This window comes from Neisseria sp. HMSC064D07, from assembly GCF_001837185.1.
In the GTDB taxonomy this organism is placed as follows: Bacteria; Pseudomonadota; Gammaproteobacteria; order Burkholderiales; family Neisseriaceae; genus Neisseria; species Neisseria flavescens_C.
The window spans coordinates 54,444-109,799 of the sequence record NZ_KV831653.1; the positions used below are offsets into that span (position 1 = coordinate 54,444).

A 55,356-nucleotide genomic window follows, 5' to 3' on the forward strand; every position below is an offset into this window, starting at 1 on the left:
CAACCGTCACTTTCCAAAAAATGCTGCCCGGCATCGGCGGTTGGATTGTTACCATCGGCCTGATTTTCTTTGCCTATTCAACTATTCTCGGCTGGTGTTATTACGGCGAGAAATGCGCGGTTTACGTCTTCGGCGAACGCTTTGCCGGACTATACCGCGTGGGCTACGTTTCTTCAGTCATGCTGGGAACTGTGTTGAGCCTTGATTTGGTGTGGCTGGCTTCGGACACATTCAACGGCTTGATGGCATTGCCTAACCTGATTGCGCTTTTGTTGATGGCGAAAGTCATCGTCAATGAAACGCGTGACTTCAAACAAAAAATCAAAAACGGCGAATTGCCGCATTAATGTCCAAGGCCGTCTGAACCTGAACATTCAGACGGCCCGATGGATATTAAGTTTGTTTTGAAAAAAGTCAGAGGAGGAGAAAAATGAAAGTGCTTGTTTTAGGTGCTGGTGTTGCCGGCGTATCTTCCGCGTGGTATCTGGCAGAGGCAGGGCATGAAGTAACGGTCATCGACCGCGCCGAGGGCGTGGCGATGGAAACCAGTTTTGCCAATGCAGGCCAGCTTTCTTACGGCTATACCACGCCTTGGGCTGCACCCGGTATCCCGACCAAAGCACTGAAATGGCTGTTTAAAAGCCATCCGCCTTTGCTGTTTCGCCCTGACGGCAGCCTGTATCAAATTGAATGGCTGTGGCAGATGCTGCAAAACTGCACGGCAGCGCGCTATCAAATCAACAAAGAGCGCATGGTCAGGATTTCCGAATACAGCCGTGAAATGTTCCGCCGTTTTGAAGCGCAAACCGGCATGAATTTTGAAGGGCACAAAAAAGGGACGTTGCAGATTTTCCGCCAAGCCAAAGAAGTCGAAGCGGCAGAACAAGACATTGCCGTTTTGGAACGCTACGGCGTGCCGTACCGCCGTCTGAAACCCGAAGAATGTGCAGAGTTTGAGCCTGCGCTGGCACGCGTTACCGCCAAAATTGCCGGCGGCCTGCACCTGCCTGCAGACGCGACCGGCGACTGCCATCTCTTCACTGAAAACCTATACAAATTGTGTCTGAAGAAGGGCGTACAGTTCCACTTCAACCAAACCATCCGCCGCATCGAACACAACGGACAGCGCATCAGCGCAGTCGAAACCGAAAAAGAACGGTTTGAAGCAGATGCCTTCGTCTGCGCGCTCGGCTGCTTCAGCAGAACGGTTTTGGCGCAGTTGGATCTCAATCTGCCGATTTATCCCGTCAAAGGCTATTCCTTGACCCTGCCGGTCACAAACTCAGACGGCGCACCGGTTTCCACCGTTTTAGATGAAAGCTACAAAGTCGCCATCACGCGCTTTGACAACAGAATCCGCGTCGGCGGCATGGCGGAATTGTCGGGCTACGAAATCAAACTGCCCGAAAAACGCCGCGAAACCTTGGCTTTGGTCGTCAACGATTTGTTCCCAGAAGGCGGCGATTTGAACCAAGCATTGTTCTGGAGCGGTCTCAGACCGATGACGCCCGACAGCACGCCGTTAATCGGGCGTACCCGCTTTGAAAACTTATTCCTAAATACCGGCCACGGTACTTTGGGCTGGACCATGTCGCTGGGTTCGGCAAAATTAACTGCCGATATCGTGAGCGGCAAAGACACCGAAATCCGAAGCGACGATTTGAGCCTGTCGCGCTATCAGGCTTAAGCTGGAAAGCGATAAGGTTTAGCGACATTTCAAATTTAAAGGCCGTCTGAAAACCATTTTTCAGACGGCCTTTTGTTTCAAAATCCGTGTATCCAATCAATAAAATAAATAATAACTATTATCATACGCATTAAAAAGTGTTAGTCTGAACCTGTCCCAGCTTTTAGCGCAGGTTTTCTCATGCCCGATTTTTCGATGTCCAATTTGGCCGTTGCCTTTTCCATCACGTTGGCTGCCGGTTTGTTTACCGTATTAGGCAGCGGTTTGGTGATGTTTTCCAAAACGCCTAATCCGCGCGTGTTGTCGTTTGGTTTGGCATTTGCCGGCGGTGCGATGGTGTATGTTTCCCTGACGGAAATTTTCAGTAAATCCAGTGAGGCGTTCGCTGAAATTTATGATAAAGACCACGCGTTTGCGGCGGCGACCATGGCATTTTTGGCCGGGATGGGCGGCATCGCGCTGATCGACCGCCTGGTGCCGAACCCGCATGAAACCTTAGATGCGCAAGACCCGTCTTTTCAAGAAAGCAAACGCCGCCATATTGCGCGAGTCGGCATGATGGCGGCGTTTGCGATTACGGCGCACAATTTCCCCGAAGGCTTGGCGACGTTTTTTGCCACCTTGGAAAATCCGGCGGTCGGGATGCCTTTGGCCTTGGCGATTGCCATCCATAATATTCCGGAGGGTATTTCAATCGCCGCGCCGGTTTATTTTGCCACCCGAAGCCGTAAGAAAACGGTATGGGCGTGTCTGCTATCCGGCTTGGCCGAGCCTTTGGGGGCGGCTTTGGGCTATTTGGTTTTGCAGCCGTTTTTATCGCCTGCCGTGTTCGGTTGGGTGTTCGGCGTGATAGCTGGTGTGATGGTGTTTTTGGCGTTAGACGAGCTGCTGCCGGCCGCCAAACGCTATTCAGACGGCCATGAAACCGTTTACGGCCTGACAACGGGCATGGCGGTGATTGCCGTCAGCCTGGTATTGTTCCATTTTTAAAACCCGTATGCCAAAGGCCGTCTGAAATGATTCAGACGGCCTTTTTGCGTTATAATCCGCACATCAAAAATAACCTTAATTTCACAAAGTTCCATCATGTTAGACAAATACAATCCAGCCGAAATCGAATCCAAACATTATCAAAACTGGGAAAAGCAGGGCTATTTCCAACCTGATATGGATTTGACGAAACCGTCTTTCTCCATCCAACTGCCGCCGCCCAACGTAACCGGTACGCTGCACATGGGCCATGCCTTCAACCAAACCATCATGGACGGCCTGACCCGCTACTACCGCATGAAAGGCTGCAACACCGCCTGGATTCCGGGCACCGACCACGCGGGCATTGCCACGCAAATCGTGGTCGAGCGTCAACTTGCCGCGCAAAACGTGTCCCGTCATGACTTGGGCCGCGAGAAATTCTTGGAAAAAGTGTGGGAATGGAAAGAAGTTTCCGGCGGTACGATTACCCAACAAATGCGCCGCGTGGGCTGCTCTGCCGACTGGACGCGTGAGTATTTCACGATGGACGACGTGCGCGCCGAAACCGTAACCGAAGTGTTTGTGCGTCTGTATGAACAAGGCTTGATTTACCGCGGCAAACGCTTGGTGAACTGGGATCCGGTTTTGGGTACGGCAGTATCTGATTTGGAAGTGGAAAGCGTGGAAGAACAAGGCTCTATGTGGCACATCCGCTATCCGCTGGCGGACAATCCTGCCGAAGCAGTTATCGTGGCGACCACCCGTCCCGAAACGTTGCTGGGCGACGTGGCCGTTGCCGTCAATCCTGAAGACGAACGTTATACCCATTTGATCGGCAAAGAATTAATCCTGCCGCTGACCGGCCGTACCATTCCCGTGATTGCCGACGAATACGTTGAAAAAGACTTCGGTACCGGTTGCGTGAAAATTACGCCTGCGCACGACTTCAACGACTACGAAGTCGGCAAACGCCACGACACGCGCCTGATTAATGTGTTCGACTTGGAAGCCAAAGTGCTGGCAAACGCTGAAGTGTTCAACTTCAAAGGCGAAGCGCAACCAGGCTTTGCCCTGCCTGAAAAATATGCGAGCTTGGACCGCTTTGCCGCGCGCAAACAAATGGTTGTCGATTTGCAGGAACAAGGCTTCTTGGTCGAAATTAAACCGCACACGCTGATGACACCGAAAGGCGACCGCACAGGTTCCGTGATTGAGCCGATGCTGACCAGCCAATGGTTTGTCGCCATGTCCGCCACGCCAAACGGCGGCGAGCCTGACAGCGAATTCAAAGGATTGAGCCTCGCCGACAAAGCCAAAAAAGCCGTCGACAGCGGCGCGGTGCGCTTTATCCCTGAAAACTGGGTCAACACCTACAACCAATGGATGAACAACATCCAAGACTGGTGTATCTCACGCCAACTGTGGTGGGGTCATCAAATCCCTGCATGGTACGACAACGAAGGCAATGTTTACGTTGCCCGCAATCAGGCGGAAGCCGAAAAACAAGCCGGCAAAACCGGTTTGACCCGCGAAGAAGACGTATTGGACACATGGTTCTCCTCCGCGCTCGTGCCGTTCTCCACGCTCGGCTGGCCGTCTGAAACCGACGAACTCAAAGCCTTCCTGCCGTCCAACGTCTTGGTCACCGGCTACGAAATCATCTTCTTCTGGGTGGCGCGCATGATTATGATGACCACCCACTTTACCGGCAAAGTACCGTTTAAAGACGTGTACATCCACGGCATCGTGCGCGACCACGAAGGTAAAAAAATGTCCAAATCCGAAGGCAACGTCATCGATCCTGTGGATTTGATCGACGGCATCGACTTGGAAAAACTGCTGGTGAAACGTACCACCGGCCTGCGCAAACCCGAAACCGCGCCGAAAGTGGAAGAAGCCACGAAAAAACTCTTCCCTGAAGGCATCCCCAGCATGGGCGCGGACGCGTTGCGCTTCACCATGGCGAGCTACGCCAGCCTCGGACGCAGCGTCAATTTCGACTTCAAACGCGCCGAAGGCTACCGCAATTTCTGCAATAAATTGTGGAACGCCACCAATTTCGTGTTGATGAACACCGAAGACAAAGACTGCGGTCAAGACGAAATGCAGCCGTTGGCGTTTACCTTCGCCGACCAATGGATTATCGGCAAACTGCAACAAGCCGAAGCCGCCGTTGCCGAAGCCTTTGAAACCTACCGCTTCGACCTTGCCGCGCAAACGCTGTACGAATTTGTGTGGAACGAATATTGCGACTGGTACATCGAGCTGGCAAAAGTACAAATCCAAACCGGCTGCCCGACAACCCAGCGCACCACACGCCGCACCCTCGTGCGCGTACTCGAAACCATCCTGCGCCTGCTGCATCCAATCATGCCTTTTATTACCGAAGAGCTGTGGCAGGTTGTTGCGCCTCTGGCGAATGCCAAAACCGCCGACAGCATCATGTTGGCCGCCTATCCGCAAGCCGATAAAGAACAAATCGTTCAGACGGCCTTCGACAAAATGGCCGCATTGAAAGACTTGGTGGAAGAAGTGCGCAAACTGCGCGGCGAAATGGGTATCGCGCCAAACGTCAAAGCACCGCTCTTCGTCGAAGGCAGCGCAGAACTCGAAGGCCTGCTCAAATACCTGCCGTCACTGACCCGACTGACCGAAGCCAAGCTGGTGGACAGCCTGCCCGAAGCAGAAGACGCACCTGTCGCCGTCTGCAACGGCGCGCGCCTGATGTTGAAAGTCGAAATCGACAAAGCCGCCGAAACCGCCCGTTTGAGCAAAGAAGCCGAGAAGCTGCAAAAAGCCTTGGACAAACTCAATGCCAAACTCTCCAAACCCGGCTACACCGAAAAAGCCCCGGCGCATTTGGTGGAAAAAGACAAAGCCGATTTGGCGGAATTGGAAGACAAAATGGCGAAAGTTCAAAATCAGTTGGCGAAGTTGAAAGACTGATTTTGATTGAATAGACAAGACCGTCTGAAGAATGTTTTTTCAGACGGCCTTTTTCTTTTTCTCAATCCATCAAATTCAATCAAACCAAACGATCTGACTTTCATCCACGCTGATGCGGATTTCCTGTCCGGTTTGCGGTTTGTCCGTATCGTGGTCGGCGTGGGGATACCAAATCAAATCGCCGTATTGCGGATGGGCGAGGGTGAGGCGTGTACCTTCGGCGAGGGGGACGGCTTCGCTGATGCGGACGGCTGTGCCGTTCGGGTCGAATCGGATGGCGTGTTGGGGAATGTAACGTGTGTCGCCGGTGTTGGCTAAACCGAGCAATAGGGCGGCTTGGGCGTTGACGGGGCGGCGGATAAGGGTTTCCGGCGTGCTGTGTTGGAGGATGCGGCCTTCGTGCATGATGGCGATGGTGTCGGCCATGGTGCAGGCTTCCTCGGCGGAGTGGGTCACGAGGATGGCGGGGATGTTTTGACTGCGGATGCGTTCGGCGGTCAGGGTGCGCAGGTGGTGGCGCAGGTGGGTGTCGAGGCTTGAGAAGGCTTCGTCCAAGAGCAACAGCGACGGGCGCGTGATGAGGGCGCGCGCGAGGGCGAGGCGTTGTTGCTCGCCGCCGGAGAGGCTTTCGGGTTTGCGTTGCGCTTCGTGTTCCAAACCGATGTCGCGCAAGGCCTGCATGGATTGTTCTTCGATTTCGGCTTTGGGCAGGCGGCGCATTTTGAGGCCGAAGCCGACGTTGTCGAGGGCGGTTAAATGCGGCAAAAGGGCGTAGTCTTGAAACATCAGCGAGATATTGCGCTTTTCAGACGGCATGTCGGTGATGTTGTCGCCGTTGAGCCAGACTTCGCCGCTGTCGGGACGCACCAGACCGACGATGGTTTTGAGCAGGGTGGATTTGCCGCAGCCGGAGCGGCCGAGTACGGCGAGGATTTCTCCTGCTTCGATGTTTAGGTTGATGTCTTGGGCAACGGTTTTGCTGCCGAAGCGTTTGTTGATGTTTTTGAGTTGCAACATGGTTTCAGACGGCCTTTAAAAATGGGGTCGGCAACGGATGCTGTCGAGCCATGCGGACAGCGGATGTTTGGGGTCGATCAGGCCGTATCGACGGCAGGCTTCGATCGTGACCAGCTGGGCATCGTGCATCATGTGTCCGCACAACATGGCATCGAGCAGGGTGGGGATGTCCATCAGTTCAAAACCGGCAACTTCGCCGTCTTGGTTGGCGGGACGGAAGCCTTCGGGCAGGATGATGTCGAAGATATACAGGATTTCGTTGTGGACACCGCGGTTAACGGGGCGCAAACTATATATTTGGGCAGTCGGTCGGATATGGGGGGTTAACGAAGCGGGAATGCCTGCTTCTTCTTCGCCCTCGCGACAGACGGCTTCAGACGGCCTCTCGCCGCTGCTGATACCGCCTCCGGTCAGATTGTCGAGTTTGTTCGGATCAACGGCTTTGTGCGGACTGCGGCAGCCTATCCAAAAGCGCAGACTGTTTTCTGTTTCGACCAATCCGTTTAAGTGAACTGCCTGACTCATCAGGCCGAACGGACGGAAGGCGGCGCGTTCGAGTGCGCATAAAGGCTTGCCCGACTGGTCGCAGATGTCGAACTTTTCATCGCGCCAACCTTTGAGCCAACCGCAATCGCGCCACTGTTGCGCCAGCGTTTGCAAACTGTCGCCCATTTCTGCCCAGCTGTCGGTTTCCAAATTCAGGCCGTCTGAAAGGGTCGACTGCCTGCCTGTCCAATCTTGCCCGAGGCGTTCGCGCCATAACGGGTTCAGACGGCCTAAAGGCAGGCCGTTGAGATACAGAATGCACCAATCGTCGGATGCGCCATAGCTTGTTTGCGCCCAATCCCACAATGCGTCGTGGACATCGGACGCGAATACCTGTTCAAAACGGAAAGACTGAGACATGGCGCATCCTCCAAAAGAACTAAAGATACGTCGATTTTAGCCGTTTACGGCGAATTTGCAAAACAACCGCACTACCCGAAAACCGCTATAATAGAGTAAACCATCCGAAACGAGCACATCATGAGCGAATTGAGCGAAATCCTCGCCTATAACCAACATTTCGTCGAAACGGGCGAATACGAAAAATACTTTACCAACAAATACCCCGGCCGCGAGCTGGCCATCCTTTCCTGCATGGACGCACGCATTATCGAATTGCTGCCCAATGCCTTGGGCTTGAAAAACGGCGATGCCAAGCTCATCAAAAACGCCGGCGCGCTGGTGACCCACCCTTGGGGTTCGGTGATGCGCAGTTTGTTGGTGGCCGTATTTGAACTCAAAGTCAAAGAAATCATGGTCATTGCCCACCACGACTGCGGTATGCGCGGACTACACGCCGAAGAGTTCCTCCAACGCGTACACGACAGCAATATCCCCGACGATCGCATCGAAACCCTGCGCAATGCCGGTATCGATTTGGACGGCTGGCTGACCGGTTTTGACAACGTCGAAGACAGTGTACGCCATACCGTCGAGCTGATTCGCAAACATCCGCTGATGCCCGACAACATCGCCATCCACGGCCTGGTTATCCACCCGACCACAGGCAAGCTCAACCTGATTGTTGACGGCAGCCTGCCTGCTTCAGACGGCCAAAACATCTAACGCAGACACCACCACGAAATGAAAAACATCGGATTATTCGGCGGCACGTTTGACCCCATCCACAACGGCCACCTCCACATCGCCCGCGCCTTCGCCGACGAAATCGGTTTGGACCTTGTCGTCTTCCTGCCAGCAGGCGACCCGTACCACAAAGACAGCACGCGCACGCCGGCACAAGAGCGCCTCAATATGGTCGAACTCGCCATCGCCGACGAGCTGAAATTCGCCGCCAGCGATTGCGACATCGTCCGCGACGGCGCGACTTATACGTTTGACACCGTCCAAATCTTCCGCCAGCAGTTTCCCGGCGCGCAATTGTGGTGGCTGATGGGCAGCGACAGCCTGATGCAGCTGCACACATGGAAAAAATGGCAAACCCTCGTGCGCCAGACCCATATCGCCATCGCCATGCGCCAAGGCGACAACCTCAACAAAACCCCGCGCGAATTGCACGCATGGCTCGGCGAAGCCCTGCAAAACGGCAGCGTCCGCATCCTCAACGCGCCGCTGCACAACACCAGCTCCACCCAAATCCGTGCCGATCTCGCCAAAACGCACTATTCAGACGGTCTGCCGCAACCGGTCGCCCAATACATCCGCCAACACAAACTCTATGAAAAATAGCGTTTATTCAGGCAGATAAGCTATAATGCCGTCTGAAAACATTTCAACTAGGAAAATAATGAACGAACAAGAATTGCAAGACCTGCAAAAAATGGTCGAAGTGGCCGTAAACGCCCTTGAAGATATTAAAGCCAAAGACATCTCTGTTTTGGAAACCCAAGACAAAACCTCCCTGTTCGCCCGCATGATTATCGCCAGCGGCGACAGCACACGCCAAGTCAAAGCACTGGCAAACAACGTTGCCGTCGATTTGAAAGAAGCCGGTTTCGAAATCCTCAGTACCGAAGGCGACAGCGGCGAATGGACGCTTGTCGACGCAGGCGACCTCGTTGTCCACGTCATGCTCCCTGCCGTGCGCGACTTCTACGACATCGACACCTTGTGGGGTGGAGAAAAACCGAGTTTCCACGCCGGTATGCAAAAACCTTGGCACGCCGTCGACTAAAACGGTTTATCCATACAAAGGCCGTCTGAAACTTGAAAGCAAGCAAGTTTCAGACGGCCTTTTGCTATAATTCCATTCTTTTCACATTATTCAAATTATTGCACCATCATGCCGCAACCCGATTTCGCCCAAACCCTCTCCAAAGACCGCCATTTTCTGCGATCTGCCTTTAAAAACCCCAATAAATACGGCGGCTTGGACAAGGTTGAGGAAAAATACAAAAAATCGCACGACCTCTATCTGCAACGCCTGTCCAAACTGCCCAAGCCCGAATTCGACAATACGCTGCCCGTTCACGAAAAACTCGACGAAATCAAAAAAGCCATTGCCGAGAATCAGGTAACGATTATTTGCGGCGAAACCGGCTCGGGCAAAACCACGCAGTTGCCCAAGATTTGTTTGGAACTCGGGCGCGGGGCAGCAGGTTTGATCGGGCATACCCAGCCGCGCCGTTTGGCCGCGCGTTCCGTGGCAGAGCGGATTGCCGAAGAGCTGAAATCCGAAATCGGCAGCGCGGTCGGCTATAAAGTACGCTTTACCGACCACACCTCGCGCGACGCCTGCGTCAAGCTGATGACCGACGGCATTCTGTTGGCAGAAACCCAGGCCGACCGTTATCTCGCCGCCTACGACACGATTATCATCGACGAAGCGCACGAACGCAGCCTGAACATCGACTTCCTCTTGGGCTATTTGAAACAGCTGCTGCCGCGCCGCCCCGATTTAAAAGTCATCATTACCTCGGCAACGATAGACGCAGAACGCTTCTCCCAACACTTCAACGGCGCGCCCGTTTTAGAAGTGAGCGGGCGCACCTATCCCGTCGAAATCCTCTACCGACCGCTGACCAGCAAAGACGAAGACGACGCAGAAGTCGAGCTGACCGACGCAATTGTCGATGCAGCCAACGAATTGGCGCGATATGGCGAAGGCGATATTTTGGTGTTCCTGCCGGGTGAACGCGAAATCCGCGAAGCCGCCGAAGCCCTGCGCAAATCCACACTGCGCCGCAACGACGAAATCCTGCCCCTGTTCGCACGCCTGTCTCACGCCGAACAGCACAAAATCTTCCACCCTTCAGGCGCAAAACGCCGCATCGTGCTGGCGACCAACGTCGCCGAAACCTCGCTCACCGTGCCGGGCATCAAATACGTCATCGACACCGGCCTCGCGCGCGTCAAACGCTATTTCGCACGGGCGAAAGTGGAGCAGCTTCATGTCGAAAAAATCTCCCAAGCCGCCGCCCGCCAACGCTCCGGCCGCTGCGGCCGCGTCTCCGCAGGCGTATGTATCCGACTGTTTTCAGAAGAAGATTTCAACAGCCGCCCCAAATTTACCGACCCAGAAATCGTCCGCAGCAACCTCGCCGCCGTCATCCTGCGCATGGCATCGCTGAACTTGGGCGATGTGGCGGCATTTCCATTTTTAGAAATGCCCGATTCGCGGTATATCAATGACGGTTTTCAGGTGTTGCTGGAGTTGGGGGCGGTGGAGGTCGTCTGAAAAACGTAGGTCGGGCATAAATGCCCGACGAAGATGGATGAGCTATAAAAAATATTGGACATAAATGTCCGACCTATCTGTTAGAAAATTAACAAAAATATATGGAGTATAAACATGAGTGATTATGATTTTTTATGGGAAATGCGAGACCGTGGTTATAGTAATGAAGAAATTATGGAAGCCGCAGTTTGTGGATATGCACCTTACGAGGCTGTTTATTTAGATGATGATAGAAATACCCAAATTATTGATAATTTATTTGATGATATTAAAGATTGGGATACGGATGTTCAAGTCAGTTATGAAACAATTGAAGACGAAGAAACTGCTTATTTTAAAGAGCAAATATTTAATAGTTTAATTGAAAATGCAAAAGAATATTATTCACTTACAGGAAGATATTTACAAATTTGGGGAGAACTAGGTGAACTTTATGCTGAATTAGAATACGGATTAAAAAGGCATAAGGACGTTAACCACGAAGGTTCTGATGGTTTCATTAATGGAAAACTGGTTGAAGTGAAAACCATATCTCCTTTAAAACAACATAACCAAGTAGTCGTGAAGAAAAAAGGAAGTTTTGAACAACTATTAATTGTGCGAATCAGTAAAAATTTTGAATTTAAAGCCAAATTAATTTCAAGAGATAAACTGAATGGAACGACTGGAAAATTCTTAAAAGGAAAAATTATAGTGGATTAAAATAAAAATGAGACAAGGCGGCAACGCCCGCCGTGTACGGGTAGTACATAAGGGCGTTGGCAACGCCGTATCATTGCAATTTTAATCCACTATAAATAGAGTAGATTGGGTATTCATGCCCGACACAATCTGACAAATGACAAACCACTTTCAGACGAACTCGTTTTTTGAAAAACAATCTGTAAACAGATAGCTGCTGAAGAATACCGTTGCCGCACACCCAAAACCCGGCATGCAACTTTTATTGTGAACTTCCTATTATGAAAAAATCCCTTTTCGTTCTCTTTCTGTATTCATCTCTACTTACTGCCAGCGAAATTGCCTATCGCTTTGTATTCGGAATTGAAACCCTGCCGGCTGCGAAAATGGCGGAAACGTTTGCGCTGACATTTGTGATTGCTGCGCTGTATCTGTTTGCGCGTTATAAGGCAACGCGTTTGTTGATTGCGGTGTTTTTCGCGCTCAGCATCATTGCCAACAATGTGCATTACGCGGTTTATCAAAGCTGGATGACGGGCATTAATTATTGGCTGATGCTGAAAGAGGTTACCGAAGTCGGCAGCGCGGGTGCGTCGATGTTGGATAAGTTGTGGCTGCCTGCGTTGTGGGGCGTGTTGGAAGTTGTGTTGTTTTGCAGCCTTGCCAAGTTCCGCCGTAAGACGCACTTCGCCGCCGATATTTTGTTTATTGCAGCGATGTTGCTGATTTTTGGACGTTCATTCAGTACGACGCAGGAACACGGTATTTCGCCCAAACCGACATACAGCCGCATCAAAGCCAATTATTTCAGCTTTGGCTATTTTATCGGACGTGTGTTGCCGTATCAGTTGTTTGATTTAAGCAAGATTCCTGTGTTCAAACAGCCTGCGCCAAGCAAAATCGGGCAGGGCAGTGTTCAAAATATCGTCTTGATTATGGGCGAAAGCGAAAGCGCGGCGCATTTGAAACTGTTTGGTTATGGGCGCGAGACTTCGCCGTTTTTAACCCAGCTTTCGCAAGCCGACTTTAAGCCGATTGTGAAACAAAGCTATTCCGCCGCTTTGATGACGGCTGTGTCCCTGCCCAGCTTTTTCAATGCGATACCGCATGCCAACGGCTACGAACAAATCAGCAGCGGCGATACCAATATGTTCCGCCTAGCCAAAGAGCAGGGCTATGAAACGTATTTTTATAGCGCGCAGGCGGAAAACGAGATGGCAATTTTGAACTTAATCGGTAAGAAATGGATAGACCATCTGATTCAGCCGACGCAGCTTGGCTACGGCAACGGCGACAATATGCCCGATGAGAAACTGCTGCCGCTGTTTGACAAAATCAATTTGCAGCAGGGCAAGCATTTTATTGTGTTGCACCAACGCGGTTCGCACGTCCCATACGGCGCATTGTTGCAGCCTCAAGATAAAGTATTCGGCGAAGCCAATATTGTGGATAAGTACGACAACACCATCCATAAAACCGACCAAATGATTCAAACCGTATTCGAGCAGCTGCAAAAGCAGCCTGACGGCAACTGGCTGTTTGCCTATACCTCCGATCATGGCCAGTATGTGCGCCAAGATACCTACAATCAAGGCACGGTGCAGCCCGACAGCTATCTCGTGCCGCTGGTGTTGTATAGCCCGGATAAGGCCGTGCAACAGGCTGCCAACCAGGCTTTTGCACCTTGCGAGATTGCCTTCCATCAGCAGCTTTCAACGTTTCTGATTCACACGCTGGGCTATGATATGCCGGTTTCAGGTTGTAGCGAAGGCTCGGTAACGGGCAATCTGATCACAGGCGATGCAGGCAGCTTAAATATTCGCGACGGCAAGGCGGAATATGTTTATCCGCAATAAGCGGCATAAAAACCAATAAAGACAAATTAAGATGATGTCGGGGAAGATGCCCGACCGACAAGACTATGCAAAATATGAAAAACCAAGTACGCGGATCAGGCATGGATGACCGATCCAACCCAGCCAATGTTTCAGACGGCCTGCAAAACAGTTCGGGCCATATCGGCGCCAACACGCGCTACCGTCTGACCAAGCTCGGCGAACAAATGGCGCGCCTGCCCATCGACCCGAAAATTGCGCGCATTTTGCTGGCGGCGAAGAAACACGACTGCATGGCGGAAATATTGGTGATCGCGTCCGCACTGTCGATTCAAGACCCGCGCGAGCGGCCGCTGGAAGCGCGCGATGCCGCGGCCAAGGCGCATGAGCGCTTTACCGACAAGCAATCCGATTTCCTTGCCTATCTGAATATTTGGGATAGCTTCCAGCGCGAGCGCGACAAAGGCTTGTCCAACAAGCAATTGGTGCAGTGGTGTCGACAATATTTCCTGTCGCACCTGCGTATGCGCGAGTGGCGCGAGCTGCATCACCAGCTTGCCCAAACCGCGATTGAAATGGGTTTGACCACCAAAGAAGCCGCGTTTAGACAAGCTCCTTCCCAAGAACAATTAAGGCCGTCTGAAAGCCAAGGCGACCAAGATTTGGCAGCCAAACTCAAGCAAAAACAACTGGATAAGAAACAACACCGCGCCCAAATCCGCGCCGCAAAAGAAGCCGGCTACGAACAAATCCACCGTGCCCTGCTGACCGGTCTTATCGCCAACGTCGGCATGAAATCGCCCGACGGCAACGACTATACCGGCGCGCGCGGCAGCCGTTTCCACCTTTTTCCTGCATCAGCCCTGTTCAAAGCCAAGCCCAAATGGGTGATGGCGGCAGAATTGGTTGAAACCACGCGCCTTTACGCGCGCGACGTCGCCGTTATCCAGCCCGAATGGATAGAGCAGGAAGCGCCGCACCTCGTCCGCTATCATTATTTCGAGCCGCACTGGGAACAAAAACGCGGTGAAGTCATCGCCAGCGAACGCGTGACGCTTTACGGCCTGACCGTATTGCCGCGCCGCCCCGTTTCCTATGGCAAAGTTGCGCCTGAAGAAGCGCGCGAAATCTTTATCCGTGGCGCATTGGTGGCGCAAGAAAGCAATCTTCAGACGGCCTTTTTTGCCCACAATAAAAAGCTGATTAAAGAAATTACCGAACTCGAACACAAATCACGTAAGCAAGACGTATTGGTCGATGACGAAGCCCTGTTTGCGTTTTATAACGAACGCCTGCCCGAGCTGGTGTGGAAAGACGCGAAAGGTGGCGTTTGGGGAAGCGAAGAGGGCGGACAAATCCAGTCGGACAAGACAGCCGATCAAAACGGACAAGCAAACCAGCGCAACGCAGGGCGTGTGGCGCAAGCCACGCACGCGGATTCCAACGATGCGGACAACCGCGAGCGTGAACCGAGTTTACATACCCGACAAAATGTTTCAGACGACCCTAAGCCCAAAAAGCAGCCAGCATCTCAAAAAGGCCGTCTGAAACCTTTGCCCCTTGCCGATATCCGCACCTTTGAAGCCTGGCTCAAAACCGCCGAGCGCGACAATCCGCGTCTGCTGTTCCTCAGTCGCGACGATCTGATGCAACACGCCGCCGCGCACATTACCGAAGAGCAGTTCCCCAAATTCTGGCAAACCGCAGACGGCAAGTTCAAACTTTCCTACCGCTTCGAGCCGCACCATCCGCTCGACGGCGTGACCATGACCGTGCCGCTGACCGTCCTCAACCGCCTGCACGCGCCGTCGCTCGAATGGCTGGTACCCGGTATGTTGCGCGAAAAAATCCAGCTGCTGATTAAAGCACTGCCGAAGCAAATCCGCCGCATTTGCGTGCCCGTACCCGATTTCATCACCAAATTTCTCGAAAGCAATCCCGACCGTCAAGCGGCCATCATTCCCCAGTTGGCGCACTTTATCGCCAAAAGCGCCGGCGATATGCGGATTCTTGAGCAAATCGACCAAGACGCATGGGCAGCGCAAGAATTGCCCGAACATTGCTATCTGAATCTGCGCATTATCGACGACGGCGGACAAGAGCTTGCCGGCGGCCGCAAACTGCACGAATTGCAACAACAACTCGGCCAAGCCGCCGCCGTTACCTTCCGCGACAACACCCAAGAATTTGAGCGCGACAACGTCACCGCATGGGACATTGGCACCCTGCCCGAATCCATCAAATTCGCACGCGGCAAACAACAGCTCACCGGCTACCTCGGCCTGCAAAAAGAAAAAGACGGCCACATCGCCCTGCGCCTGTTCGACACCACCGAAGCCGCCGAGCAGGCACACCGTCAAGGCGTGATCGAATTGATGAAACTGCAATTAAAAGAACAAGTTAAAGACCTGAACAAAGGCATCCAAGGCTTCACCCAAGCCGCCATGCTGCTCAAACACATCAACGCCGACACCCTGCGCGACGACCTCACCCAAGCCGTCTGCGACCGCGCCTTTATCGGCGAAGACGAGCTGCCGCGCAACGAAAAAGCCTTCAAAGAACAAATCAAACGCGCCCGCAGCCGCCTGCCCGCCGTCAAAGAAGCCCTCAGCCGCTACCTGCAGGAAACCGCCGCCGCTTACGCTGAGCTCAACAGCAAACTCGGCAAACACCCGCTCACCCACCTTCTAAGACTACGCCTGCAAACCCTGCTCGCCGCCGGCTTCGCCACCCATACCCCGTGGGCACAATGGCCGCGCCTGCCTATTTACCTCAAAGCCATGACCCTGCGCCTTGAAAAATACAGCGGCAACCCCGCACGCGACGCAGCCCGCGAAGCCGATATTCGAGAGCTGGAACAAATGTGGCAGGAAAAAACGGATAGCTTGATAAAACAAGGACAACCCTTTTCAGACGACCTCGCCGCGTTTAAATGGATGATTGAAGAATTGAGGGTGTCGCTGTTTGCACAGGAATTGAAGACACCGTATCCGGTGTCGGTGAAGAGGTTGATGAAGGAGTGGGAGGGGTTAAGATAACCATAGACACCGTTTGAAACTTTACAAACGGTGTCCATTTTTAAGAATTTCTAAATGTTGAATACAAATTAGGAAATTTTTTTTCTGAAATTTCAGGACGTAGACGGCAACAGTTTCTTAATTCTTTTCTAAAGTCTTTTAATTCAGACAATACAGAACATAATTCTCTAGACCAAAGTTTTGATAAATTGAATCCTTGACTCTCCAGCTTTTCGAGCAATCTTTTTTCCTCAATGAAATGTTTTTTTAATTGCTGCTCACCTGAAGCTTTGTTAAACATTTCCTGCAAATCTTTGCGCTTTGTGTTTAAACAAAAGAGCATTTCATGTTCAAAATTTTGTGTTTGTGGAAGTAAAAAAATATTATTCTTTCCTACATGCCCTTTAATTACATGAAAATTTTTAATGAAATTTTCATGACAAACTGTCTGATCAGTGTCGCATATAATAATCACTTTTGTATTATTTTGAGGAATTTGTCGAATTATTGTACCTATTTTCTTATGAGATAAACTCCATAAATTGACCTTTTTAATTTGCCCAACAAACAAACTATTAACAAGTTTTTCTTCCGTTTCTCCTTCAACTAAAAAAATATACTGCATTATTAATCTTCCCACATCAATTTATCTAAGTTAGAAGTATCAGGCAATGTATTAAAATAGTTATTTTTAACATAATTTATTAAGCTTCTGTCATTTTTGCTGAAACTATTTTCTGGCTGAACAATAGAAGTGTAGTTACCCTCTTTCCTCATGAATAAAAAGGAATGTGAAGGAAAGCCCATATCTAATACATCATAATTATGAGTTGTATAAAAGAACTGCGCAGTAGGACTCAATTTCTCAATAATTAAATTTAATATATGTTGCTCCAGATAGGAATGGCTATATGCCATTTGCTCATCAAGAAAATGGGTGCAACTATTTTTAGCCTTGCCCTCTGCAATAATGCGACCAATAAAATTGGTTAATTTAATTGCATCATAAGTACCTTTGGAGAATCTATTTGCAGATTCTTGAGAGCCCGCAATTTCACCTGATGCATTGATCAAAACAGAATCATCATTATGGAATTTTATAATATAACCTGTAATATCTTTATTCCTTGATTTAGCTGATTTTTTGGTTTCAGATTGTGGAATAACGGCATCTACTGATTTTATGGATGAATCGAAACTATTTAGAATTCTAAAGACCAAATCTTGGGATGCATGATGCGTTGAATTTGCTTTATCTTCACTTTTATTTTCTGAGAACATAAACATCCAACCTAAATCATCAATCTCGATTTCGGAAAAATCATCAAATGCTTGAGAAACTCCAGAAATATCACTATCGATATATTTGCCATTTGGATTCTTCTGCTTTTCTTTGATTGTTTGTAATCGTTTCCTTACATTAGTACAGCTATCTTTCATGCCAATTGGAGTCGTTATATATTTTAATTTGCGAATCGCCATGCCACTATCTACAAACTCTAATTCTAATTGATGCATTTCATTGGTAGATGGGGTCACGAACTCTATTAAGATAGTTGCAGGACGTGTTCTATCACAAATAGCGTTAAGATATTTGATGATATTCTTCCTTTTTATAAAATTTTCTAATCCACAAATTATTTTACCTAGTGAAGTTTTACCGCTAGCATTTGTACCTGAAATAATACAGACTCGTTTAAAATTAAAATTAGGTCGCTTAGGTAAAAACTCATTCGGAATGCTGGATTTTGGATTTTTCCGTTTATAGCTTAGATCTATTTCAATATTTGAGAAGCCATATAGATTATCAATATTAAGTCGAGTAATAATCATGATATATTTTCCGAAAAATGGATTTTATTCACTTTACCCCAAGTCCTCATAACATGCAAGCAAACAGTAACAAACCGTTTCAAATACTCTATCTGTGTGTACCTTTAGCAAGCTGTAGCCTACATCAAACCGCGTGCGTGCCTTTGGGCACACACCCTACCTATGAATCATAAAGAGTTTGAAATTTATGCGTAGGGTGTGTGCGGTACGCACGCACGCGATCTTTTTAAAAAAGTTCTTTCCCATCAAACCAAAGGCCGTCTGAAAGTACTTTCTACCTTTCAGACGGCCTTTTTATATTCATATTTCTGTTTATTTTTCCAACCGTGCAATCAGTTCATCGGCCAAGTCCAAATAAGCCTGTGTGCCTTTGGCATGGGCGTCGTAGGCGAGGGCGGGGAGGCCGTGGCTGGGGGCTTCGGCGAGGCGGATGTTGCGGGGGATGACGGTGTCGAAGAGCAGGTTGCCGAAGTGTTGTTTGAGCTGTTCGCTGACTTCGACGACGAGGCGGCTGCGGCTGTCGTACATGGTGCGGACGATGCCGGTTACGTCGAGGTCGGGGTTGATGGCTTGGCGGATTTTGCGGACGGTGGCTACTAAGTCGGAAATGCCTTCGAGGGCGTAGTATTCGCAAAGCATGGGGACGATGACACCGTTGGCGGCGACAAGGCCGTTGAGGGTGAGCAGGGTCAGGGATGGGGGGCAGTCGATGAGGACGTAGTCGTAGTTGTCGGCAACGAGCTGCAGGGCGTTTTTGAGGCGGATTTCGCGTGCGATTTCTTGGACGAGTTCGACTTCTGCGCCGGCCAGTGTGCGGTTGGCGCCCAATACGTCGTAGCCGCCTTCTTTGCTGCGGACGACGGTGTTGGGGATGTCGGTTTCGCCGAGGACAACTTGGTAAACGCCGTTTTCGATGGTGGCTTTGTTGATGCCGCTGCCTGTGGTGGCGTTGCCTTGGGGGTCGAGGTCGACGACGAGGACGCGGCGGCCTTTTGAGGCTAGGGAGGCGGCTAGGTTGACGGTGGTGGTGGTTTTGCCGACTCCGCCTTTTTGGTTGGCGACGGCGAGGATTTGTGCGCTCATGTGCTTTGCTGTCGTGTTAAGTGTGGATGGCTGGATTGTACCGTTATTCGGTATGCTTGGGTTATTTTCAGACGGCCTTTTTGCGGATGATGACGATATGGCGTTCGGCATTGAGTTGGGGGACGTGCAATGCTTCGACTTTTTCGACGGCGACGCTTTCGGGCAGTTTGTCGATTTCTTCTTGCGGATATACGCCTTTCATGGCCGCCCAGTAGCCGCTGTCTTTGATGAGGTGCTCTGTCCAGTTGACGAAGTCGGCGAGTTCGGCAAAGGCGCGGCTGGTGATGACGTCGGCTCGGCAGTCGGCGGCGACTTCTACGCGGCCGCTGATGACGCGGACGTTTTTAAGGCCGAGTTCGATGACGGCTTGCTGCAGAAAGGCGGTTTTTTTGGTGTTGGCATCGAGGAGGGTGATGTCGAGGTCGGGGCGGCAGATGGCGGTGGGTATGCCGGGCTGTCCGCCGCCGGAGCCGACGTCGAGCATGGTTTGGGCGTGTTCGATGTAGGGCAAGAGGGTCAGGCTGTCGAGCAGATGATGGCTGACGGTTTGGGCGGGATCGCGCAGGGCGGTCAGGTTGTAGGTTTTGTTCCACTTTTGCAGCAGGGCGGCATAGTCTAGCAGTTTGGCTTGTTTGGCTTCGTCGATGTCCAAACCCAGTGCCTGTATGCCGTCGCGGAGCTGTTGCGCCTGATTCATTTGTTATTCCTTATTGGTTAAAACGCGTTGGATGTAATGGTAACGGAAAGCATGCCGTCTGAAAATGTTTGTGCCTGTTGAATCAACGTTTCATCTTGTGAAAGACGATGGGCTGCTCCGGAGCGCGCGTGAGCTGTTTGGGCAGGGTCAGCATGGCGATAATCCACACGGAGAGGGTGTAGTAGAACACGCCTTGTCCGCGCATACCGGCCAATGCGGCATTGCCTAAGATGGCTTCAAAAATCAAGCCTGCCGCCGCCGAGGCACACGCTGCTACACCGGCAAGGAAGATGGCGTAACGCGAATACCGGCGCATCATTTTTTTATACGCCAGCTTGGTCAGTCCACCGGCAATTGGCAGGTTGAGGAAGGCAAACATGCCGCAGACAAACCATGTAACGGAATCCTGCCAGCCGCTTTGCCATGCCCACGAGCCGTCTTTGACCGTGACCAGCAGGCCTTGGCCGTCTGAAAAGGCGATTTGCACGATATTGTGCAATATCATCGCCAGCGGCAGGGTGAGGAACATCAGTGCGACCAATAGGGGGCGGTAGGGCTTTTCTTGAGTCAGGTACATGGCGGCTTGCCTTGTTGTGGGATAAGTCGAAATGATAGCAGATTGGCGGTTGATTCACGTTTGTTAGCGCTGAAATTGCTGACAAAAACGGTCAATTAAAAAAGAAATGAAAAATTCTTTTTTCTTGGCAAACGTTGGCAGATAAAGGTTAAGAAAACGTTTTCAGACGGCATAATCTCTTATTTTTATATGAACCGAACAGAAAATCTTTGCATTTCTCCGTAAAATCTACTAAATTCTCAATAACATATTATAAAGACCTGAAATCTGGAACCCAAACCGAAACTGCCTTCCGCCATTTACGCTCGGAAACTCAGCAGGCAAAAAAGTTTCACACACAACAAAAATACAAAATAATTCCTATGAAATCAGTTGTTTATAATGATAGATAACCACAAGGCAAACCATGCCTGACTTTAGTAGGAGTAAAACCATGGCTGAAGCAACCGATGTCGTATTAGTAGGCGGCGGCATTATGAGCGCCACTTTGGGCGTATTGCTCAAAGAACTCGAACCATCTTGGGAAATCACCCTGATCGAACGCTTGGAAGATGTAGCGTTGGAATCATCAAATGCATGGAACAATGCCGGTACGGGACACTCTGCGCTGTGTGAATTGAACTATGCGCCCCTGACTGCCGACGGCACGATCGATCCGACCCGCGCCCTCAATATTGCCGAACAATTCCATATCAGCCGCCAATTTTGGGCGACTTTGGTCGAAGAAGGCAAACTGACCGACCGCACTTTCATCAATTCCGTCCCCCATATGTCGCTGGTGATGAACGCCGACCATTGCAGTTATCTGCAAAAACGTTTCGACGTGTTCAAAAACCAAAAACTCTTTGAAAAAATGGAGTTTTCTACCGACCGCTCCAAAATTGCCGAATGGGCGCCGCTGGTTGTCAACGGCCGTGATGAAAACCAATCCATCGCCGCCAACTACTCCGCCGAAGGCACAGACGTCGATTTCGGCAGCCTGACCCGCCAGATGGTCAAATACTTGAGCGACAAAGGCGTAAAAATCAAATTCAACCGTCATGTCGACGACCTCAACCGCGAATCGGACGGCGCATGGGTGCTGAAAACCAGCAGCACCAAAGACGATGACGACCCGTTGACACTCCGCACCCGTTTCGTCTTCCTCGGCGCAGGCGGCGGCGCACTGACCCTGCTGCAAAAATCCGGTATCCCCGAAGGCAAAGGCTACGGCGGCTTTCCGGTTTCCGGCCTCTTCTTCCGCAACAGCAATCCCGAAACGGCCGCGCAACACAACGCCAAAGTGTACGGCCAAGCCTCCGTCGGCGCACCCCCAATGTCCGTTCCGCATTTGGATACCCGCAACGTGGACGGTCAACGCCATTTGATGTTCGGCCCGTATGCAGGCTTCCGCCCCAACTTCCTCAAACAAGGCTCGCTCATGGATTTGCCGATGTCCATCCACATGGACAACCTTTATCCTATGCTCCGCGCCGGTTGGGCTAATATGCCGCTGACCAAATACCTCTTGGGCGAATTGCGCAAAACCAAAGAAGAACGCTTCACTTCGCTCTTAGAGTATTATCCGGAAGCCAATCCTGACGATTGGGAACTGATTACCGCCGGTCAACGCGTACAAATCATCAAAAAAGACCCGAAAAAAGGCGGTGTACTCCAATTCGGTACCGAAATCGTCGCCCATGCCGACGGCTCGCTGGCCGCCTTGCTGGGCGCGTCCCCAGGTGCATCAACCGCCGTACCTTTGATGATTAAGCTGATCAACCAATGCTTCCCCGATCATGCCGAATCATGGTCAGGCCGTCTGAAAGAATTGGTGCCCGGCTACGGTATCAAGCTGAACGACAATCCGACTTTGGCGGACGAAATCATCAGCCACAACGCGTTCGTTTTGGGCATCCATCACTAATTGAAGCAGACACAAAGGCGGGCATTCTTGCCCGCCTTTTTTCAAACCATTAAAATAGCGGCACTCAGGCCGTCTGAAATCTAATCTGCGGCAGCATGTTGCACGATTCAAACCCGAAAATCAGCCCTAATAGAAAAACGCCATGACCGATATTCTCAACAAAATTCTTGCCACCAAAGCAGAAGAAGTGGCCGCCCAAAAAGCCGCCGTTTCCTTGGAAGACATCAAAGCCCAAGCGCAGGCTGCTGCGCCGGTTCGCAGCTTTATCGGCTCGATCCGTGAAAAACACGCGCAGAATCTGCCAGCCATTATTGCCGAAGTCAAAAAAGCCAGCCCAAGCAAAGGCCTGATCCGTCCTGATTTTCATCCTGCCGAAATCGCCGTTGCCTATGAAAAAGCCGGCGCGGCCTGTTTGTCCGTGTTGACGGACGAACCTTATTTCCAAGGCTCGCCCGAGTATTTGAAACAGGCGCGTGCGGCCGTGGCGCTGCCGGTCTTGCGTAAAGATTTCATCATCGACGAATACCAAATCTATCAGGCGCGCGCGTGGGGTGCGGATGCGGTTCTTCTGATTGCCGCCGCATTGGAAGCCGAGCAGCTTGAGCGTTTTGAAGCCGTCGCCCACGAATTGGGCATGACTGTCTTGTTGGAGTTGCACGATGCGTCCGAGCTGGAAAAATGCCGCAACATGACCACGCCGTTGTGGGGCGTCAACAACCGCAACCTGCGTACGTTTGAAGTGACTCTGCAACAAACCCTCGACCTCTTGCCTGAGTTGAGCGGCAGAACCGTTGTAACCGAAAGCGGCATCCGCAACAAAGAAGACGTCGATTTCATGCGCGGCCACGGCGTGCATACTTTCCTGATCGGCGAAACCTTTATGCGTGCCGACGATATTGAAGCCGAAGTCAAAAAACTGTTCTAAACCTAAAAAACATCAGGCCGTCTGAATTTTCAGACGGCCTGAATCCATTGGAGACGAGAAAAAATGTTTACCGTACAGCGCATTTACGCGTATCAGCCCAATCCCGAACAGACCGCCGTCTTTATCGACCGCCTCTATCCGCGCGGCGTCCATAAAGAAGTTTTCGCTACGGCGCTTTGGCTGAAAGACATTACGCCCAGTGCAAACCTGCGCCGCTGGTATCACGAAAATCCGGCTGAGAATTTTGACGGTTTTGTCAGCCGTTATCATGAAGAGCTGCAAGGCGATGCCGAGCAGGCCGCCATCAAGCAGTTGCTGGATTTGGAAAAACAGCACGGCAATATTTTATTGCTGACCGCCGTCAAAGATCCCCGACATTCCCACGTTTCCACACTGGCTCAATTTTTGGGTGCAACGTTTGAATATCGCGATTAAAAAATCAGTGTTTGAGCTGAATACAAAAAGGCCGTCTGAAATCAAGGTTTCAGACGGCCTGCTATTTTCAAATCAAGAAGGATAACGGTGTGCCACCAATTTTCCGTCTATGTATTCGCCGATATAGACTTGCGAGGCTTCAAGGTGGAGGCGGTCAAGTTCCTGTTGCAGCCATTCTTCATCACGCTTAATGATTTCGAGGATGTCGGGGTCAACTTGGCCGTCTGTAATCAGTGGATAGCGCAGGCTTTCGTCGCCGTACTTAATGACGGCGAGCTGGCCGTTTTGTTCCATCACGGCACGTTTGACGGCAGAGATTTCGTAGATGCCGGCGGCGCGGAGTTTGAACATGAGGTCGTGTGCGCTGATGCCGTTTTTCATGCATTCATCGGTTTGGATTTTGCCGTTGACGATAACCCAGACGGATTTGCCGTCAATGATGGATTTGACCCAGCGGTTGTGGTTTTTGATGAATTTCAGGCTCAAGACCAACAGCGTCCACAAAATCAGCACGAGGAAAAATTGCAACAGGCCGACGCTGTCGCTGTAAATCACGCCACCGATGATGCCGCCGAGTACATAGTTTTGCACTTGGTCCATGGCGGAGGTCGGCGCGAGGTTGCCTTTACCTAAGAGGTTGATTTGCAAAATCAAACCTAAAATACCCATCAGCAGTTTGAGGGCGAGCAGGGAGTATGCTTCCATGTGTGTATATCCTGTTATTCTTTATCGATGAGTTCGATATTGTTGTTGACCAAATTGATGGGCGTCAGCGTGTAGGCGGAGAAGTCTTGATTGAAATGAACTTCGTAGTATTGGTTTTTGATGCCGATAATCATGCCGTTGAACAGGCGCGTGCTGTTGACGATGATGTCTTGTTTTTCAACTTTTTGGTTTTCAATCAAGGCATTGAGAAAACCCACCATGCGCGAAGTATCGGCGGCAAAGTTTTGACGCTCGCTGTATGAAAGATATTGCGTGCCGCAGATGAGGATGAGCAACAGCAGCGCAATAATGCTCAGGTCGCGGTATTTGGTGTCCATGCGGTGGCGCAGGTATTGCGATACGGCGAGCAGGAGGATGACGAGGGCGGCGAAAATCAGGATATATTTCAAGTAGTCGTGGAAATACATATGATTTTCAAGATAAAAGTGAGAAAAGAATTTCATGGTATTTGATAAATTTGGGAAGGGTAATAAGGCCGTCTGAAACTTACATTTCAGACGGCCTTGTCTATTAAACAAGGATTTTGCGTCAAGGTTTCGGATAAAGCATACATGGCGCTTCCCGAAGTAGTATCAGTTGATAAATCCGTCGTCCTTCATTTTCTTTTCGGAAAAATACTGGCTGATGACCAGTAAGCTGGCCAGAATAATAATGAAAAGACCTGCCATGGTCAGGGTGATTTTGAGAAACATATCGGCATCGATGAAGGAAAACCAAAGTTGCAAAATCAAGAGCAACACCCAGCTGACGAACAATCCGAGACAGGCATAGACGCCGAGTTTAAACATGTTCTTTTTCCAAAATGACGACGTAGGCTTCACGCACGAAAAACAGCAGCATGCGGCGCTGATCTTTTTCCATGGTAACGACCTTCCATCCTTGCGAAGCGTGGCTGTTGAGGAAATCGCTGAATTTGACCGGATTGATTTTGGCGCTGCCGAAAACCAAACTGGAAAGCAGGTTCTCTTGATAAATGACGGCTTTATATTCTTTCATTTTATTCCTTTGAAAAATAAGGGGGCTTTAAAGCCCCCTGATTCTACTCCTTATTATTCAACTGCGGTAATACAGAGCCTTCGCCCAATGCCAACAAACCGCTTTGCGAGTAAATACCCAGTTTGGCGCGGGTGTCGGTGATGTCGAGGTTGCGCATGGTCAGTTGGCCGATGCGGTCGAGCGGTGTGAACGCTGCGTCTTCGACTTTTTCCATGCTCAGGCGTTCCGGTTGGTAGGTCAGGTTAGGCGATTCGGTGTTCAGAATCGAGTAGTCGTTGCCGCGGCGCAATTCGAGGGTGACTTCGCCGGTAATGGCTTTGGCAACCCAGCGTTGGGCGGTTTCGCGCAACATGAGGGCTTGGCTGTCAAACCAGCGGCCTTGGTAGAGCAGGCGGCCGAGGCGCAGGCCGTTGATGCGGTATTGTTCGATGGTGTCTTCGTTGTGGATGCCGGTAACCAAACGCTCGTAGGCGATGTGGAACAATGCCATGCCCGGGGCTTCGTAAATGCCGCGTGATTTGGCTTCGATGATGCGGTTTTCGATTTGGTCGCTCATGCCCAAGCCGTGACGGCCGCCGATGCGGTTGGCTTCGAGGAAGAGTTCGACAGGATCGGCGTATTCTTTGCCGTTTAGTGCAACCGGCACGCCTTCTTCAAAGCGTACGCTGACTTCTTCGGGTTTAACTTCGACGTTTTCGTCCCAGAAGGCAACGCCCATGATGGGCTTAACGATTTTGATGCCGCTGTTGAGGAATTCCAAGTCTTTGGCTTCGTGGGTGGCACCCAGCATGTTGGAGTCGGTAGAGTAGGCTTTTTCAACCGACATTTTGTAGTTGAAGCCGTTGGCAATCAGAAATTCGCTCATTTCGTGGCGGCCGCCGAGTTCGTCGATAAATTGTTGGTCGAGCCAAGGTTTGTAGATTTTCAGCGCGGGATTGGTCAAGAGGCCGTAGCGGTAGAAACGCTCGATGTCGTTGCCTTTGTAGGTACTGCCATCGCCCCAGATATTCACATCGTCTTCTTTCATGGCGGAAACGAGCATGGTGCCGGTCACGGCGCGGCCCAGAGGCGTGGTGTTGAAGTAGGCGATGCCACCGGTGGAAACGTGGAACGCGCCGCATTGGATGGCGGCGATGCCTTCGTGTGCCAGTTGTGCGCGGCAATCAATCAGGCGGGCGTTTTCTGCGCCGTATTCCATCGCTTTTTTAGGAATGGCGTTGTAATCGTCTTCGTCAGGTTGGCCGAGGTTGGCGGTGTAGGCATAAGGCAGCGCGCCTTTGAGTTTCATCCACAACAGTGCGGCAGAGGTATCAAGACCGCCGGAGAAGGCGATGCCGACTTTTTGACCGATGGGGAGATTTTGTAAAATGGTATGGTTTTGGCTCATTGGGATTTCTCCAGACTTGAAAAGTTGAAACCATTATCTTATAAATGGAATACATTGTCAGCAATTAGGCCGTCTGAATGTTCGGAGGGCCGTATTAAAGAAACCTCATCATGAACGCTTTTAACCTCATCATCATCGGAGACGAAATCCTGCACAGCAGCCGTCAAGACAAGCATTTCGCCTTTTTCAAATCCCTGCTCGAATCCAAAGGGCTGAAGCTCAATCAGGTGCAATATCTACCCGACGAACCCGATTTACTGGTCAGGCAACTGCGCCGCAGCTTTTCAGACGGCATACCGACGTTTGTTACCGGCGGCATCGGTGCCACGCCCGACGACCACACGCGTCAAGCCGCGGCTGCTGCTTTGGATTTGCCCGTCGTCCGCCATCCTGAAGCCGCCAAGTTTATCGAAGGCGTGACCCGGAAACGCGGCGAGCCGCTTGATTCGCCGGAACACGCCCAACGCCTGAAAATGGCAGATTTTCCCGAAGGCGCGGAATTGGTGCCCAATCCGTTTAACAACATCGCCGGATTTTCTATCCGCGAGCATTATTTCTTCCCTGGTTTCCCTGTGATGGCGCACCCGATGGCCGAATGGGTTTTGAATACTTATTATGCCGACCGTTTCAACCAAACCGAATGCGGTAGCCGCAGCGTGTATGTGTTCAACCAACCCGAATCGCGCATTACGCCGATTATGGAACATCTTGAGCGTACCTACGCCGGTATCCGTTCGTACAGCCTGCCCACCGTGGGCCGTACCGATTCAGACGGCCATTATACTCCGCCGCATATCGAGTTCGGCATCAAAGCGGAAGGCGAGGCCTGCCGCTTGCTGGATGCGGCGTGGGAAGATGCGTTGCAGGGTTTGCAGGCGATTGGCGCGACTTTGAAAGAAACGGTGGAATAATGCACTTGTCTCCGGCCCAAGCCAAACGCGCACTGGCTTTCGCTTCTTTGCTGTTTTTGCCGCCGACCCTCATCATCGGCATTTGGCTGGCGCAATATGGCGGCTTTGCTTTTGAGCCGCCGCTGATGCACGCCATCCATGCCCATGCGGGCACATGTTTTGACCCGATTGCCACTGTGTTGCACTATCTGGGCAAAACCGCGATTGCCGTGCCGCTGATCGGCGCAGTCGCCGCAGCCCTGTATTTTGCCGATAAGAAGCGCGAGGCACTGTTTTGCGTGTTGGCGGCATTGGTGCCGACTTTGAATATGCTGATTGTGAAGGTTTGGTTTGCCCGCGAACGTCCGCTGCTTTGGCCGCGCCTAATTGAAGAGAGCAATTTTTCCTTCCCCAGCGGCCACAGTACGTTTTCCGCCGCCATTGCCGTCATGCTGATATTGCTTTGCCGCCGCACGCGCTACCGCCGCGCCGCTTGGATAGGCGGTATTTCCTTTGCCCTGTTGACCGGGTTTTCGCGCATTTATTTGGGCGTGCATTATCCCACCGACGTTTGGGCAGGTTGGACAAACGGCACGCTGACTGCCTTGCTGGTGTATATGCTCATCTTCAGGCCGTCTGAAAAATAGAAGAAATAAATCATGAATACACGTTCACCCAACACGCCTTATTGGCTCAGAAACGGCCATGCCGACACCCTGTTTGCCAAGCTGCTGCAAGGCAAGGCGCCCGACTACCGCCGCGAGCTTCTGCCCGACAGCACCGGCAAAACCCAAGTTGCCTACGATTTTGTCGACAGCGCCGACCCCGATGCGCCGTTAGTGGTTTTGTTCCACGGACTGGAAGGCAGCAGCGAGAGCCATTACGCGGTCGAATTGATGAAAGCCGTACAGCAGCGCGGTTGGAACGGCGTGGTTGCCCATTTCCGCAGTTGCGGCGGCATAGCAAACACCGCACCTGTGTTCTACCATCTCGGCGATACGCCCGAAATCGCCTTTATGCTCAACACGCTGGCACAACGCTATTCAACCATCTACGCCGTCGGCGTTTCTTTGGGGGGCAATGCCTTGGCCAAATATTTGGGCGAGCAGGGCAGCAATGCCGTTCCGCGCGCTTCTGCCGTCGTTTCCGCGCCGGTTGATGCCGTGGCGGCCGGTACGCGTTTTGACCAAGGCATGACGCGCTTGATTTACACGCGCTATTTTTTAAATTCACTGTTGCCGAAAGCCCGAGCGATTCCCCGGTTTCAGACGGCCTTAAGCCAGCAAAACTGCAAAACGCTTGGCGATTTTGACGACCGCTTTACCGCGCCGCTACACGGTTTTGCCGACCGCCACGATTACTACCGCCGCAATTCCTGCAAGCCGTTCCTGAAAGGCGTGGATACGCCGTTGCTGTTGCTTAATGCCGTCAACGACCCTTTCCTGCCGCCGGAAGCCCTGCCGACCTGGCGGGACGTGTCCTCGGCTGTTACGCTGCTGCAACCGGCATACGGCGGTCATGTCGGCTTTGTCAGCAGTGATCAAGGCCGTCTGAATCTGCAATGGCTGCCGCAAACCGTGTTGGACTATTTCAAACAGTATCAGCCGTAAATGAAAAAGGGTATGTATGCAGACATGCCCTCAGGGTGTAGAAAGTAAAAAGGCCGTCTGAAAAGAGTTTCAGACGGCCTTTTGAATAGCTTGATTATTTGCCTTTGTCGGCTTTGGCTTCTTTTTTCAGAGAAGCGTACAACTCAGGGTCGCGGTTTTTCAGTAAGGACGCAACGGCCAAGTCGTCACGGTTTACTTTAGCCAAATCTACGCGCTCGATGTGTACCAAACGCAGCAATTCGCGTACAGGTTTAGGCATGTTGCGGCCTGATTCGTAACGGGAACCACCGGATTGAGTCACACCAATGCGACTCCAGAAGTCCATTTGGTTCAGGCCGAGTTTTTTACGGATATCGCGGATATTTTCAATTTTTTCGAACGATTTCATGAATCTTCCTTATTGTGGTATTTAGTGTATGCCATTAGGCATAAAAAAGGTCTGCAAGAATGCCGGCATCCTTTTCCCTATTGTTTTTTGGGGTGATATGTGGGCGTATTGCAAATGGCTGATCTAGATAATTAGACAGTATATTCGAAAGAAGTTTTCTGCTGTCTGCCATAATTTGTGTAAATATTTCTTAATTCATTATTTCAGTAAAATTTTGTTATATAAATCATTAAATTATGCGTTTATCTTAGATATGGCATAAGCAAATTTTTACATAATTAAACAATTCAATATGGGTAAAAACTTAATTTCGAGTTTTTATTCGGTTTTCTGGATTGAGAATGCGAATAAATTTTAGGCCTTCTGAATCTATGTTTTCAGACGGCCTGAAGGTTTTTTCAAGGTTAAGGCTTACCGCTGGCAGGGCTGATGGTAAGGATTTCGTAGCCGGTTTCGGTAACCAAAACTTCGTGTTCCCACTGGGCGGAGAGTGAGCGGTCTTTGGTGACCACTGTCCAACCGTCGTTCAGGATGCGCAGATGGCGTTTTCCTTGGTTGATCATCGGCTCGATGGTGAAAATCATGCCCGGTTTGAGGACGAGGCCCTCACCTTTGCGGCCGTAGTGAACCACTTGCGGCGCTTCGTGGAAGCCGCGGCCGATGCCGTGTCCGCAGAATTCCTGTACGACGGAGTAGCCGGCATTTTCGGCAACCTGTTGGCAGGCATAGCCGACATCGCCGAGGGTGGCGCCGGGTTTGACCGCTTCGATACCCGCCATCATGGAGGCGTGGGTCACGTCGATCAGGCGTTGGGCAATCGGGGAGACTTTGCCGACGGTAAACATACGGCTGGAGTCGCCGTGGAAACCGTCTTTTTTAATGGTCAGGTCGATGTTGACGATGTCGCCTTCTTTCAGCGGCTTGTCATCGGGAATGCCGTGGCAGATAACGTGGTTGACGGAGGTGCAGCAGGATTTCGGATAGGGCGGGTTGCCGTAGTTGAGGGGGGCTGGATAACCGCCTTGAACGTTGACGTGGTAGTCGTAAACGAGTTTGTCGATTTCGTTGGTGGTTACGCCGGGTTTGACGAATTGGCCGATGTAATCGAGGGCTTCGGCGACCAAGCGGCCGAGTTCGCGCATTTTTTCGATTTCTTCGGGGGTTTTGATGATGACTTTGTCCATGAGGTTTCCTTCTTGTTTCAGACGGCATGGAGGCCGTCTGAACGGGACGGGTGTGCCGTCTGTTTAAAACAGGTTGTCGAGATTGTCTTTATTGCGCGGTTTGGTTTGTGGTTTGGCCTCAGGTTCGGCTTTCGGAGTCGGTTTGGACTCGGGGGCTTTGGCTTTTGCCGGTTTGTTTTCTACCGCTTGTGCGGCAGGTTTGCTGTCTGCGGCTTTGTTTGCTACCGGCTGGCTGTCTGCTTGAGGTTTGTTTGGAGCGGCAGAATTGCTGTTGTCGGATGGTGTGTTTTCTGATTTGTCGGCTTCAGCGCGTTTGTTTTCTGTGCGTTTGCTGCGGTGTGTAGTGGGGCGGTCGTTTTTTGCACCTTCTTCGGCGTTGTCGCTTTTTTCGGTTTGGGGAACAATCGGGTTGCCGGAGGCGGTTTTTGCGTCGCTGTCTTTGGTAGGCTGAACGGTTTCAGGTTCGACTGCGCCGTTGGGACGCCAAACTTCAATGCGTGTGTCGTTTTGTTCGGCCGGATTTTTTGCAGGCAGGTCGGTTTTGCCGGAGTTTAGGGTGCTGAATACGCCGGCGACAAGGGCGGCGACGGCGACGAAGCTGACAAGGAAGAATGCGCGGACTAAGTGTTTGGGTTTAAGTTGGAAAGGGGCTTTATTATTTTTTGACATGATGGGTCAGGTAATAGTTGGTGGGATGGCCGTCTGAATGTTCAGACGGCCCTGAATTGCCTGTGAATCAGTTGGCAACGTAGTTTTGATAGAGGGTAACGACTTTTTGTACGCCGACGGTCGTGCTGACTTTTTGGGTCACGCGGGCTTGCTCGTCGGGCGTGAGGATACCCATGACATAGGTCACGTTGCCGTAAGTTACGATTTTGACACGCGCCTGGGTGGCCGGGCTGAGGCCCAACAGGGCGGCGCGGACTTTGGATGTGCCCCAGGTGTCGTTGGTCACGTCGCCGAGCGAACGCGCTTGCGAGGCGACGGTAATGTAGTTGTACACGCCTTCTGCGGCTTGTTCGGAACGGGCGATGCGTTCAACAAATTGTTTTTCGCCTTCGGTGGCTACTTGGCCGAGCAGGAGCAGGTGGCGGTTGTAACCGACAACGTTCAGTTTGGGTTTGTAGCCTTCGACTTGGTTGTTTTGGCGCAGGTAGGAGCGTGCGGTGGTTTCGACGCGCAAGGCCATAACGTTGTCGTCGGTTTGCGCGCCTGTGGTGCGGCGGTCGACGGCGGATTTGGTGCCGACGGCTGCACCGCCGATCAGTGCGCCGACGCAGCCGCTCAGACTCAGGCTCAAGAGGGTCGCTGTCAGAACGGGGAGGGCGTAGCGTTTGATGTTCTTCATATCCTTTTCCTTGGGTATGGACGGGTGGGCGTTCAGACGGCCTTTAAGGGATGGGCCGTCTGAAAAGAAAGGGTTACATGCCTTCAAGCAGGGCGGAGTCGATACAGTCGCACATGGCGTGTATCAGCAGGATATGGTTTTCCTGAATGCGGGCGGTGCGCGGATAAGGGACGTTGAGCAAAACGTCGGTATCTTTGAGCATGGCGGCGATTTTGCCGCCGTCGCGTCCGGTCATGGCAATGACGTGCATGTCGCGTTCGTGTGCCGCTTTGATGGCTTCGATGACGTTGGCGGAATTGCCGGAGGTGGAGATGCCGACCAATACGTCGCCGGCACGTCCGAGCGCGCGCACTTGTTTGCTGAATACGTGGTCGAAACCGTAGTCGTTGCCGATGGCGGTCAGGGCGGAAGTGTCCGTCGTCAGCGCGACAGCAGCCAATTCCATACGTTCTTTTTCAAAACGGCCGGTCATTTCGGCGGCGAAGTGTTGCGCGTCGGCAGCCGAACCGCCGTTGCCGCAGGCCAGGATTTTGCCGTCGTTCATCAGGCATTGCAGCATCAGCTCGGCGGCCTGTGCGGTCGGCTCGACCAGTACTTTTTCAGCTTCCTGCTTGGCGCGGATGCTCTCGGCAAAATGTGCGGAAACGCGTTCTTGTAATGTTGTCATGAGGTTAACCTGTAATATTTTGAATCCATTCGGGCGGGCCGTCGCCCTCGATCAGTACCGCGTCCAGGCGGCAGGGCGCATGGTTTAACCCGTGCTTTTGCAGATAATACTCTACACTTCGTTGCAATTTCAATAATTTGGACGGTGAGATGCTGTATGCGGCACCACCGAAACCTCGGTTTTTGCGGTATTTTACTTCAACAAACACAATCGTACCGCCGTTTTTGACGATTAAATCGATTTCGCCGTAGGCGCAATGCCAGTTCCGTGCCAGCAGCGAGCAGCCTTTGCCCAGCAGGAACGCCAGTGCCGCATCTTCGGCCGCCGCCCCCTGTTTGTGGTTTAAGCGCATGAAAAGTTTACCCGTTATATAATTATTGTTTTTAAAGAGACGCCGTTTCAGACGGCCTTGAATCTATGTACACAAAACACCTGCAAAAAGCCGTCGACAGCATCGAAAAACAGACATTATACGTTGTCGCCACACCCATCGGCAATTTAGCCGACATAACGCTGCGCGCGCTGGCCGTGCTGCAAAAGGCCGATATAATCTGCGCCGAGGACACCCGTGTTACCGCCCAGCTTTTGAGTGCGTACGGCATTCAGGGCAAACTTGTGAGCGTGCGCGAACACAACGAGCAGCAAATGGCCGACAAAATCATCGCCCATCTTTCAGACGGCCTGAGCGTCGCCCAAGTTTCGGATGCGGGTACGCCAGCGGTGTGCGATCCGGGTGCGAAACTTGTCGCCCGCGTGCGCGAAGCCGGATTTAAAGTGGTGCCTGTGGTCGGCGCAAGCGCGGTCATGGGGGCGTTGAGCGTGGCCGGTGTGACGGAATCCGATTTTTACTTCAACGGTTTCCTGCCGCCTAAGGCCGGCGAACGCCAAAAGCTGATGGCCAAATGGGCGGAAGCCGATTTTCCGATTGTGATGTTTGAAACGCCGCACCGTATCGAAGCAAGCCTTGCGGATATGGCCGCGCAGTTCCCCGAACGCCGTTTGACTTTGGCGCGCGAAATCACCAAAACGTTTGAAACCTTCCTCAGCGGCACGGTTGCCGAAATCCAAGCCGCCCTTAAAAACGACAGCAACCAAACGCGCGGTGAGATGGTGCTAGTGTTGCACCCTGCGGTAAAAGAGAAACACAGCGATTTGTCTGAAGCAGCACAAAACACCATGAAAATCCTTGCGGCCGAGTTGCCGACCAAACAAGCCGCCGAGCTTGCCGCCAAGATTACCGGCGAGAATAAAAAGGCGCTGTATGATTTGGCTTTGGAATGGAAAAAGCAGGGATAATGGCTGATTGGCAAACCATATATCAAAGGCCGTCTGAACAATGGATTTCAGACGGCCTTTTTTGATTGGATTTTAGAGGATTTCAAATTGATCCGATAGGTTCAATACGCTTCTAAGTTTGCGTTTCAGACGGCCTTAATGTTTGGCAAACCTGTTTTAACGCTGCCATGCGTTGCGCAAATATTCGATGCTGTCGGTCAGGGCGTAAAACGGGGCGTTGCCGTGATTGGCGTTGGGGTAGAGGGTAAAGCGGACGTCTGCGCCGAGGTGGTGCAAAGTGCCGCCAAGGATTTTGGCTTGTGCAACCATGCCGCGGCTGGTTTGGTCGGGGCGGTTGTTTCTGCCTTCATGTTCTCCTGCACCGAGGCGGATGCCGATTCCTTGCGGCAATGTGCCGGGCAGCCAATCGAGTACGCGGCGGTCTTGCCACCAGATAGACGGCGACACCAGCAAATAATGGCGGAAGCGTTCGGGGTGGGTGAACAGGGAATAGAGGCCGTACAAGGCGCCGAACGAATGGCCGAAGACGGCTTGGTTTTGGGTATCGATGCGGTATTTGCTGTCGAGCAGGGCGGAGAGTTCGTCATCGATAAAGCGGCTGAAGCGGTCGGCTTGGCCGTATTGTTTGCGTTCGGATTCGGGCGCGTTGTCGGGCAGCGGTGGCGTGTAGTCGAGTGCGCGTTGGCTTAAGTCGCGGATGGTGCCGCCGGTGTAGCCGATGCCGACAATCAGACAGGCGGCATGGCTTTTGGTGATGGGGTTGATGAGCAGGGATTGCGCCATATTGAGGATGGCAGGGAAAAAGGCATCCCCGTCAAGAATATACAGCACGGGATAGCCACCTGCAGGACGCTCGCCGAGAGCCGCGGTTTGAATGCGGTAGGTGCGGCCGGTGTGGGCGGAAGTAAGGGCGGTTTCTTCGGCTTGCAGCAGGGTGGCGGCTTGCCAGTTAGGACGGATGGACATGATGGGGTGCTTTAATCAGTGGGTTGCTTAAGGGAAAAGGCCGTCTGAACAATGGTTTTCAGACGGCCTTATTGTACGGATTTCTGCCTTTTTAACAATACGCGCGATTAGCGTACGTCAACGTAGGAGCTGCTGTGCAGTTCGCGCAGGAGGTTGGTGGTCGCCTGTTGCGCTTTTTGTTGGGACAGGTATTGGCGGACGGCGTTTTGTTGGCGCTCTTCAGGCGTACCTGCTTCGCGGACGTCGTTCAGCTTGATGATGTGCCAGCCGAATTGGGTGCGGACAGGGGCGCTGATTTGGCCGGGTTTGAGTTTGTGGACGGCTTCTTCAAATGGGGCAACCATCATGCCGTCGGCAAACCAGCCCAAGTCGCCGCCGTTGCCGGCGCTGCTGTCTTGCGAGTATTGGCGTGCCAAACCGCCGAAATCTGCGCCGCTGCGGGCTTGTGAGTAGATTTTGCGGATGGTGCTTTCTGCGCCGACGGCGGCATTGTCGTTGTCGGCTTTAATGAGGATGTGTTGGGCATGGTATTGGCGCACAGGGTCTGCTTCAGGCAGGGTGACGCCTTGTTGTTTGGCCTGCTCGATGTAGCGTGCCACTTCGGAGTCGCTCACGCGGCTGTTTTGCATGATGGCTTGTTGGCGCACTTTTTCAACAATAATGCTGTCGGCGATGTCTTGACGGACGGAGGCAGACGGATTTTTGATGTTGGGGTTGTGCGCGATAACGGCTTCGATTTCGCTATTGGTCGCTTGGATGTTGCGGCGTTTGCCGGCTTGGAGGATCAGGGATTGGTTGATCATTTGTGCCAAAACCTGTTGGCGCAGCTCGTTGGCGTCCATTTGTGTGCCTTTTGGCATGGTTTGACGCGCTTGTGCTACGGCTTGCGCTACTTGGCGGTGGGTAATGACTTCGTTGTCGACAACCGCGGCAATGCCGTCTGAAAGATGTACGCCGCTTTGTACGGCAGGTATGGTGGTGGCGCTGACGGCAGCTGCTTTGTCTGCGCGCGCTTTGCCTGCTTTGGCTTTAGGGGCGGCGTGTGCGCCTACTGCGAGAGTGAGTGCGGCGACGAGAATCAGGGGTTTGAAGTTCATTGTTTGACTACCTCGTTGGTTTTGCTGTAACCGGGGATGGCTAAGCGGAGTTTTTCGAATGGGTTGTTGCCGATATTGCTCAAGTCTTTGAGTTGTAGGTTGAAGAATACGGCGTTTTTGTGGCTGTTTTCGCCGGTAACATAGCGTTGGCCGACCAAGCTTGCGCTCCAGCAGCCGCAGTTGCTTTTGTATTCTGCACCGATGAGCATTTCCAGCGGTTTTTTGGCTTCGATTTCGTAGTTGTAACGGGCAACGGCGTACAGGTTTTTACTCAACGGCCATTGGGCGGCAAGGTCGATTTGGCTGAGCCTGTCGTAGAAATAGTCGCCGTTGACTTGCAGATAGATGCGCTCGTTGCGTCCGTATTTGTAGCGCGCGCTTAAGACTTTGCCGGGTTCGGGGTTGTAGGCAATCCCTGCGGCGTAGCTTTCGGCACGGCTTTGGTTTTGGTTGTAGTGGATGTCCAAGTCGATGCGGATGCTCGGGGTAATGTTGCCGTGTGCAAAGGCTACCCAGTCGGATTGGCTGCGCGGATAATTGCTGACGTTGCCGTCAGGCAGGACGTTGTCTTTTTTGAAATAAAACTTCTGGCCGATGCCTGCACGGAAGAGTTCCGCACCGGTGTTGGGGCTGAGGATACGGCTTTGTGTGGCCAGCGTCAGGCTGTTGGCCGAATTGATGCGGTCGTTGCCTGAATACAGGTTTTCGCGGAACAGCTGCGAGTAGCTAAAGCTGTTTTCGGAGCTGTCGAAATTAGGCAGGTCGTTTTGGGATTTGGTCGGAATGTAGTTGTAAAACAGGCGCGGTTCAAGCGTTTGCAGGTATTCTCCGCCGAAGAGTCGGGCCCTGCGCTCGAAAGTCAGGCCGCTGTCGACGTTGATAATCGGCAGGACACGGCTGACATTGCGGCCGCTTTGACCGTTGAAGCTGTTGAGGCTGTAATAAGTGGCATGTACGCCGACTTTAGGCCGGATGTAGCCCCATTGGTTGTGGAAGTCCCATTTGACGCTCGGGTAGAGTACCACGCGGCTGCCGTCTTGCTTGGTGTCGTGGTCAAAGTGGGTGAATTGGCCTAATACGTTGAGCTGAGCCTTGCCGATATGGCTTTGCCAACGGCCGGTCAGGCGGGGCATGATGGCATAAGGCTCGTCTTTATAACCGTCTTGGTTGGCCAGCGTTTGATATTTTTGTACGCGCAACGAGCCGTCGAAGCTGCCGCCCAACAGTTTGTCGCTGTAATTGAGCCATGCCTGACGGTCGAGGTTGACGTTGCGCGCGATGTCTTCGCGGCCGTAGAAGTCGCGGTAGTAATCGTTGTCGGAAACTTGGTTGTAGTTGATACCGCCGCTGATTTTGCTGTTCAGCTGCTGCTGGTGTTTCCATTTGAACTGGTAGCGGTTGTTGTGGACGCTTTTTTGGTCGTTCGGCATCCAGTCGCCATCGACTTCGCCGCTGTAATTCGGTTGCAGATAACGGACTTGGCCGCCCAGTTGCACGCCGCGTTTGCTGATGATGCCCGGGCGGATGGTGGCATCCAAATTCGGCGCAAGGTTGAAATAGTAGGGCAGGCTCAGATCAAGGCCGTCTGAACCTGTGGCAATGGTCGGAACGAGCAGGCCGCTTTTGCGGTTGCCGTTGATGGGGAAGTCCGCCCAAGGCGTGTAGAGGACAGGGACGCCGCCGAATACGAGCGAAGCGTGTTTGGCCACGCCGATACCTGTCGATTCATCGGCTTCAATGCTTTGCGCTTGGATATACCAGCTGGCATCGCCGGGCGAACAGGTGTTGAATTTGGTGTTGATGAGTTTGTAGAGGCCTTTGCCTTTGAGTTCGGCTTTTTCGCTGACACTTTGAAGGCGGCGGCCGCCTTGTTCGGTATTGAGGCGTACGGCAGTGCCGGAACCGGTTTGGTCTTTGAGGTTGTAAACCAATTGGTCGCCGGATACGGTCGAACCGTTTTGATACAGGGTAAAACGGTCGCCGGCGGTAATGGTATCGGTGGCTTGGTCGTATTGCGCCCAATCGGCGTTGAGAACGTCGGCATTGCGCTCGACAATAACGTCGCCTTCGGCACGGACGCCGACCTGGGTCTGACCTTCTATTTTATCGGCGTTAACGCGGGTGTAGTCGGCGGGCAGGGCAGGCTCGCCGCTGCGTTTTATTTCGGCAGTTTCGGCCGGCTTGGTATCTTCGTGGTCGCAAAACAGGCAAGTGCTGCCCAAGGAAAGCGGATCGGCTTCGCTTTGGCTGGTTTTTGCCGGTTTGGATGAGGCGGCGTGGGCAGGGGTATAGTCTTCCGCCTGCGGAACAGAAGCATCTTCCGCGCGCACGGCTGTTGCGCCAAAGCCCATAATTAAGGCGAGTACCAAGGGTTTGAGTGAAAATAAACGAGCCAAAATCGCCCCTTAAATCGGTTTGCCAGTTAGAATAGCGGTTATTGTAACCTGAAATTCTGCGATACCGCTATGCAACGACAAACCGAATTACAAAACTGGCTGGAGTCTGTTTACCCGAACCAGCCGTTCGAATTGAGCTTTGCGGCAGCCGATGCCGACTTCCGCCGTTATTTCCGTGCGACGTTTTCAGACGGCCAGACCGTTATCTGTATGGATGCGCCTCCTGAGAAGATGAGTGTTGCGCCGTATTTGAAAGTGCAAAAACTGTTTAACATGGTCAATGTGCCGCAAGTGCTTCATGTGGATGAAGCGTTGGGCTTTATGGTATTGAACGATTTGGGCAATACCACATTCCTGACCGCCATGAATCAGGAAAACAGTGAAACCGCCCATAAAGCCCTGCTGCTCGAAGCCATCGACGAACTGATCGAACTGCAAAAAGCCAGCCAACCCGGCAAACTACCGGAATACGACCGCGAAGTCATGCTGCGCGAGATTAATTTATTCCCCGAATGGTTTGTGGCCAAAGAATTGGGCCGCGAGCTGACCTTCAAGCAACGCCAGTTGTGGCAGCAAACCGTCGATACGCTGTTGCCGCCCCTATTGGCTCAGCCCAAAGTGTATGTCCACCGCGACTTTATCGTCCGCAATCTGATGCTGGCAAAAGGCCGCCCGGGCGTGTTGGACTTCCAAGACGCGCTTTACGGCCCGATTTCCTATGATTTGGTGTCGCTGCTGCGCGATGCATTTATCGAATGGGAAGAAGAATTTGTATTGGACTTGGTCATCCGTTACTGGGAAAAAGCACGCGCTGCCCAGCTGCCTGTACCTGCCGAGTTTGACGAGTTCTACCGCTGGTTTGAATGGATGGGTGTACAACGCCATTTGAAAGTGGCCGGTATTTTTGCCCGCCTGTACTACCGCGACGGCAAAGACAAATACCGTCCTGAAATTCCGCGCTTCTTGAACTATTTGCGCCGCGTATCCCGCCGTTACAACGATTTGGCGCCGCTCTATGCGTTGCTGGTCGAATTGGTCGGCGATGACGAATTGGAAACAGGCTATACCTTCTAAGCTTGGTTTTTTAAGATTTGATTCCACTTTTCAGACGGCCTGATCAACAAAAGGCCGTCTGAAACCTTTACAGAACACATAAACATGACTTACATGATTTACCCCAAAACCTACGACGTGATTGTCGTCGGTGGCGGCCATGCAGGTACCGAAGCCGCGCTTGCCGCCGCACGCATGGGTGCGCAAACCCTGCTGCTCTCACACAACATCGAAACCCTCGGCCAAATGTCGTGCAATCCCTCCATCGGCGGTATCGGCAAGGGCCACCTCGTGCGCGAACTCGACGCATTGGGCGGCGCGATGGCGTTGGCCACCGATAAATCCGGTATCCAGTTCCGCCGCTTGAACGCCAGCAAAGGTGCGGCAGTGCGAGCCACGCGTGCGCAGGCTGACCGTATCCTATATAAAGCCGCCATCCGCGAAATGTTGGAAAACCAAGAAAACCTCGACCTTTTCCAACAAGCCGTCGAAGACGTAACACTCGACGGCGAACGCATCAGCGGCGTGGTTACCGCGATGGGTGTGGAGTTTAAAGCACGCGCCGTCGTGTTGACCGCCGGCACGTTTTTGTCCGGCAAAATCCATATCGGTTTGGAAAACTACGAAGGCGGCCGCGCCGGCGATCCAGCCGCCAAATCCTTGGGTGGCCGTTTGCGCGAATTGAACCTGCCTCAAGGCCGTCTGAAAACCGGCACGCCTCCGCGTATCGACGGACGCACGATTGATTTCTCCCAACTGACCGAACAGCCCGGCGACACACCCGTTCCCGTAATGTCCGTACGCGGCAGCACCGATATGCACCCGCGCCAAGTGTCTTGCTGGATTACGCATACCAACACGCAAACCCACGACATCATCCGCTCAGGCTTCGACCGCAGCCCGATGTTTACCGGCAAAATCGAAGGCGTGGGTCCGCGTTATTGTCCGTCTATCGAAGACAAAATCAACCGCTTCGCCGACAAAGACAGCCATCAGATTTTCCTCGAACCCGAAGGCCTGACCACGCACGAATACTATCCTAACGGTATCTCCACCAGCCTGCCGTTCGACATCCAAATCGCCCTTGTGCGCAGCATGAAAGGCCTTGAAAACGCCCATATCCTGCGCCCCGGCTACGCCATCGAATACGACTATTTCGATCCGCGCAACCTCAAAGCCAGCCTCGAAACCAAAACCATCCAAGGCCTCTTCTTCGCCGGACAAATCAACGGCACCACCGGTTACGAAGAAGCCGCCGCACAAGGCCTGCTCGCAGGCGCAAACGCCGTGCAATACGTCCGCGAACAAGACCCGCTCCTGTTGCGCCGCGAACAAGCCTATCTCGGCGTATTGGTGGACGACCTCATTACCAAAGGCGTGAACGAGCCCTACCGAATGTTCACCAGCCGTGCCGAATACCGCCTGCAACTCAGGGAAGACAACGCCGACATGCGCCTGACCGAAGACGGCTACAAAATCGGCTTGGTGGGTGAAGAACAATGGCGCATGTTTAACGAAAAACGCGAAGCCATCGAGCGCGAAATCCAACGTTTGAAAACAACGTGGTACACACCGCAAAAACTCGCCGAAGAAGAGCAGCTGCGCGTATTCGGCCAAAAACTCAGCCGCGAAGCCAACCTGCACGACCTCCTGCGCCGTCCGAACCTCGACTACGCCGCACTGATGACCCTGCCCGACGCCCAACCTGAAACCGCACTTGCCGACAGCGTGGTCGAACAAGTCGAAATCCAAGTCAAATACCAAGGCTATATCGACCGCCAAAACGAAGAAATCGACAGCCGCCGCGACATCGAAACCTTAAAGCTGCCAGAGGATATCGATTACAGCAAAGTCAAAGGTTTGTCGGCAGAAGTGCAGCAAAAGCTCAACCAGCACAAACCCGAAACCGTCGGCCAAGCCAGCCGCATTTCCGGCGTCACGCCTGCCGCCGTCGCATTGCTGATGGTGCATTTGAAACGCGGGTTTAAAGATGCTAAGTAAGGTTTAATCCGAATAAAGGCCGTCTGAAACTTTCAGACGGCCTTTTTGAATTTAAAAGAACAAAAACATAAAAACTGATGACAGAGTAAAATACGTTACACAAAACCTATGACAGACAAAGGGATAATATGGAAACTCAATCTTTAGAAAAAACTTTTGCTACACATGATGAATTTAACCGTAAGCCGATAGCCGAGAACATCATCAGGCTGTTGACATCGCCCATCGACCTTTCTCCTATGGTTATCGACGGTGGTTGGGGAATGGGCAAAACCGAATTTTGCCAAAAACTGATTCGGCTCATGCAGCAGCAACATCCCGATTATCAGCCCGTCTATATCGATGCCTTCCGTTCAGACCACAGCGGAGAGCCTCTGCTGGCATTGCTTGCCGAAATCATTAAAGCATGTACGCCTGAAGATACTGGCGATCAGCCGTCTGAACAGCGCAAAAATATTACGAGGAAAGTCGCGAAAGCCGCAGGATTCGTGATGAAAACCGTTGCTAAGGCAGCGGTTGGTCATGTTCTAAAGCAAAATACAGACGATTTGGCAGAAGAATTCCAACAGATAATGAATGACGGCCAAGATGCAGACAGTTTGGCCGAAACCGTAACCGATGCCGCTGCCACAATCGCCAGCCATACCATCGATGCAACCGTCGAAGCCTTGCTGAAAGAGCAAATTGAAGCGGAAAAAAATCTGGAAACGCTCAAAGCCTGCCTGAAAGAATTGGCAGCGGACAAACCGATTATCCTGTTTATCGATGAACTTGACCGTTGTCGTCCCGACTACGCGGTTGATATGTTGGAAGTTATCAAACACGTCTTTGATGTCGAAAACGTTAAAGTTGTGTTGGTAACGAATACCAAACAACTGCGTGCGGCGATTAATCATCGGTATGGTGCGGAAGTGGATGCGCAAAAATACTTGGATAAGTTTTTAAAATATAGCTTTGCCTTGCCAGAGAAGGTTGTAGCTCGATTTGAGGAAGAGCGGGCTTTGGTTGCTATTGAATATTTCAAGCAATTGATACGAAACAGCAGTATGGCTGGTGAATTGCGAGGTTTAATTGGACAGGGAGCAATTCTGAATCTTATCAGTGATATGGTAGAGCGGAATAATTTATCGCTTAGAGAAACGGAACGATTAGTCCGATTTTTGGAGATATATCACTCTTTGAATCATGGATTTAGTGCTGAGTGGGCTATGGCTTACAGATTGTTAAGTGTGGTTGGTGTATTTGTCTTCTGCTTTTATCCGAATTTAATGGACAATATTAATAAAAATCGAACTGATGCTAGAGAATTTGCTCAATTATTTAATCTTCAATCTTGGCCAAATATGCGAAAACCTTATACAGAATACAAATATGCGGATGTTATTGCAGTGATGTTAATTTTACATAGTAAAATTGAAGACTCTCGTTTTACATTACTAGAACCTCATGATAATAACTATTGGAAAAAAGAAATAAATAAATGGTTCTTTGAAAACCGATCTTTCGGTCATTATTGTGAAATAGATGAGGTTTTATCTGTTTTGAAGAACACTTTTCAAGTTCTCAGTTTTGAACAAGAGCCACAATAAAATTAAAGGCCGTCTGAAATCCCAAAAATCAGGTTTCAGACGGCCTTTTATCATTTTAATAAACCGATAATTATCCTATCGAGGCCGTCTGAATTTCAATACGCCAAGCTCGGAGACAAAGCCGTTTAGGGGGATGTCGTGGGGTTCGGTCGGCAGTGTGTCGGTCAGTTGGCAGCCGAAGCCTACGCCCAGTGTTCGGGTTTGCAGGCGGTATTTCATGGCGGAGAGGGTGGCGTCGTAATAGCCGCCGGCTTGTCCGAGGCGGTAGCCGCGTTTGTCGATGCCAACGATGGGGACCAGCAGCAGGCTGAGTTGGTGGACGCGGATTTTTTTGCCGGTGAATTGGGGGACATGCAATTTGGCGCGGCCGCGTTTGCGTTCTTGTTTGGCACCGTCGGCAGGGTAGGGGGTGAACCACATCCGCCGCGTGTTCGGTTCGATATAGGGCAGGTAGAGTTTTGCGCCGCGTTTTTGTGCGGCACGGACAAAGCCGTCCAATCGCAATTCCTTGCCTATCGGCCAATACACGCCGATTTTCCGTCCTTTTTTGATGTAGGGCTTGAGCAGGCGGTTGATGGTTTCGGTGGCGGCGTTTCGCTCGTCTGCGCTCATTTGGGCGCGTGCGCGGCGGAACTGTTTGCGTAATGCCGATTTTTCGGGATTCCTCATTTTCAGACGGCCTTTCAGGATTGCGGTAGAATGTTGCGATTATAACGATTTTGTTAACATTCAAACAGGACGCACACGATGTGGCACATTGTCGCCATCGGCTATCTTTTTGTTGCCGTGATGTTTTCCGCCGCGCAGCCGAGTATTGCGCGCGCGTTGATTTATTTGGTTTTTTGGGCAGTGTTGCCCACTGTATTCACGGTCTTTGTCGTGACCATCCGCCGCCGCAACCGCCTGATGAAACGGCAGGAGCAGGCGGAGTTTGAAGCGGCTCGCCAAAAGGCGGTACAGACGGATGAAAAACAGGACGGAAAGGTATGAAATCCCTTTTCAGACGGCCTCTTATCCGCTATAATCCGTCAGTTTTCCATTTGGGAAACACGCTTTTATTTTTTTAAAACTTATGCCCACTTTCGCCGAAGGGTGCTTGACAATAGGCGCCGCCTATCAAGTTCTATGCGATTGAATGTGTGCTCTTTAACCCTTTCAAGGAAATAACATGTCTCAAATTACTATGCGTCAGATGATTGAAGCCGGTGTTCACTTCGGTCACCAAACCCGTTTCTGGAACCCGAAAATGGCCCAATACATTTTCGGTGCGCGCAACAAAATCCATATCGTAAACTTGGAAAAAACCCTGCCGATGTTCCAAGAGGCGCAAGAAGCCGTACGTCGTCTGGTTGCCAACAAAGGTACAGTATTGTTCGTAGGTACCAAACGCCAAGCCCGCGACATTATCCGCGAAGAAGCTACCCGTGCCGGTATGCCTTTCGTTGATTACCGCTGGTTGGGTGGTATGCTGACTAACTACAAAACCGTTAAGCAATCCATCAAACGCCTGGAAGAAAAAACTGCTGCCCTGGAAAACGCTGCTGAAGGCGGTTTCAACAAAAAAGAAATTCTGGAAATGCAACGCGATGTTGAAAAACTGGAACGTTCTTTGGGCGGTATCAAAAACATGAAAGGCCTGCCTGACGCGATTTTCGTTATCGATACCGGCTACCAAAAAGGTACTCTGGTTGAAGCTGAAAAATTGGGCATCCCTGTTATCGCCGTAGTCGATACCAACAACAGCCCTGACGGCGTGAAATACGTTATCCCTGGTAACGATGACTCCGCTAAAGCCATCCGCTTGTACTGCCGCGGCATCGCTGACGCAGTTTTGGAAGGCAAAAACCAAGCGCTGCAAGAAACTGTAGCCGCTGCCCAAGAAGCTGCTGCCGAGTAATTCGGTACACAGAAGAGGGGGCGTTATGCCCCTTTTCTCAAATCCCGTTCTGAAATCCGTTTCAGACGGCCACTATTTCCAAACACGGCAATGGCCGTGTTCCCAAAAATCTAGGAGATTCAAAATGGCAGAAATTACTGCAAAAATGGTTGCCGACCTGCGCGCCGCTACCGGCCTGGGCATGATGGAATGCAAAAAAGCCTTGGTTGAAGCTGAAGGCAACTTCGACAAAGCCGAAGAAATCCTGCGTATTAAATCTGGTGCGAAAGCCGGTAAACTGGCTGGCCGTACTGCTGCCGAAGGCGTATTGGCTTACGCGATCAACGGCAATGTCGGCGCATTGGTTGAAGTAAACTGCGAAACCGACTTCGTTGCTAAAGACGCCGGCTTCGTAGAATTTGCCAACTTCGTTGCTAAAACTGCTGCCGAGAAAAAACCGGCTTCTGTTGAAGAGCTGAGCGAACTGGTTGAAGTAGAACGCAAAGCCATCATCGCTAAATTGGGCGAGAATATGTCTGTTCGCCGCTTCCAAGTGATCGACACTGCCAACCAACTGGTTGCCTACATCCACGGTGCTTTGGCTACTGAAGGCGTATTGGTTGAGTACAAAGGCTCTGAAGACGTAGCACGCAAAATCGGTATGCACATCGTTGCCGCTAAACCACAATGCGTAAGCGAAGCCGAAGTAGATGCTGAAACCGTTGAAAAAGAACGCCACATCTACACCGAGCAAGCTATCGCTTCCGGCAAACCTGCCGACATCGCCGCTAAAATGGTTGAAGGCCGTATCCGCAAATTCTTGGCTGAAATCACTCTGAACGGCCAAGCGTTCGTGATGAACCCTGACCAAACTGTTGCCCAATTCGCTAAAGAAAACGGCACTGAAGTGGTTAGCTTCGTACGCTACAAAGTAGGCGACGGTATCGAGAAAGCCGTTGTTGACTACGCAGCCGAAGTTGCTGCCGCTGCTAAAGTGTAAGGCACTTATGAAAAAGAAAGCACCTAGATTCCAAACGAATCAGGGTGCTTTTTTTTGAGAAAACCGTTTACGGTACCTATTTTAAGACGACCGAATATTCAGGCCGTCTGAAAACAAAACAATAATAGAACGACACACCATATCATTGTAATCCGACCGTTTGAAATTCAGACGGCCCAACTCCGACCGACGACATTCAAGAAAGCAAGGTATCCCATGACACAGCAAATTAAATACAAACGTGTATTACTGAAACTCTCCGGCGAATCCCTGATGGGCTCTGATCCATTCGGCATCAATCATGATACCATCGTTCAAACTGTCGGCGAAATTGCCGAAATCGTGAGAATGGGCGTGCAAGTCGGTATCGTTGTCGGCGGCGGTAACATTTTCCGCGGCGTATCTGCACAAGCAGGCAGCATGGACCGCGCCACTGCCGACTACATGGGCATGATGGCGACCGTTATGAACGCCTTGGCACTCAAAGATGCATTTGAAACCTTGGGCATCAAAGCGCGTGTTCAATCAGCACTGTCTATGCAGCAAATCGCTGAAACTTACGCCCGTCCTAAAGCCATTCAATATTTGGAAGAAGGCAAAGTCGTGATTTTCGCCGCCGGTACCGGTAACCCATTCTTCACGACCGACACTGCCGCCGCATTGCGCGGCGCGGAAATGAACTGCGACGTGATGCTCAAAGCCACCAATGTTGACGGTGTGTACACCGCAGACCCGAAAAAAGACCCATCTGCAACACGCTACGAAACCATTACTTTTGACGAAGCCTTGTTGAAAAACCTCAAAGTGATGGATGCCACCGCTTTCGCCCTCTGTCGCGAACGCAAACTCAATATCGTGGTATTCGGCATTGCTAAAGAAGGCTCGCTCAAACGCGTGGTAACCGGCGAAAACGAAGGTACACTGGTTCACTGCTAATCATTAAAAGGCCGTCTGAAACAGCCGAACGGGATACATTCGGCTTTCAGACGGCCTTTTATTTTCAGTCGGTTGCGCGGGTATTGGTTCATGGGTTGAAAAGGTTGAGAACTTGCTTGATCATAATATCCAACCGACAATTCGATAACAAAAGGATACTCCATGAATATCACCGTCTTGGCTGTCGGCACGAAAATGCCGCGTTGGGTGGATGAAGCCGTCGGCGAGTATGCCAAACGCTTCGGGCGCGATGTCAATTATGCGCTGAAAGAAATCAAGCCAGAGAAACGCGGCGCGGGTGTGAATGCGGCTCAGGGCATGGCGGCTGAAGAAAAACGCCTGCTGGAAGCCATACCGCAGGGCGCGTTTTTGGTGGTATTGGATGAGCGCGGCAAAGCGCCGACTTCGGTCGAATTGGCGCAACATTTGAAAGGCTGGCAGCAAAACGGCGAACACGTCTGCTTTATTATCGGCGGCGCAGACGGCATGACCGACCGTTTGAAGCAGCAGGCAAATATGATGATGCGCCTTTCCAGCCTGACCTTGCCGCACGGCATGGTGCGCGTTTTGCTGACCGAGCAGCTTTATCGCGCCGTTTCGATTTTGCACAACCATCCGTATCATCGGGAATAATCCGTTTTGATTGCTGGGATAAAACGGTAATGCCGCCTTGTAGGTTTGAAAGGGAATAGGGCAAGTCGGTTTAAAGCAGGGTTGAACCTGTTTTCAGACAGCCTGATTTTTCCGCATGAATCCTTTATAATCGTTTCTTTGATAAATCAACATCTTTCGAGAGAACCCAAATGTCCGATTTCCGTCAAGACTTCCTCAAATTCGCTTTGGCACAAAACGTGTTGAAATTCGGTGAATTTACGACTAAGGCCGGCCGTCAGTCGCCTTATTTTTTCAATGCCGGTTTGTTCAATGACGGCGCATCGACTTTGCAGCTGGCGAAGTTTTACGCCGAAGCCATTATTGCCAGCGGCGTGAAGTTCGATATGCTGTTCGGCCCAGCCTATAAAGGCATTATTTTGGCGGCGGCAACAGCGATGATGTTGGCGGAAAAAGGCGTAAACGTACCGTTTGCCTACAACCGCAAAGAAGCCAAAGACCACGGCGAGGGCGGTGTGTTGGTAGGCGCGCCTTTGAAAGGCCGCGTGCTGATTATCGATGATGTGATTTCCGCCGGTACATCCGTGCGTGAGTCGGTCAAACTGATTGAGGCCGAAGGCGCAACGCCTGCCGCAGTGGCCATTGCGCTCGACCGCATGGAAAAAGGCACGGGCGAATTGTCGGCGGTACAGGAAGTTGAAAAACAATACGGCCTGCCGGTGGTTTCAATTGCCAACCTGAACGACTTGTTCACGCTCTTGCAAAACAATGCCGAATTTGGCGGCTTCTTCGAGCCGGTCAAAGCCTATCGCGAACGTTACGGTGCGGTTTAAACCATAACATCATGCTCAGGTCGTCTGAAACAGTTTTCAGACGACCTGAAGCATTGGCTAAAATATATTTTTGATTCAATACACTTACGGAAATACTCATGCCTGCTTGTTCTTGTCCTCATTGTAAAACACCGCATTGGGTGAAAGATGCCCAGTTGAACGTGGCGCAGGGTTTCGTGGTCTGCACGCGTTGTTCGGGGATGTTTAAGGCCAAGGATTATCTGTCGGGCAACCTGCCGGCCGATCCGGCCCATCTGCCTGTGGCGGTAACGGATGTGCGCCTCGTGCATAACATCGGCGCGCAAATCCTCAAACATTCCAAACTCTCGCGCAAAGAAATTTCTGATTTGCTCAACAGCGCGCTCAAGGAAGAGCCTAAGGCGGAAGAGCAGGTGGCGGTCAAAACGCGCAAGGACGGTTTCAACTGGACGTTGGCATCGCTGATTGCGCTGACGGTTTTGATTATGCAACTCTTTTATCTTGCCTTGCTATGAGTGCCAGCGCCCATTTTGTCGCCAGCTTTCGCGAAGCCGCGCCCTATATTCAATATTTGCGCGGCAAAACCATGGTGGTCGGCGTGACCGACAGCTTGTTGGAAGGCGAAACCTTGATTCGTTTGGCCGCAGATTTGAACCTGTTGGCCAGCTTGGGCTTGCGTTTGGTCTTGGTACACGGTTCGCGGCATTTGCTCGATAAATTAGCTTCGGGTCGGGATTTTGTTCCGAAATACAGCGGCAGCCGACGGATTACCGATGAAGCGACTTTGATGGAAGTGAAGCAGGTGGCGGGGATTATCCGCAGCGATGTGGAAGCCGCCTTGTTCAGCAGCGTATCCGCACAGCAACGGAGCAAGCCGCCGGTTATCGCGTGCGGCAACTTTATTACCGCCCGTCCGTTGGGCGTTATCGACGGCGTGGACATGGGCTATACCGGTACCGTCCGCAAAATCGACGCGGAAGAAATCCGTTTGCGCTTGGACAGTGGCGCGGTGGTGCTAATCAGTCCTTTGGGGCATTCGTACAGCGGCAAAACCTTCAATCTGAGTATGTGCGAAACCGCGCAGGAAGTGGCCATGGCTTTGCAGGTGGAGAAACTGGTTTTCTTGACCGAAGAAGCCGGTATTCGTCGTGCCGACGGCTCGTTGGCCAATACTTTGTCTGTCGGCGAAGTGCAGGAATTGATACACGACAATCCCGATGCGCCGGCCGATTTGCTGCATGCGGCGGTAGGCGCGTTGGAAAACGGCGTATCGCGGGTGCAGATTCTCAACGGCCGTGAAGACGGCAGCCTGCTGCGTGAGCTGTTTACCCGCGAGGGCAGTGGTACATCTATTGCCCGTGAGCCGTTTGTTTCCATCCGTCAGGCACGCAGCGACGACATTCCGCACATCATCGCCTTAATCCGTCCTTTGGCGGAACAAGGCATCTTGTTACACCGCAGCCGCGAGTATTTGGAAAACCATATTTCCAGTTTTTCCGTATTGGAACACGATCAAAACATTTACGGCTGCGTGGCGCTGAAAACCTTTGCCGAGCCTGATTGCGGCGAATTGGCCTGTCTGGTGGTGTCGCCCGAAGCGCGTGACGGCGGCTACGGCGAATTGTTGTTGGAACATCTGTTTCAAAAAGCACGCGCCTTAAATATCAAAACGCTTTTCGCCTTATCCACGCACACGGGCGAATGGTTTGTCGAACGGGGCTTTCAGACGGCCTCAGCCGATGATCTGCCTGCCGAACGCCGGCAGGAATACAATGCCAACGGCCGCAATTCCAAAGTATTTGTTTATGACTTGCAGGCCGTCTGAAAACCTCAATCCTATTATCCGTTTTTAAAAATTACTCAAATCTTATGTTGAAAATCATCTCTGCCAACGTCAACGGCATCCGCTCCGCCTATAAAAAAGGTTTTTATGAATACATCGCCGCTTCCGGTGCCGACATCGTCTGCGTACAGGAACTGAAAGCTCAAGAGGCCGACCTGTCAGACGATATGAAAAATCCGCACGGTATGCACGGCTACTGGCATTGCGCCGAAAAGCGCGGTTACAGCGGCGTGGCGGTGTACAGCAAACGCAAACCCGACAATGTGCAAATCGGCATGAGCATTGAAGAATTTGACAGAGAAGGCCGTTTTGTCCGTTGCGATTTCGGCAAGTTGTCGGTAATTTCGCTGTACCTGCCCAGTGGCAGCAGCGCGGAAGAGCGCCAACAAGTGAAATACCGCTTTTTGGACGCGTTCTATCCCATGCTCGAAGCCATGAAAAACGAAGGGCGCGACATCGTCGTCTGCGGCGACTGGAATATCGCCCACCAAAATATCGACTTGAAAAACTGGAAGGGCAATCAGAAAAACTCAGGCTTCTTGCCTGAAGAACGCGAATGGATAGGCAAAGTCATCCACAAGCTCGGTTGGACGGATATGTGGCGTACACTTTATCCGGATGTGCCAGGCTATACATGGTGGAGCAACCGCGGACAAGCGTATGCGAAAGATGTCGGGTGGCGTATCGATTATCAGATGGTTACGCCGGAGTTGGCCGCCAAAGCGGTTTCCGCACATGTTTATAAAGACGAAAAATTCTCGGATCACGCCCCTTTAGTTGTGGAGTATGACTATGTTGCCGAATAAGGTTTTTGGTAAATATGATTGGAATATAAACGGTAAAACCGGCGTAGGCGCGGCGTGGGTCGTAGCGGCATTTGTGCTGCCTATGCTGGTGTGGGCGGTGTTTATGCTGGCGCGGATGTCCGGCTGGGTTGCGCCGACCAAGGCCAATCCGACGTGGGCGTTGGTATGGCTGCTGTTTTCCCTGCCTTGCCTGCTGATTGCGGCCAAATGCTTTGCTTGGAAGGGTTGGCGGCTGATTGCCAACATCGTACTTTGTCTGGCAACTTGTGCCATCCTCAGCGTGCCAGCCGCATTGCTGATTGCATTTACACTCAACGACTTGCTCAAATAGGCCGTCTGAAATGCAGAGCTTCGAACTCGAAGAAATGGCACTGTTTCTGATACGCGATGCGGATGAAGCGGAAATGTGGATAGACCGCTGGGCGGTCAGCTATCCGATTGTTCAAACCGCCGAAGCCGATAGTCGGCAAACCATTTCCGAATGGCAACACGCCATTCAGACGGCCTTCGACCATATCGTCAGCAGAAATATTGCCGTCGTGGCTCATGGTGCCGGCGTGTCCGCATTTTTGGCATGGCTGTATCAAGCCGACATCCTGACGCAAAAACGCCTGACCAATATTATTTTGGTCTCGCCGCGTCCCGAAGCTTTTCCCGAAGACGAAATCCATACGTTCCAACGCGTCCGCTGTCCTTGCCGTACGGCGTTGATCATCGCCGAAACAAAAGGCACACCACGCGATTGGGCGCAAGAACAGGCTGACCGCTGGCATGCACGCCTGCTTCAATCGCCGCATTCCGGCCGGTTAAACGGCGCACTCGGCGGCTGGCAATGGGGCATGAAGCTGATGCAGGAAATGTTGTTAAGTAAATAGTTTAGAAGTGTCTATCAAGAAGAGAGGCCGTCTGAAACCGATATGAGTTTCAGGCGGTCTTTATTTGCAAATATCATGTTAAATATAATTAAAAGAAACTATTCTCATTTCTTTTATGAGGCAATATAATTCAGCTGTTTCGTTAAATTGAGTATAAAAATGCAAATACCATTTCATTTGGCTTTATTACCCACGCTGATTATTGCTTCCTTCCCTGTCGCTGCTGCCGATACGCAGGACAATGGTGAACATTACACCGCCACTCTGCCTACCGTTTCCGTGGTCGGACAGTCCGATACCAGTGTACTCAAAGGCTACATCAACTACGACGAAGCCGCCGTTACCCGCAACGGACAGCTCATCAAAGAAACGCCGCAAACCGTCGATACGCTCAATATCCAGAAAAACAAAAATTACGGTACGAACGATTTGAGTTCCATCCTCGAAGGCAACGCCGGCATCGACGCTGCCTACGATATGCGCGGCGAAAGCATTTTCCTGCGTGGCTTTCAAGCCGATGCATCCGATATTTACCGCGACGGCGTGCGCGAAAGCGGACAGGTCCGCCGCAGTACCGCCAACATCGAGCGCGTGGAAATCCTGAAAGGCCCGTCTTCCGTGCTTTACGGGCGCACCAACGGTGGCGGCGTCATCAATATGGTCAGCAAATACGCCAATTTCAAACAAAGCCGCAACATCGGTGCGGTTTACGGCTCGTGGGCAAACCGCAGCCTGAATATGGACATCAACGAAGTGCTGAACAAAAACGTCGCCATCCGCCTCACCGGCGAAGTCGGGCGCGCCAATTCGTTCCGCAGCGGCATAGACAGCAAAAATGTCATGGTTTCGCCCAGCATTACCGTCAAACTCGACAACGGCTTGAAATGGACGGGGCAATACACCTACGACAATGTGGAGCGCACACCCGACCGCAGCCCGACCAAGTTCGTGTATGACCGCTTCGGACTGCCTTACAGCATGGGTTTTGCCCACCCGAACGATTTTGTCAAAGACAAGCTGCAAGTTTGGCGTTCCGACCTTGAATATGCCTTCAACGACAAATGGCGCGCCCAATGGCAGCTTGCCCACCGCACGGCGGAGCAGGATTTCGACCATTTCTATGCAGGCAGCGAAAACGGCAGCCGAATCAAACGCAACTACGCTTGGCAACAGACCGACAACAAAACCCTGTCATCCAACTTCACGCTCAACGGCGACTACAACATTGGCCGTTTTGAAAACCACCTGACCGTAGGCATGGATTACAGCCGTGAACACCGCAACCCGACATTGGGTTACAGCCGCACCTTTTCCGCCTCCATCAACCCCTACGACCGCGCAAGCTGGCCGGCTTCGGGCAGGCTGCAACCCGTCCTTACCCAAAACCGCCACAAAGCCGACTCCTACGGCATCTTTGTGCAAAACATCTTCTCTGCCACGCCCGATTTGAAATTCGTCCTCGGCGGCCGTTACGACAAGTACACCTTTAATTCCGAAAACAAACTCACCGGCAGCAGCCGCCAGTACAGCGGCCACTCGTTCAGCCCCAACATCGGCGCAGTGTGGAACATCAACCCCGTTCACACACTTTACGCCTCGTATAACAAAGGCTTCGCGCCTTATGGCGGACGCGGCGGTTATTTGAGTATCGACACGTCGTCTGCTGCCGTGTTCAACGCCGACCCCGAGTACACCCGCCAATACGAAACCGGCGTGAAAAGCAGTTGGCTGGACGACCGCCTCAGCACTACGTTGTCCGCCTACCAAATCGAACGCTTCAATATCCGCTACCGCCCCGACGCGCAAAATGATCCCTACACTTGGGCAGTCAGCGGTAAACACCGTTCGCGCGGCGTGGAATTGTCCGCCATCGGGCAAATCATTCCCAAAAAACTCTATCTGCGCGGTTCGTTGGGCGTGATGCAGGCGAAAGTCGTTGAAGACAAAGAAAATCCCGACCGAGTGGGCATCCATTTGAATAACACCAGCAACGTTACCGGCAACCTGTTTTTCCGTTATACCCCGACCGAAAACCTCTACGGCGAAATCGGCGTAACCGGTACAGGCAAACGCTACGGTTACGACTCAAGAAATAAAGAAGTGACTACGCTTCCAGGCTTTGCCCGAGTTGACGCCATGCTTGGCTGGAACCATAAAAACGTCAACGTTACCTTTGCCGCGGCCAATCTGCTCAATCAAAAATATTGGCGTTCGGATGCCATGCCAGGTAATCCGCGCGGCTATACTGCCCGGGTAAATTACCGTTTCTGATGAAATCAGGCAAAGGCCGTCTGAAAATAAGGCTATGATCTAAGCCATATTTCAGACGGCCTTTTATAAAGGTTGAAATAAAACTAAACACATTTTTTCACTCAAATTGAACACGCCTTCAACAAAATGCCATAAAATTGGCCGATTGATTTGAATGTAAAGAGATACCTATGAAACTGAAAACCTTAGCTTTGACTTCATTGACCCTGTTGGCATTGGCCGCTTGCGGCAAACAGGCGGAAACCAGCGTTCCGGCAGACAGCGCCCAAAGCAGCGCATCTGCTCCGGCAGCCCCTGCCGAATTGACCGAAGGTGTCAATTACACCGTATTGTCCAATCCGATTCCGCAACAGCAGGCCGGCAAAATCGAAGTATTGGAATTTTTCGGCTACTTCTGCCCGCATTGCGCCCATCTTGAGCCTGTCTTGAGCGAGCACATCAAAACGTTTAAAGACGATACCTATATGCGCCGGGAGCATGTCGTGTGGGGTGATGAAATGAAACCTTTGGCACGTTTGGCGGCCGCAGTGGAAATGGCCGGAGAATCAGATAAAGCCAACAGCCATATTTTCGATGCGATGGTTAACCAAAAAATCAACTTGGCCGATACCGATACCCTGAAAAAATGGCTGTCCGAGCAAACGGCGTTTGACGGCAAAAAAGTATTGGCTGCATTTGAAGCACCCGAAAGCCAAGCGCGTGCGGCTCAAATGGAAGAGTTGACCAATAAATTCCAAATCAGCGGTACACCAACCGTTATCGTCGGCGGCAAATACCAAGTCGAATTTAAAGACTGGCAGTCCGGCATGACCACGATTGACCAACTGGTGGACAAAGTACGCGAAGAGCAGAAAAAACCGCAATAAGTTGAAGGTGAATAAGTAAAGGTCGTCTGAAAATAGGATTTCAGACGGCCTGAGACCTTTGCAAAAAAGCC

At 51.7% G+C, this 55,356-nt stretch carries 56 protein-coding genes (1 of these 56 cut by a window edge); 34 read left to right on the forward strand and 22 right to left on the reverse strand.

The window, feature by feature from the left end; translation table 11 throughout:
* The 4 genes from HMPREF2608_RS01935 to HMPREF2608_RS01950 all read left to right on the forward strand — a co-directional run.
* Positions 1-347, forward strand: the 3' portion of a protein-coding gene (locus tag HMPREF2608_RS01935; RefSeq protein ID WP_070825789.1) for an alanine/glycine:cation symporter family protein. 1,045 nt of this gene lie to the left of the window's left edge; only the last 347 of its 1,392 coding nucleotides appear in the window; its start codon lies off the left edge, out of view; it ends in the stop codon at positions 345-347.
* 83 nt (positions 348-430) lie between these two features.
* Complete coding sequence (locus tag HMPREF2608_RS01940; protein ID WP_070825790.1) at positions 431-1,687, forward strand: D-amino acid dehydrogenase; 1,257 nt, start codon at positions 431-433, stop codon at positions 1,685-1,687.
* Between the two features lie 180 nt (positions 1,688-1,867).
* Complete coding sequence (zupT, locus tag HMPREF2608_RS01945) at positions 1,868-2,677, forward strand: zinc transporter ZupT (protein WP_070825791.1); 810 nt, start codon at positions 1,868-1,870, stop codon at positions 2,675-2,677.
* 96 nt (positions 2,678-2,773) lie between these two features.
* The gene (locus HMPREF2608_RS01950; RefSeq protein WP_070825792.1) at positions 2,774-5,605 is read left to right on the forward strand and encodes a valine--tRNA ligase; all 2,832 of its coding nucleotides are present in this window, start codon (positions 2,774-2,776) and stop codon (positions 5,603-5,605) included.
* 75 nt (positions 5,606-5,680) lie between these two features.
* Here the strand turns inward: HMPREF2608_RS01950 and HMPREF2608_RS01955 are convergent, their stop codons facing one another.
* Positions 5,681-6,622, reverse strand: coding sequence for an ABC transporter ATP-binding protein (locus HMPREF2608_RS01955; RefSeq protein WP_070825793.1), 942 nt, complete (start codon positions 6,620-6,622; stop codon positions 5,681-5,683).
* Between the two features lie 15 nt (positions 6,623-6,637).
* Positions 6,638-7,528: an NUDIX hydrolase gene (locus tag HMPREF2608_RS01960; protein ID WP_070825794.1), complete on the reverse strand. Its 891-nt coding sequence runs from the start codon at positions 7,526-7,528 to the stop codon at positions 6,638-6,640.
* A 120-nt stretch (positions 7,529-7,648) separates the two neighbouring features.
* Between HMPREF2608_RS01960 and HMPREF2608_RS01965 the strand changes: the two genes are divergently transcribed.
* From HMPREF2608_RS01965 to HMPREF2608_RS01995, 7 genes are all read left to right on the forward strand, one after another.
* Positions 7,649-8,233, forward strand: a complete 585-nt coding sequence (locus HMPREF2608_RS01965; RefSeq protein ID WP_049322449.1) for a beta-class carbonic anhydrase — start codon at positions 7,649-7,651, stop codon at positions 8,231-8,233.
* An 18-nt stretch (positions 8,234-8,251) separates the two neighbouring features.
* Positions 8,252-8,857, forward strand: coding sequence for a nicotinate-nucleotide adenylyltransferase (gene nadD, locus HMPREF2608_RS01970; protein ID WP_070825795.1), 606 nt, complete (start codon positions 8,252-8,254; stop codon positions 8,855-8,857).
* Between the two features lie 58 nt (positions 8,858-8,915).
* Positions 8,916-9,302, forward strand: a complete 387-nt coding sequence (gene rsfS, locus HMPREF2608_RS01975) for a ribosome silencing factor (RefSeq protein WP_070825796.1) — start codon at positions 8,916-8,918, stop codon at positions 9,300-9,302.
* Positions 9,303-9,410: 108 nt separating this feature from the next.
* Positions 9,411-10,805 (forward strand): ATP-dependent RNA helicase HrpA, encoded by a 1,395-nt coding sequence (hrpA, locus tag HMPREF2608_RS01980; RefSeq protein ID WP_084824533.1) that lies wholly within the window; start codon positions 9,411-9,413, stop codon positions 10,803-10,805.
* Positions 10,806-10,919: 114 nt separating this feature from the next.
* Complete coding sequence (locus HMPREF2608_RS01985; RefSeq protein ID WP_070825797.1) at positions 10,920-11,507, forward strand: hypothetical protein; 588 nt, start codon at positions 10,920-10,922, stop codon at positions 11,505-11,507.
* A gap of 257 nt (positions 11,508-11,764) precedes the next feature.
* On the forward strand, positions 11,765-13,342 hold the full coding sequence (gene lpt3 / locus HMPREF2608_RS01990; RefSeq protein WP_210402753.1) for a lipooligosaccharide phosphoethanolamine transferase: 1,578 nt from the start codon (positions 11,765-11,767) through the stop codon (positions 13,340-13,342).
* Between the two features lie 65 nt (positions 13,343-13,407).
* Entirely contained in the window at positions 13,408-16,359 is a 2,952-nt protein-coding gene (locus HMPREF2608_RS01995) for a DUF3418 domain-containing protein (RefSeq protein ID WP_070825799.1), read from the forward strand.
* Between the two features lie 40 nt (positions 16,360-16,399).
* Here HMPREF2608_RS01995 and HMPREF2608_RS02000 read toward each other — a convergent pair whose 3' ends face one another.
* The 5 genes from HMPREF2608_RS02000 to HMPREF2608_RS02020 all read right to left on the reverse strand — a co-directional run bounded on the left by HMPREF2608_RS02000 (position 16,400) and on the right by HMPREF2608_RS02020 (position 20,528).
* Entirely contained in the window at positions 16,400-16,963 is a 564-nt protein-coding gene (locus tag HMPREF2608_RS02000) for a hypothetical protein (protein WP_070825800.1), read from the reverse strand.
* Positions 16,964-16,965: 2 nt separating this feature from the next.
* The gene (locus HMPREF2608_RS02005; protein ID WP_070825801.1) at positions 16,966-18,171 is read right to left on the reverse strand and encodes an AAA family ATPase; all 1,206 of its coding nucleotides are present in this window, start codon (positions 18,169-18,171) and stop codon (positions 16,966-16,968) included.
* 312 nt (positions 18,172-18,483) lie between these two features.
* A complete protein-coding gene (locus tag HMPREF2608_RS02010) occupies positions 18,484-19,254 on the reverse strand; it encodes a ParA family protein (protein ID WP_070825802.1) in 771 nt (256 codons plus the stop codon).
* 67 nt (positions 19,255-19,321) lie between these two features.
* Positions 19,322-19,951, reverse strand: coding sequence for a 16S rRNA (guanine(527)-N(7))-methyltransferase RsmG (rsmG, locus tag HMPREF2608_RS02015; protein WP_070825803.1), 630 nt, complete (start codon positions 19,949-19,951; stop codon positions 19,322-19,324).
* Between the two features lie 82 nt (positions 19,952-20,033).
* Complete coding sequence (locus HMPREF2608_RS02020) at positions 20,034-20,528, reverse strand: hypothetical protein (protein ID WP_070825804.1); 495 nt, start codon at positions 20,526-20,528, stop codon at positions 20,034-20,036.
* Between the two features lie 433 nt (positions 20,529-20,961).
* On the opposite strand from HMPREF2608_RS02020, the gene HMPREF2608_RS02025 reads away from it, so the two are divergent.
* From HMPREF2608_RS02025 to HMPREF2608_RS02035, 3 genes are all read left to right on the forward strand, one after another.
* Positions 20,962-22,434, forward strand: a complete 1,473-nt coding sequence (locus HMPREF2608_RS02025; protein WP_070825805.1) for a malate:quinone oxidoreductase — start codon at positions 20,962-20,964, stop codon at positions 22,432-22,434.
* Between the two features lie 142 nt (positions 22,435-22,576).
* Positions 22,577-23,359, forward strand: coding sequence for an indole-3-glycerol phosphate synthase TrpC (gene trpC / locus HMPREF2608_RS02030; RefSeq protein ID WP_070825806.1), 783 nt, complete (start codon positions 22,577-22,579; stop codon positions 23,357-23,359).
* A 63-nt stretch (positions 23,360-23,422) separates the two neighbouring features.
* On the forward strand, positions 23,423-23,794 hold the full coding sequence (locus tag HMPREF2608_RS02035) for a DUF488 domain-containing protein (protein ID WP_070825808.1): 372 nt from the start codon (positions 23,423-23,425) through the stop codon (positions 23,792-23,794).
* Positions 23,795-23,866: 72 nt separating this feature from the next.
* Here HMPREF2608_RS02035 and HMPREF2608_RS02040 read toward each other — a convergent pair whose 3' ends face one another.
* The 5 genes from HMPREF2608_RS02040 to argG all read right to left on the reverse strand — a co-directional run bounded on the left by HMPREF2608_RS02040 (position 23,867) and on the right by argG (position 26,903).
* The gene (locus HMPREF2608_RS02040; RefSeq protein ID WP_049336846.1) at positions 23,867-24,499 is read right to left on the reverse strand and encodes a DUF421 domain-containing protein; all 633 of its coding nucleotides are present in this window, start codon (positions 24,497-24,499) and stop codon (positions 23,867-23,869) included.
* 14 nt (positions 24,500-24,513) lie between these two features.
* Entirely contained in the window at positions 24,514-24,963 is a 450-nt protein-coding gene (locus tag HMPREF2608_RS02045) for a DUF3290 domain-containing protein (RefSeq protein ID WP_049336847.1), read from the reverse strand.
* Between the two features lie 129 nt (positions 24,964-25,092).
* The gene (locus HMPREF2608_RS02050; RefSeq protein WP_070825809.1) at positions 25,093-25,308 is read right to left on the reverse strand and encodes a hypothetical protein; all 216 of its coding nucleotides are present in this window, start codon (positions 25,306-25,308) and stop codon (positions 25,093-25,095) included.
* On the reverse strand, positions 25,301-25,516 hold the full coding sequence (locus HMPREF2608_RS02055) for a DUF4177 domain-containing protein (protein ID WP_070825810.1): 216 nt from the start codon (positions 25,514-25,516) through the stop codon (positions 25,301-25,303). The genes HMPREF2608_RS02050 and HMPREF2608_RS02055 overlap by 8 nt, the downstream gene beginning before the upstream one ends.
* A 43-nt stretch (positions 25,517-25,559) precedes the next feature.
* The gene (gene argG / locus HMPREF2608_RS02060) at positions 25,560-26,903 is read right to left on the reverse strand and encodes an argininosuccinate synthase (protein WP_049322465.1); all 1,344 of its coding nucleotides are present in this window, start codon (positions 26,901-26,903) and stop codon (positions 25,560-25,562) included.
* Between the two features lie 110 nt (positions 26,904-27,013).
* On the opposite strand from argG, the gene HMPREF2608_RS02065 reads away from it, so the two are divergent.
* From HMPREF2608_RS02065 to HMPREF2608_RS02075, 3 genes are read left to right on the forward strand one after another with little or no spacing between them, the layout of a single operon-like run.
* Positions 27,014-27,814 (forward strand): competence/damage-inducible protein A, encoded by an 801-nt coding sequence (locus tag HMPREF2608_RS02065; RefSeq protein ID WP_070825811.1) that lies wholly within the window; start codon positions 27,014-27,016, stop codon positions 27,812-27,814.
* Entirely contained in the window at positions 27,814-28,440 is a 627-nt protein-coding gene (locus HMPREF2608_RS02070; protein WP_070825812.1) for a phosphatase PAP2 family protein, read from the forward strand. Before HMPREF2608_RS02065 ends, HMPREF2608_RS02070 begins: the two co-directional genes overlap by 1 nt.
* 12 nt (positions 28,441-28,452) lie before the next feature.
* Positions 28,453-29,403, forward strand: a complete 951-nt coding sequence (locus HMPREF2608_RS02075; protein WP_070825813.1) for a YheT family hydrolase — start codon at positions 28,453-28,455, stop codon at positions 29,401-29,403.
* 94 nt (positions 29,404-29,497) lie between these two features.
* Here HMPREF2608_RS02075 and HMPREF2608_RS02080 read toward each other — a convergent pair whose 3' ends face one another.
* The 6 genes from HMPREF2608_RS02080 to HMPREF2608_RS02105 form a co-directional block, all read right to left on the reverse strand.
* Positions 29,498-29,791, reverse strand: coding sequence for a helix-turn-helix domain-containing protein (locus tag HMPREF2608_RS02080; RefSeq protein WP_003684039.1), 294 nt, complete (start codon positions 29,789-29,791; stop codon positions 29,498-29,500).
* A 404-nt stretch (positions 29,792-30,195) separates the two neighbouring features.
* Positions 30,196-30,975, reverse strand: coding sequence for a type I methionyl aminopeptidase (gene map, locus HMPREF2608_RS02085; RefSeq protein ID WP_004520245.1), 780 nt, complete (start codon positions 30,973-30,975; stop codon positions 30,196-30,198).
* A 63-nt stretch (positions 30,976-31,038) separates the two neighbouring features.
* Positions 31,039-31,644 (reverse strand): hypothetical protein, encoded by a 606-nt coding sequence (locus tag HMPREF2608_RS02090; RefSeq protein ID WP_070825814.1) that lies wholly within the window; start codon positions 31,642-31,644, stop codon positions 31,039-31,041.
* A 67-nt stretch (positions 31,645-31,711) separates the two neighbouring features.
* Complete coding sequence (locus HMPREF2608_RS02095) at positions 31,712-32,323, reverse strand: BON domain-containing protein (RefSeq protein WP_036493677.1); 612 nt, start codon at positions 32,321-32,323, stop codon at positions 31,712-31,714.
* A gap of 73 nt (positions 32,324-32,396) precedes the next feature.
* The gene (locus tag HMPREF2608_RS02100; RefSeq protein WP_070825815.1) at positions 32,397-32,990 is read right to left on the reverse strand and encodes a phosphoheptose isomerase; all 594 of its coding nucleotides are present in this window, start codon (positions 32,988-32,990) and stop codon (positions 32,397-32,399) included.
* Between the two features lie 4 nt (positions 32,991-32,994).
* On the reverse strand, positions 32,995-33,342 hold the full coding sequence (locus tag HMPREF2608_RS02105) for a YraN family protein (protein WP_049322470.1): 348 nt from the start codon (positions 33,340-33,342) through the stop codon (positions 32,995-32,997).
* A 65-nt stretch (positions 33,343-33,407) separates the two neighbouring features.
* Between HMPREF2608_RS02105 and rsmI the strand changes: the two genes are divergently transcribed.
* Positions 33,408-34,286, forward strand: coding sequence for a 16S rRNA (cytidine(1402)-2'-O)-methyltransferase (gene rsmI, locus HMPREF2608_RS02110; protein WP_070825816.1), 879 nt, complete (start codon positions 33,408-33,410; stop codon positions 34,284-34,286).
* 156 nt (positions 34,287-34,442) lie between these two features.
* Here rsmI and HMPREF2608_RS02115 read toward each other — a convergent pair whose 3' ends face one another.
* The 3 genes from HMPREF2608_RS02115 to HMPREF2608_RS02125 all read right to left on the reverse strand — a co-directional run bounded on the left by HMPREF2608_RS02115 (position 34,443) and on the right by HMPREF2608_RS02125 (position 38,745).
* Entirely contained in the window at positions 34,443-35,252 is an 810-nt protein-coding gene (locus tag HMPREF2608_RS02115) for an alpha/beta hydrolase (protein ID WP_070825817.1), read from the reverse strand.
* Between the two features lie 107 nt (positions 35,253-35,359).
* Complete coding sequence (locus HMPREF2608_RS02120; protein ID WP_070825818.1) at positions 35,360-36,349, reverse strand: peptidylprolyl isomerase; 990 nt, start codon at positions 36,347-36,349, stop codon at positions 35,360-35,362.
* On the reverse strand, positions 36,346-38,745 hold the full coding sequence (locus HMPREF2608_RS02125) for an LPS-assembly protein LptD (protein WP_349267269.1): 2,400 nt from the start codon (positions 38,743-38,745) through the stop codon (positions 36,346-36,348). The genes HMPREF2608_RS02120 and HMPREF2608_RS02125 overlap by 4 nt, the downstream gene beginning before the upstream one ends.
* A gap of 69 nt (positions 38,746-38,814) precedes the next feature.
* Between HMPREF2608_RS02125 and amgK the strand changes: the two genes are divergently transcribed.
* The 3 genes from amgK to HMPREF2608_RS02140 all read left to right on the forward strand — a co-directional run bounded on the left by amgK (position 38,815) and on the right by HMPREF2608_RS02140 (position 43,388).
* Complete coding sequence (amgK, locus tag HMPREF2608_RS02130; RefSeq protein ID WP_004520257.1) at positions 38,815-39,819, forward strand: N-acetylmuramate/N-acetylglucosamine kinase AmgK; 1,005 nt, start codon at positions 38,815-38,817, stop codon at positions 39,817-39,819.
* A gap of 84 nt (positions 39,820-39,903) precedes the next feature.
* Positions 39,904-41,799, forward strand: a complete 1,896-nt coding sequence (gene mnmG / locus HMPREF2608_RS02135; protein WP_070825820.1) for a tRNA uridine-5-carboxymethylaminomethyl(34) synthesis enzyme MnmG — start codon at positions 39,904-39,906, stop codon at positions 41,797-41,799.
* A gap of 128 nt (positions 41,800-41,927) precedes the next feature.
* Positions 41,928-43,388 (forward strand): KAP family P-loop NTPase fold protein, encoded by a 1,461-nt coding sequence (locus tag HMPREF2608_RS02140; RefSeq protein WP_070825821.1) that lies wholly within the window; start codon positions 41,928-41,930, stop codon positions 43,386-43,388.
* 75 nt (positions 43,389-43,463) lie between these two features.
* Here HMPREF2608_RS02140 and HMPREF2608_RS02145 read toward each other — a convergent pair whose 3' ends face one another.
* On the reverse strand, positions 43,464-44,057 hold the full coding sequence (locus HMPREF2608_RS02145) for a 5-formyltetrahydrofolate cyclo-ligase (RefSeq protein WP_070825822.1): 594 nt from the start codon (positions 44,055-44,057) through the stop codon (positions 43,464-43,466).
* 78 nt (positions 44,058-44,135) lie between these two features.
* On the opposite strand from HMPREF2608_RS02145, the gene HMPREF2608_RS02150 reads away from it, so the two are divergent.
* The 13 genes from HMPREF2608_RS02150 (at position 44,136) to HMPREF2608_RS02210 (ending at position 55,285) form a co-directional block, all read left to right on the forward strand.
* Entirely contained in the window at positions 44,136-44,378 is a 243-nt protein-coding gene (locus tag HMPREF2608_RS02150; protein ID WP_004520263.1) for a hypothetical protein, read from the forward strand.
* Positions 44,379-44,556: 178 nt separating this feature from the next.
* Positions 44,557-45,285 carry a 30S ribosomal protein S2 gene (gene rpsB, locus HMPREF2608_RS02155; protein ID WP_002230071.1) on the forward strand — a complete coding sequence of 243 codons (729 nt, stop codon included), beginning with the start codon at positions 44,557-44,559 and terminating at the stop codon, positions 45,283-45,285.
* 124 nt (positions 45,286-45,409) lie between these two features.
* Complete coding sequence (gene tsf, locus HMPREF2608_RS02160) at positions 45,410-46,264, forward strand: translation elongation factor Ts (protein WP_070461228.1); 855 nt, start codon at positions 45,410-45,412, stop codon at positions 46,262-46,264.
* A 216-nt stretch (positions 46,265-46,480) separates the two neighbouring features.
* Entirely contained in the window at positions 46,481-47,200 is a 720-nt protein-coding gene (gene pyrH, locus HMPREF2608_RS02165) for a UMP kinase (RefSeq protein WP_003708812.1), read from the forward strand.
* 162 nt (positions 47,201-47,362) lie between these two features.
* Positions 47,363-47,833: a 23S rRNA (pseudouridine(1915)-N(3))-methyltransferase RlmH gene (gene rlmH, locus HMPREF2608_RS02170; RefSeq protein ID WP_003682681.1), complete on the forward strand. Its 471-nt coding sequence runs from the start codon at positions 47,363-47,365 to the stop codon at positions 47,831-47,833.
* A gap of 170 nt (positions 47,834-48,003) precedes the next feature.
* Positions 48,004-48,645 (forward strand): orotate phosphoribosyltransferase, encoded by a 642-nt coding sequence (gene pyrE / locus HMPREF2608_RS02175; protein WP_003682682.1) that lies wholly within the window; start codon positions 48,004-48,006, stop codon positions 48,643-48,645.
* Between the two features lie 98 nt (positions 48,646-48,743).
* Complete coding sequence (locus HMPREF2608_RS02180) at positions 48,744-49,139, forward strand: MJ0042-type zinc finger domain-containing protein (RefSeq protein ID WP_036493714.1); 396 nt, start codon at positions 48,744-48,746, stop codon at positions 49,137-49,139.
* Positions 49,136-50,449 (forward strand): amino-acid N-acetyltransferase, encoded by a 1,314-nt coding sequence (argA, locus tag HMPREF2608_RS02185; protein ID WP_070825824.1) that lies wholly within the window; start codon positions 49,136-49,138, stop codon positions 50,447-50,449. Before HMPREF2608_RS02180 ends, argA begins: the two co-directional genes overlap by 4 nt.
* A gap of 44 nt (positions 50,450-50,493) precedes the next feature.
* Positions 50,494-51,273, forward strand: a complete 780-nt coding sequence (locus tag HMPREF2608_RS02190) for an exodeoxyribonuclease III (protein WP_070825825.1) — start codon at positions 50,494-50,496, stop codon at positions 51,271-51,273.
* A complete protein-coding gene (locus HMPREF2608_RS02195) occupies positions 51,260-51,604 on the forward strand; it encodes a hypothetical protein (protein WP_049330844.1) in 345 nt (114 codons plus the stop codon). Before HMPREF2608_RS02190 ends, HMPREF2608_RS02195 begins: the two co-directional genes overlap by 14 nt.
* 10 nt (positions 51,605-51,614) lie before the next feature.
* Positions 51,615-52,148, forward strand: a complete 534-nt coding sequence (locus HMPREF2608_RS02200; RefSeq protein WP_070825826.1) for an alpha/beta hydrolase — start codon at positions 51,615-51,617, stop codon at positions 52,146-52,148.
* 159 nt (positions 52,149-52,307) lie between these two features.
* The gene (locus HMPREF2608_RS02205; RefSeq protein ID WP_070825827.1) at positions 52,308-54,419 is read left to right on the forward strand and encodes a TonB-dependent receptor; all 2,112 of its coding nucleotides are present in this window, start codon (positions 52,308-52,310) and stop codon (positions 54,417-54,419) included.
* Between the two features lie 170 nt (positions 54,420-54,589).
* The gene (locus tag HMPREF2608_RS02210; protein ID WP_070825828.1) at positions 54,590-55,285 is read left to right on the forward strand and encodes a thiol:disulfide interchange protein DsbA/DsbL; all 696 of its coding nucleotides are present in this window, start codon (positions 54,590-54,592) and stop codon (positions 55,283-55,285) included.
* Positions 55,286-55,356 lie beyond the last annotated feature (71 nt).

Excerpts from the sequence above, each read along its gene's own strand:
- HMPREF2608_RS02180 (WP_036493714.1), top strand. The coding sequence starts at position 48,744 with ATGCCTGCTTGTTCTTGTCCTCATTGTAAAACACCGCATTGGGTGAAA.
- HMPREF2608_RS02010 (WP_070825802.1), bottom strand. The coding sequence starts at position 19,254 with ATGAGCGCACAAATCCTCGCCGTCGCCAACCAAAAAGGCGGAGTCGGC.
- HMPREF2608_RS02115 (WP_070825817.1), bottom strand. The coding sequence starts at position 35,252 with ATGTCCATCCGTCCTAACTGGCAAGCCGCCACCCTGCTGCAAGCCGAA.
- rsfS (WP_070825796.1), top strand. The coding sequence starts at position 8,916 with ATGAACGAACAAGAATTGCAAGACCTGCAAAAAATGGTCGAAGTGGCC.
- HMPREF2608_RS01960 (WP_070825794.1), bottom strand. The coding sequence starts at position 7,528 with ATGTCTCAGTCTTTCCGTTTTGAACAGGTATTCGCGTCCGATGTCCAC.
- rpsB (WP_002230071.1), top strand. The coding sequence starts at position 44,557 with ATGTCTCAAATTACTATGCGTCAGATGATTGAAGCCGGTGTTCACTTC.
- HMPREF2608_RS02100 (WP_070825815.1), bottom strand. The coding sequence starts at position 32,990 with ATGACAACATTACAAGAACGCGTTTCCGCACATTTTGCCGAGAGCATC.
- zupT (WP_070825791.1), top strand. The coding sequence starts at position 1,868 with ATGCCCGATTTTTCGATGTCCAATTTGGCCGTTGCCTTTTCCATCACG.
- HMPREF2608_RS01995 (WP_070825799.1), top strand. The coding sequence starts at position 13,408 with ATGCAAAATATGAAAAACCAAGTACGCGGATCAGGCATGGATGACCGA.
- HMPREF2608_RS02005 (WP_070825801.1), bottom strand. The coding sequence starts at position 18,171 with ATGATTATTACTCGACTTAATATTGATAATCTATATGGCTTCTCAAAT.
- HMPREF2608_RS02040 (WP_049336846.1), bottom strand. The coding sequence starts at position 24,499 with ATGGAAGCATACTCCCTGCTCGCCCTCAAACTGCTGATGGGTATTTTA.
- HMPREF2608_RS02190 (WP_070825825.1), top strand. The coding sequence starts at position 50,494 with ATGTTGAAAATCATCTCTGCCAACGTCAACGGCATCCGCTCCGCCTAT.
- map (WP_004520245.1), bottom strand. The coding sequence starts at position 30,975 with ATGGACAAAGTCATCATCAAAACCCCCGAAGAAATCGAAAAAATGCGC.
- HMPREF2608_RS02065 (WP_070825811.1), top strand. The coding sequence starts at position 27,014 with ATGAACGCTTTTAACCTCATCATCATCGGAGACGAAATCCTGCACAGC.
- rsmG (WP_070825803.1), bottom strand. The coding sequence starts at position 19,951 with ATGAATCAGGCGCAACAGCTCCGCGACGGCATACAGGCACTGGGTTTG.
- HMPREF2608_RS02050 (WP_070825809.1), bottom strand. The coding sequence starts at position 25,308 with ATGTTTAAACTCGGCGTCTATGCCTGTCTCGGATTGTTCGTCAGCTGG.
- HMPREF2608_RS02140 (WP_070825821.1), top strand. The coding sequence starts at position 41,928 with ATGGAAACTCAATCTTTAGAAAAAACTTTTGCTACACATGATGAATTT.
- HMPREF2608_RS01940 (WP_070825790.1), top strand. The coding sequence starts at position 431 with ATGAAAGTGCTTGTTTTAGGTGCTGGTGTTGCCGGCGTATCTTCCGCG.
- HMPREF2608_RS02120 (WP_070825818.1), bottom strand. The coding sequence starts at position 36,349 with ATGAACTTCAAACCCCTGATTCTCGTCGCCGCACTCACTCTCGCAGTA.
- HMPREF2608_RS02055 (WP_070825810.1), bottom strand. The coding sequence starts at position 25,516 with ATGAAAGAATATAAAGCCGTCATTTATCAAGAGAACCTGCTTTCCAGT.
- amgK (WP_004520257.1), top strand. The coding sequence starts at position 38,815 with ATGCAACGACAAACCGAATTACAAAACTGGCTGGAGTCTGTTTACCCG.
- mnmG (WP_070825820.1), top strand. The coding sequence starts at position 39,904 with ATGACTTACATGATTTACCCCAAAACCTACGACGTGATTGTCGTCGGT.
- HMPREF2608_RS02080 (WP_003684039.1), bottom strand. The coding sequence starts at position 29,791 with ATGAAATCGTTCGAAAAAATTGAAAATATCCGCGATATCCGTAAAAAA.
- HMPREF2608_RS02095 (WP_036493677.1), bottom strand. The coding sequence starts at position 32,323 with ATGAAGAACATCAAACGCTACGCCCTCCCCGTTCTGACAGCGACCCTC.
- HMPREF2608_RS02200 (WP_070825826.1), top strand. The coding sequence starts at position 51,615 with ATGCAGAGCTTCGAACTCGAAGAAATGGCACTGTTTCTGATACGCGAT.
- HMPREF2608_RS02195 (WP_049330844.1), top strand. The coding sequence starts at position 51,260 with ATGTTGCCGAATAAGGTTTTTGGTAAATATGATTGGAATATAAACGGT.
- HMPREF2608_RS01985 (WP_070825797.1), top strand. The coding sequence starts at position 10,920 with ATGAGTGATTATGATTTTTTATGGGAAATGCGAGACCGTGGTTATAGT.
- argA (WP_070825824.1), top strand. The coding sequence starts at position 49,136 with ATGAGTGCCAGCGCCCATTTTGTCGCCAGCTTTCGCGAAGCCGCGCCC.
- HMPREF2608_RS02045 (WP_049336847.1), bottom strand. The coding sequence starts at position 24,963 with ATGAAATTCTTTTCTCACTTTTATCTTGAAAATCATATGTATTTCCAC.
- pyrH (WP_003708812.1), top strand. The coding sequence starts at position 46,481 with ATGACACAGCAAATTAAATACAAACGTGTATTACTGAAACTCTCCGGC.
- HMPREF2608_RS02090 (WP_070825814.1), bottom strand. The coding sequence starts at position 31,644 with ATGTCAAAAAATAATAAAGCCCCTTTCCAACTTAAACCCAAACACTTA.
- HMPREF2608_RS02145 (WP_070825822.1), bottom strand. The coding sequence starts at position 44,057 with ATGAGGAATCCCGAAAAATCGGCATTACGCAAACAGTTCCGCCGCGCA.
- HMPREF2608_RS01965 (WP_049322449.1), top strand. The coding sequence starts at position 7,649 with ATGAGCGAATTGAGCGAAATCCTCGCCTATAACCAACATTTCGTCGAA.
- hrpA (WP_084824533.1), top strand. The coding sequence starts at position 9,411 with ATGCCGCAACCCGATTTCGCCCAAACCCTCTCCAAAGACCGCCATTTT.
- rlmH (WP_003682681.1), top strand. The coding sequence starts at position 47,363 with ATGAATATCACCGTCTTGGCTGTCGGCACGAAAATGCCGCGTTGGGTG.
- trpC (WP_070825806.1), top strand. The coding sequence starts at position 22,577 with ATGACCGATATTCTCAACAAAATTCTTGCCACCAAAGCAGAAGAAGTG.
- HMPREF2608_RS02035 (WP_070825808.1), top strand. The coding sequence starts at position 23,423 with ATGTTTACCGTACAGCGCATTTACGCGTATCAGCCCAATCCCGAACAG.
- pyrE (WP_003682682.1), top strand. The coding sequence starts at position 48,004 with ATGTCCGATTTCCGTCAAGACTTCCTCAAATTCGCTTTGGCACAAAAC.
- HMPREF2608_RS02205 (WP_070825827.1), top strand. The coding sequence starts at position 52,308 with ATGCAAATACCATTTCATTTGGCTTTATTACCCACGCTGATTATTGCT.
- HMPREF2608_RS02070 (WP_070825812.1), top strand. The coding sequence starts at position 27,814 with ATGCACTTGTCTCCGGCCCAAGCCAAACGCGCACTGGCTTTCGCTTCT.
- HMPREF2608_RS02025 (WP_070825805.1), top strand. The coding sequence starts at position 20,962 with ATGGCTGAAGCAACCGATGTCGTATTAGTAGGCGGCGGCATTATGAGC.
- HMPREF2608_RS02210 (WP_070825828.1), top strand. The coding sequence starts at position 54,590 with ATGAAACTGAAAACCTTAGCTTTGACTTCATTGACCCTGTTGGCATTG.
- HMPREF2608_RS02105 (WP_049322470.1), bottom strand. The coding sequence starts at position 33,342 with ATGCGCTTAAACCACAAACAGGGGGCGGCGGCCGAAGATGCGGCACTG.
- HMPREF2608_RS02020 (WP_070825804.1), bottom strand. The coding sequence starts at position 20,528 with ATGTACCTGACTCAAGAAAAGCCCTACCGCCCCCTATTGGTCGCACTG.
- rsmI (WP_070825816.1), top strand. The coding sequence starts at position 33,408 with ATGTACACAAAACACCTGCAAAAAGCCGTCGACAGCATCGAAAAACAG.
- nadD (WP_070825795.1), top strand. The coding sequence starts at position 8,252 with ATGAAAAACATCGGATTATTCGGCGGCACGTTTGACCCCATCCACAAC.
- HMPREF2608_RS01955 (WP_070825793.1), bottom strand. The coding sequence starts at position 6,622 with ATGTTGCAACTCAAAAACATCAACAAACGCTTCGGCAGCAAAACCGTT.
- HMPREF2608_RS02000 (WP_070825800.1), bottom strand. The coding sequence starts at position 16,963 with ATGCAGTATATTTTTTTAGTTGAAGGAGAAACGGAAGAAAAACTTGTT.
- tsf (WP_070461228.1), top strand. The coding sequence starts at position 45,410 with ATGGCAGAAATTACTGCAAAAATGGTTGCCGACCTGCGCGCCGCTACC.
- HMPREF2608_RS02150 (WP_004520263.1), top strand. The coding sequence starts at position 44,136 with ATGTGGCACATTGTCGCCATCGGCTATCTTTTTGTTGCCGTGATGTTT.
- HMPREF2608_RS02075 (WP_070825813.1), top strand. The coding sequence starts at position 28,453 with ATGAATACACGTTCACCCAACACGCCTTATTGGCTCAGAAACGGCCAT.
- HMPREF2608_RS01950 (WP_070825792.1), top strand. The coding sequence starts at position 2,774 with ATGTTAGACAAATACAATCCAGCCGAAATCGAATCCAAACATTATCAA.
- argG (WP_049322465.1), bottom strand. The coding sequence starts at position 26,903 with ATGAGCCAAAACCATACCATTTTACAAAATCTCCCCATCGGTCAAAAA.